The 57,671-nt window shown below is 41.6% G+C and carries 50 protein-coding genes (2 of these 50 running past the window's edge); 19 read left to right on the top strand and 31 right to left on the bottom strand.

Going from position 1 to position 57,671, the window contains the following annotated elements; translation table 11 throughout:
- Both AC1F2U_RS08045 and AC1F2U_RS08040 read left to right on the top strand, forming a co-directional pair.
- Nucleotides 1-1,404: the 3' portion of a DUF1565 domain-containing protein gene (locus tag AC1F2U_RS08045; RefSeq protein WP_480260624.1), read on the top strand. Its footprint begins 93 nt before the window's first position; the window shows 1,404 of its 1,497 coding nt (coding positions 94-1,497); its start codon lies beyond the left edge, outside the window; the stop codon is at nt 1,402-1,404.
- Between the two features lie 131 nt (nt 1,405-1,535).
- The gene (locus AC1F2U_RS08040; RefSeq protein ID WP_480260623.1) at nt 1,536-2,354 is read left to right on the top strand and encodes a hypothetical protein; all 819 of its coding nucleotides are present in this window, start codon (nt 1,536-1,538) and stop codon (nt 2,352-2,354) included.
- A 56-nt stretch (nt 2,355-2,410) separates the two neighbouring features.
- Here AC1F2U_RS08040 and AC1F2U_RS08035 read toward each other — a convergent pair whose 3' ends face one another.
- A complete protein-coding gene (locus AC1F2U_RS08035) occupies nt 2,411-4,480 on the bottom strand; it encodes a tetratricopeptide repeat protein (RefSeq protein WP_480260622.1) in 2,070 nt (689 codons plus the stop codon).
- A gap of 484 nt (nt 4,481-4,964) precedes the next feature.
- On the opposite strand from AC1F2U_RS08035, the gene AC1F2U_RS08030 reads away from it, so the two are divergent.
- On the top strand, nt 4,965-5,225 hold the full coding sequence (locus tag AC1F2U_RS08030; protein ID WP_322672580.1) for a hypothetical protein: 261 nt from the start codon (nt 4,965-4,967) through the stop codon (nt 5,223-5,225).
- A 322-nt stretch (nt 5,226-5,547) separates the two neighbouring features.
- Nucleotides 5,548-6,108, top strand: a complete 561-nt coding sequence (locus AC1F2U_RS08025) for a PEP-CTERM sorting domain-containing protein (RefSeq protein WP_480260621.1) — start codon at nt 5,548-5,550, stop codon at nt 6,106-6,108.
- Between the two features lie 165 nt (nt 6,109-6,273).
- Here AC1F2U_RS08025 and AC1F2U_RS08020 read toward each other — a convergent pair whose 3' ends face one another.
- Nucleotides 6,274-8,634 carry a PhoX family protein gene (locus AC1F2U_RS08020; protein WP_480260620.1) on the bottom strand — a complete coding sequence of 787 codons (2,361 nt, stop codon included), beginning with the start codon at nt 8,632-8,634 and terminating at the stop codon, nt 6,274-6,276.
- 468 nt (nt 8,635-9,102) lie between these two features.
- On the opposite strand from AC1F2U_RS08020, the gene AC1F2U_RS08015 reads away from it, so the two are divergent.
- Both AC1F2U_RS08015 and AC1F2U_RS08010 read left to right on the top strand, forming a co-directional pair.
- Nucleotides 9,103-10,047 carry a glycosyltransferase family 2 protein gene (locus AC1F2U_RS08015; protein ID WP_480260619.1) on the top strand — a complete coding sequence of 315 codons (945 nt, stop codon included), beginning with the start codon at nt 9,103-9,105 and terminating at the stop codon, nt 10,045-10,047.
- Nucleotides 10,048-10,308: 261 nt separating this feature from the next.
- Nucleotides 10,309-11,178, top strand: coding sequence for a class I SAM-dependent methyltransferase (locus AC1F2U_RS08010; protein WP_480260618.1), 870 nt, complete (start codon nt 10,309-10,311; stop codon nt 11,176-11,178).
- Nucleotides 11,179-11,344: 166 nt separating this feature from the next.
- Here AC1F2U_RS08010 and recG read toward each other — a convergent pair whose 3' ends face one another.
- From recG to AC1F2U_RS07980, 6 genes are all read right to left on the bottom strand, one after another.
- Nucleotides 11,345-13,840: an ATP-dependent DNA helicase RecG gene (gene recG / locus AC1F2U_RS08005; RefSeq protein WP_480260617.1), complete on the bottom strand. Its 2,496-nt coding sequence runs from the start codon at nt 13,838-13,840 to the stop codon at nt 11,345-11,347.
- A gap of 67 nt (nt 13,841-13,907) precedes the next feature.
- The gene (locus tag AC1F2U_RS08000; protein WP_480260616.1) at nt 13,908-14,795 is read right to left on the bottom strand and encodes a hypothetical protein; all 888 of its coding nucleotides are present in this window, start codon (nt 14,793-14,795) and stop codon (nt 13,908-13,910) included.
- 250 nt (nt 14,796-15,045) lie between these two features.
- Nucleotides 15,046-15,990: a translation elongation factor Ts gene (gene tsf, locus AC1F2U_RS07995; RefSeq protein ID WP_480260615.1), complete on the bottom strand. Its 945-nt coding sequence runs from the start codon at nt 15,988-15,990 to the stop codon at nt 15,046-15,048.
- Nucleotides 15,991-16,228: 238 nt separating this feature from the next.
- A complete protein-coding gene (gene rpsB, locus AC1F2U_RS07990; protein ID WP_012411819.1) occupies nt 16,229-17,023 on the bottom strand; it encodes a 30S ribosomal protein S2 in 795 nt (264 codons plus the stop codon).
- Nucleotides 17,024-17,239: 216 nt separating this feature from the next.
- The gene (locus AC1F2U_RS07985) at nt 17,240-17,407 is read right to left on the bottom strand and encodes a hypothetical protein (protein ID WP_180277428.1); all 168 of its coding nucleotides are present in this window, start codon (nt 17,405-17,407) and stop codon (nt 17,240-17,242) included.
- A gap of 456 nt (nt 17,408-17,863) precedes the next feature.
- Complete coding sequence (locus AC1F2U_RS07980; protein WP_480260614.1) at nt 17,864-18,778, bottom strand: helix-turn-helix domain-containing protein; 915 nt, start codon at nt 18,776-18,778, stop codon at nt 17,864-17,866.
- A gap of 143 nt (nt 18,779-18,921) precedes the next feature.
- Here AC1F2U_RS07980 and AC1F2U_RS07975 point away from each other — a divergent pair, with 143 nt between their 5' ends.
- On the top strand, nt 18,922-19,428 hold the full coding sequence (locus AC1F2U_RS07975; RefSeq protein ID WP_480260613.1) for an MAPEG family protein: 507 nt from the start codon (nt 18,922-18,924) through the stop codon (nt 19,426-19,428).
- A 30-nt stretch (nt 19,429-19,458) separates the two neighbouring features.
- Complete coding sequence (locus tag AC1F2U_RS07970) at nt 19,459-20,169, top strand: DUF4336 domain-containing protein (protein ID WP_480260612.1); 711 nt, start codon at nt 19,459-19,461, stop codon at nt 20,167-20,169.
- A gap of 62 nt (nt 20,170-20,231) precedes the next feature.
- Here AC1F2U_RS07970 and AC1F2U_RS07965 read toward each other — a convergent pair whose 3' ends face one another.
- Together AC1F2U_RS07965 and AC1F2U_RS07960 are read right to left on the bottom strand one after the other, a co-directional pair.
- Nucleotides 20,232-21,014, bottom strand: a complete 783-nt coding sequence (locus tag AC1F2U_RS07965) for a Uma2 family endonuclease (RefSeq protein ID WP_480260611.1) — start codon at nt 21,012-21,014, stop codon at nt 20,232-20,234.
- A 50-nt stretch (nt 21,015-21,064) separates the two neighbouring features.
- Nucleotides 21,065-21,862, bottom strand: coding sequence for an HAD family hydrolase (locus AC1F2U_RS07960; protein ID WP_480260610.1), 798 nt, complete (start codon nt 21,860-21,862; stop codon nt 21,065-21,067).
- Nucleotides 21,863-21,966: 104 nt separating this feature from the next.
- Between AC1F2U_RS07960 and AC1F2U_RS07955 the strand changes: the two genes are divergently transcribed.
- On the top strand, nt 21,967-22,791 hold the full coding sequence (locus tag AC1F2U_RS07955; protein ID WP_480260609.1) for a hypothetical protein: 825 nt from the start codon (nt 21,967-21,969) through the stop codon (nt 22,789-22,791).
- Between the two features lie 203 nt (nt 22,792-22,994).
- On the opposite strand, the gene AC1F2U_RS07950 is transcribed toward AC1F2U_RS07955, so the two are convergent.
- From AC1F2U_RS07950 to AC1F2U_RS07935, 4 genes are all read right to left on the bottom strand, one after another.
- Entirely contained in the window at nt 22,995-23,702 is a 708-nt protein-coding gene (locus AC1F2U_RS07950) for a DevA family ABC transporter ATP-binding protein (RefSeq protein ID WP_480260608.1), read from the bottom strand.
- 128 nt (nt 23,703-23,830) lie between these two features.
- Nucleotides 23,831-24,985, bottom strand: coding sequence for an ABC transporter permease DevC (devC, locus tag AC1F2U_RS07945; protein ID WP_480260607.1), 1,155 nt, complete (start codon nt 24,983-24,985; stop codon nt 23,831-23,833).
- Between the two features lie 168 nt (nt 24,986-25,153).
- Nucleotides 25,154-26,578 (bottom strand): HlyD family secretion protein, encoded by a 1,425-nt coding sequence (locus AC1F2U_RS07940; protein ID WP_480260606.1) that lies wholly within the window; start codon nt 26,576-26,578, stop codon nt 25,154-25,156.
- Between the two features lie 898 nt (nt 26,579-27,476).
- On the bottom strand, nt 27,477-28,214 hold the full coding sequence (locus tag AC1F2U_RS07935; protein ID WP_104905050.1) for a phycocyanobilin:ferredoxin oxidoreductase: 738 nt from the start codon (nt 28,212-28,214) through the stop codon (nt 27,477-27,479).
- A 201-nt stretch (nt 28,215-28,415) separates the two neighbouring features.
- Here AC1F2U_RS07935 and AC1F2U_RS07930 point away from each other — a divergent pair, with 201 nt between their 5' ends.
- Nucleotides 28,416-28,646 (top strand): hypothetical protein, encoded by a 231-nt coding sequence (locus AC1F2U_RS07930; protein ID WP_480260605.1) that lies wholly within the window; start codon nt 28,416-28,418, stop codon nt 28,644-28,646.
- Nucleotides 28,647-28,702: 56 nt separating this feature from the next.
- Here the strand turns inward: AC1F2U_RS07930 and AC1F2U_RS07925 are convergent, their stop codons facing one another.
- From AC1F2U_RS07925 to AC1F2U_RS07905, 5 genes are all read right to left on the bottom strand, one after another.
- A complete protein-coding gene (locus AC1F2U_RS07925) occupies nt 28,703-29,299 on the bottom strand; it encodes a Maf family protein (protein ID WP_480260639.1) in 597 nt (198 codons plus the stop codon).
- Between the two features lie 120 nt (nt 29,300-29,419).
- The gene (gene psbP / locus AC1F2U_RS07920) at nt 29,420-29,965 is read right to left on the bottom strand and encodes a photosystem II reaction center PsbP (protein WP_480260604.1); all 546 of its coding nucleotides are present in this window, start codon (nt 29,963-29,965) and stop codon (nt 29,420-29,422) included.
- A gap of 426 nt (nt 29,966-30,391) precedes the next feature.
- Entirely contained in the window at nt 30,392-30,730 is a 339-nt protein-coding gene (locus tag AC1F2U_RS07915; protein ID WP_480260603.1) for a RuBisCO small subunit-like domain-containing protein, read from the bottom strand.
- Nucleotides 30,731-30,777: 47 nt separating this feature from the next.
- A complete protein-coding gene (rcbX, locus tag AC1F2U_RS07910) occupies nt 30,778-31,185 on the bottom strand; it encodes a RuBisCO chaperone RbcX (protein ID WP_480260602.1) in 408 nt (135 codons plus the stop codon).
- 132 nt (nt 31,186-31,317) lie between these two features.
- The gene (locus AC1F2U_RS07905) at nt 31,318-32,748 is read right to left on the bottom strand and encodes a form I ribulose bisphosphate carboxylase large subunit (protein WP_100900845.1); all 1,431 of its coding nucleotides are present in this window, start codon (nt 32,746-32,748) and stop codon (nt 31,318-31,320) included.
- Nucleotides 32,749-33,587: 839 nt separating this feature from the next.
- Here AC1F2U_RS07905 and AC1F2U_RS07900 point away from each other — a divergent pair.
- From AC1F2U_RS07900 to AC1F2U_RS07875, 6 genes are all read left to right on the top strand, one after another.
- Entirely contained in the window at nt 33,588-34,694 is a 1,107-nt protein-coding gene (locus AC1F2U_RS07900; RefSeq protein WP_480260601.1) for a ligand-binding sensor domain-containing protein, read from the top strand.
- Nucleotides 34,695-34,807: 113 nt separating this feature from the next.
- Complete coding sequence (gene panB / locus AC1F2U_RS07895; RefSeq protein ID WP_480260600.1) at nt 34,808-35,578, top strand: 3-methyl-2-oxobutanoate hydroxymethyltransferase; 771 nt, start codon at nt 34,808-34,810, stop codon at nt 35,576-35,578.
- 14 nt (nt 35,579-35,592) lie between these two features.
- Entirely contained in the window at nt 35,593-35,769 is a 177-nt protein-coding gene (locus tag AC1F2U_RS07890) for a hypothetical protein (protein ID WP_480260599.1), read from the top strand.
- Nucleotides 35,770-35,880: 111 nt separating this feature from the next.
- Nucleotides 35,881-36,210: a hypothetical protein gene (locus tag AC1F2U_RS07885; RefSeq protein WP_480260598.1), complete on the top strand. Its 330-nt coding sequence runs from the start codon at nt 35,881-35,883 to the stop codon at nt 36,208-36,210.
- 517 nt (nt 36,211-36,727) lie between these two features.
- On the top strand, nt 36,728-37,564 hold the full coding sequence (gene dapB / locus AC1F2U_RS07880; protein ID WP_460330978.1) for a 4-hydroxy-tetrahydrodipicolinate reductase: 837 nt from the start codon (nt 36,728-36,730) through the stop codon (nt 37,562-37,564).
- Nucleotides 37,565-37,596: 32 nt separating this feature from the next.
- Entirely contained in the window at nt 37,597-38,283 is a 687-nt protein-coding gene (locus AC1F2U_RS07875; RefSeq protein ID WP_480260597.1) for a phosphate ABC transporter permease, read from the top strand.
- 188 nt (nt 38,284-38,471) lie between these two features.
- Here the strand turns inward: AC1F2U_RS07875 and AC1F2U_RS07870 are convergent, their stop codons facing one another.
- From AC1F2U_RS07870 to AC1F2U_RS07860, 3 genes are all read right to left on the bottom strand, one after another.
- On the bottom strand, nt 38,472-39,884 hold the full coding sequence (locus AC1F2U_RS07870; protein ID WP_480260596.1) for a right-handed parallel beta-helix repeat-containing protein: 1,413 nt from the start codon (nt 39,882-39,884) through the stop codon (nt 38,472-38,474).
- 101 nt (nt 39,885-39,985) lie between these two features.
- A complete protein-coding gene (locus AC1F2U_RS07865) occupies nt 39,986-40,615 on the bottom strand; it encodes a precorrin-8X methylmutase (protein WP_480260595.1) in 630 nt (209 codons plus the stop codon).
- A 108-nt stretch (nt 40,616-40,723) separates the two neighbouring features.
- Nucleotides 40,724-41,533: a TPM domain-containing protein gene (locus AC1F2U_RS07860; RefSeq protein ID WP_480260594.1), complete on the bottom strand. Its 810-nt coding sequence runs from the start codon at nt 41,531-41,533 to the stop codon at nt 40,724-40,726.
- Nucleotides 41,534-41,893: 360 nt separating this feature from the next.
- On the opposite strand from AC1F2U_RS07860, the gene AC1F2U_RS07855 reads away from it, so the two are divergent.
- Nucleotides 41,894-42,214 (top strand): DUF2281 domain-containing protein, encoded by a 321-nt coding sequence (locus AC1F2U_RS07855; RefSeq protein WP_480260593.1) that lies wholly within the window; start codon nt 41,894-41,896, stop codon nt 42,212-42,214.
- On the top strand, nt 42,214-42,657 hold the full coding sequence (locus AC1F2U_RS07850) for a PIN domain-containing protein (RefSeq protein ID WP_480260592.1): 444 nt from the start codon (nt 42,214-42,216) through the stop codon (nt 42,655-42,657). Before AC1F2U_RS07855 ends, AC1F2U_RS07850 begins: the two co-directional genes overlap by 1 nt.
- Nucleotides 42,658-42,691: 34 nt before the next feature.
- On the opposite strand, the gene AC1F2U_RS07845 is transcribed toward AC1F2U_RS07850, so the two are convergent.
- From AC1F2U_RS07845 to AC1F2U_RS07830, 4 genes are all read right to left on the bottom strand, one after another.
- The gene (locus tag AC1F2U_RS07845; RefSeq protein WP_480260591.1) at nt 42,692-43,384 is read right to left on the bottom strand and encodes a hypothetical protein; all 693 of its coding nucleotides are present in this window, start codon (nt 43,382-43,384) and stop codon (nt 42,692-42,694) included.
- Nucleotides 43,371-43,910, bottom strand: coding sequence for a DUF948 domain-containing protein (locus AC1F2U_RS07840; protein ID WP_480260590.1), 540 nt, complete (start codon nt 43,908-43,910; stop codon nt 43,371-43,373). The genes AC1F2U_RS07845 and AC1F2U_RS07840 overlap by 14 nt, the downstream gene beginning before the upstream one ends.
- Before the next feature lie 11 nt (nt 43,911-43,921).
- Nucleotides 43,922-44,272 carry a YtxH domain-containing protein gene (locus tag AC1F2U_RS07835; protein ID WP_099101749.1) on the bottom strand — a complete coding sequence of 117 codons (351 nt, stop codon included), beginning with the start codon at nt 44,270-44,272 and terminating at the stop codon, nt 43,922-43,924.
- Between the two features lie 485 nt (nt 44,273-44,757).
- The gene (locus tag AC1F2U_RS07830; RefSeq protein WP_480260589.1) at nt 44,758-45,093 is read right to left on the bottom strand and encodes a hypothetical protein; all 336 of its coding nucleotides are present in this window, start codon (nt 45,091-45,093) and stop codon (nt 44,758-44,760) included.
- A gap of 772 nt (nt 45,094-45,865) precedes the next feature.
- Here AC1F2U_RS07830 and AC1F2U_RS07825 point away from each other — a divergent pair.
- A complete protein-coding gene (locus AC1F2U_RS07825) occupies nt 45,866-46,858 on the top strand; it encodes a metal ABC transporter solute-binding protein, Zn/Mn family (RefSeq protein WP_480260588.1) in 993 nt (330 codons plus the stop codon).
- A gap of 263 nt (nt 46,859-47,121) precedes the next feature.
- Here the strand turns inward: AC1F2U_RS07825 and AC1F2U_RS07820 are convergent, their stop codons facing one another.
- The 5 genes from AC1F2U_RS07820 to AC1F2U_RS07800 all read right to left on the bottom strand — a co-directional run.
- On the bottom strand, nt 47,122-47,619 hold the full coding sequence (locus AC1F2U_RS07820) for a DUF427 domain-containing protein (RefSeq protein ID WP_480260638.1): 498 nt from the start codon (nt 47,617-47,619) through the stop codon (nt 47,122-47,124).
- 109 nt (nt 47,620-47,728) lie between these two features.
- On the bottom strand, nt 47,729-49,312 hold the full coding sequence (locus tag AC1F2U_RS07815; protein ID WP_480260587.1) for a beta-barrel domain-containing protein: 1,584 nt from the start codon (nt 49,310-49,312) through the stop codon (nt 47,729-47,731).
- Nucleotides 49,313-49,425: 113 nt separating this feature from the next.
- Nucleotides 49,426-52,437, bottom strand: coding sequence for a peptidase domain-containing ABC transporter (locus tag AC1F2U_RS07810; protein WP_480260586.1), 3,012 nt, complete (start codon nt 52,435-52,437; stop codon nt 49,426-49,428).
- Nucleotides 52,438-53,254: 817 nt separating this feature from the next.
- Nucleotides 53,255-55,723: a putative Ig domain-containing protein gene (locus AC1F2U_RS07805; RefSeq protein WP_480260585.1), complete on the bottom strand. Its 2,469-nt coding sequence runs from the start codon at nt 55,721-55,723 to the stop codon at nt 53,255-53,257.
- A 447-nt stretch (nt 55,724-56,170) separates the two neighbouring features.
- On the bottom strand, nt 56,171-57,671 hold the 3' portion of the coding sequence (locus tag AC1F2U_RS07800) for a beta-propeller fold lactonase family protein (RefSeq protein ID WP_480260584.1). The gene runs 938 nt beyond the window's last position; the window shows 1,501 of its 2,439 coding nt (coding positions 939-2,439); the start codon falls outside the window, past its right edge; its stop codon occupies nt 56,171-56,173.

Below are 57,671 nucleotides of genomic sequence, written 5' to 3'. Positions count from 1 at the left end.
AGCCTCACCCGTGCCTTAAAAGTAACCAAAATCCCGACGATAATTCATCTGGAGTCGGGGACTTACAACGTCGCTAGTGGTGAGGTGTTTCCACTAATCGTCCCTGGAGGAGCGACAGTGGTGGGTGATGAAGCAAACATTGGTGCAGGAATTGTAATTTCCGGGAGTGGCGAGTATCAAAGTCCCAGTTTTGGTATACAAAATATTACGCTGCTGCTGGTAAATAATGCCAGTGTTTTAGGTGTAACTGTCACCAATCCCTCAGCCAAAGGTACTGGTATCTGGATTGAATCGGCTGCACCTACTTTAAGTAACAATACTCTGAGCAATTGTGGGCGGGAAGGTGTGTTTACCACTGGTACTGCCAAACCCGCAATTTTAGATAACGTATTTGTGCAAAATACTGCTAGCGGGTTAGTGATAGCAGGTTATAGCCAGGGAGAAGTACTGCGGAATGTATTTCAAAGAAACCTTTTAGGCATAGCAATTAGTGACTTTGCTGCGCCAACGATCGCCAATAACAAATTATCAGAAAATCGCACGGCGATCGCACTTTCTCGTAATGCCCAACCTGTGCTGCGTCAAAATCTGATTACTAAAAATACCCAAGGTGGTTTATTAGTCAATGGTAATGCAGTCCCAGATTTAGGTAATAGCGAAGATCCAGGTGATAATATTTTTCGCGATCATAGTGAATTTGATTTATATAATGCCACTACACAAAAGCTAGTTTCCGTAGGTAATCAATTAAATGCTTCTCTAGTTAAGGGCTTGGTAGAATTACTCCCAACCAATCAAGTCGCCGCTTTGACCGAATCCTCTTCTCCCGAACTAAACGGACATTGGGCAGAACCATTTATTCAGGCATTAGCGAGGATGGATTTAACTCATGCTTTTGCCGATGGTAGCTATCAGCCAGATAAACCCATGACTCGCGCCCAGTATGCAGCTTTGGTGGCGATCGCTTTTAACCCATTTCCCAAAATCCCATCTCCTGATTTTACGGATGTACCCAAAGATTTTTGGGCTTATAGCGCTATCCAAATTGCGGCTAGCAGTGGCTTTGTTGGTGGATTTAGCGATCGCACTTTCCGCCCCGATCGAAGTGTGCAGCGGCTACAGGTGATTGTCTCCTTAGTAAACGGACTGGGATTACCAGCTGTCGATCGCGATGTTTTAGAAATATATCGCGATCGTCATACCATTCCCGACTACGCTCGGACAGCCGTTGCCACTGCTACACAATGGGGAATAGTTGTCAACTATCCAGATCCGAAAGTACTTGCACCTTTACGTTTTGCAACACGCGCCGAAGTTGCAGCGATGGTTTATCAGGCATTAGTCGCGATTGGGCGAACATCTGCGATTAAATCAGTCTATGTGGGGTTGCATTCTAGAAGTTGACAAGTAAAATAAGGAACACTGCCTATCGGCTCGGCAACTCTTGGAAAAATAAACCATGTAGTTAAAAGCACGCTAGGCTAATATGCGATGGGTGACAAATCTTAGACCTATTGCCTAAAGCTAATAGCCCCATGTTAACAACACTTCCGGACACCTCTGCCAACTTGGCGATCGCCTTATTAATTAACTATAGTTTCGATCTCGGTGGGTATAGTGCCAATGAGCTAGTTGAGCGTTGGCAAACGCAATACCCCCTTAATTGGCTACACCTGGCAGTGATTGAGGCACTATATCAAGGTCGTTATAAAGCGGTTTCTGTGCAGCAAATTTTAGTATTTTGGCAGCGCCGGGATCAGGCTACATATCATTTCAACATGGAATTTGAACGGATGATTTGTAGCAAGTTTCCCCAAAACTTAACGTCATCGACTGCGCCAGCTCTACCGCCAGCCAAGAGAAAACCTGCTGTAGAGCAAGTGACGAGTCCTCAATTACCACCAGCTAAGAATCGCAACGGCTATCAACACAGCAATACTGCAATTCTCCAACTGAAAAGTTATCAACCAAAGACATCTTTGAGTGAAGAAGAAGGAAAGCAGGAAGATAGAGACAATAAAACCGTCTTGAAGTCTCCGCTTTCTGGGAAATTTACCTCTTCAGCAACCCTTGAGCGATTATCTGCTGTCAGCCAGAGGCAAACTTCACAAGAAAGCCCAGCGCCTGCGCCATCACAAAACCATCATCAACGACAGCCAAAACTGCTCCCACCTGCTCCTATTCATGCCCCAATCGGGCAATTTACCCCCGAAACAAGCGATTGCTCTGATTCTTTCACATCTAAACTCAAAGCCATGTCTAGCGAACATAACCCAGGTGTGGGGAGCAGGGAAAAAGGAGCAGGGGAGCAGGGAAGCAGAGGGGCAGGGGAGCAGGGGAGCAGGGGAAAATGACAAATGACAAATACTTAGACTACGCTCAGTACAAGTGACGAATGACAAATGACATTTTATTCTGCAACTAACAGCTTAAAGCGCTCATCGTCGGCAATATCATCAAAATCGAGGTCAGTTGCTGCGTCTTCTTTATACCTGGGATTAAGTTCAATCGCTTGTTGTAGAGTTAACAGAGATCGGTCAACTTGTCTTTGCAGTGCGTAACAGGCTGCTTTGTTGTAATAGGCACTGGCATAATCTGGCTTAATTTCTAAGGCCTTGTTAAAACTAGCGATCGCTTCATCATCGCGTCCCAATCTTACCAATGTATAACCACGTTTATCCCAGATTTTGGGAGAATTGGGTTGGAATTCTAGCGCTTTATCAAAGCAGATTATTGCCTCTTCGTATTGTTCTAATGCTACTAAGGAAAGACCGCGATTTAACCAGGCAACGGCATCGTCAGGTTTGATTTGTGTAGCTTTCTCAAATGAGGCAAAGGCTTGCTGATGTTGTTGTAAGTTTCCCAAAGCAACGCCGCGATCGCACCAAGCTTGATAATAATCTGGCTGAATCGCAATCGCTTTATCATAAGATGCGATCGCATCTTGGTAGCGTTTCAACCTTCCCAAAGTTAAACCACGTTTTAACCAACTCACAGGTTCATCGGGTTGGATTTTCACTGCTTGGTTGTAAGCTGCGATCGCATCTTCATAGCGCTTTTGGGAAAACAGATCGTCTCCTTGTTTTACATACTCATCAGCAGTGAATTCTGGTCGTTGTGGCTGTTCTTGTATTTCTTGCTCAAATTCAGAATTTACCACATCTAGAATCGATTCCGGCGTAATTTCAGTCAGTTCTTGAAGAATCAGATCCTTTCTTTCTTGGGCATCCAATTGTAGCTCAGAAAGATTAGAAACAAACTCAGTTTCTAATCTTTCTAACTTCTCTAGAATGAGAATCTTTTGTTGTTGAGCATTCCATTGTAATTCCGAAAACTGCGAACTAAACTCAGAGCCAGATTTTTCTAAATTCTCAATGATTAGCTCTTTGGATTTTTGAGCATCTACCTGTAATTCAGATAATTGAAATTTAAATTCTGACTGCAATACTTCTAAACTTGCAATAATTTGATTTTTTTGTTCTTGAGCATCTACCTGTAATTCAGATAATTGAGATTTAAGTTCCCGTTCAAATATAGTTAAACTGTCAACGGCAATCTCTTTTTGCTTTTGAGCATCTACCTGTAATTCGGATAACTTTTCTACAAATTCTGACTGTAATTTTGTTAAGCTTTCAAAAATTATATCTTTTTGCTGTTGAGCATCAGACTGCCATCCAGAAAGTTGAGATGTGAACTCAGACTTTGATATTTCTAAATCAGTAACAGCTAGTTCTTGCTGTTGTTGCACACCTAAGTTTAACTTAGACAGTTCTTCTGCGATCGCAGATGCTAATTTTCCTAAATTCTCTAGTGCTATATCTTTTTGTTGTTGAGCATCAAACTCTAATTTAGATAACCCCGAAGCAAATTTTGATTCTAAATTTTTTATATTTTCTTGAGATTTTTTTAGTTCCGCTTCTAATCTACTTAATACCTGCGCCTTAGCTAAATCTAGATCGGATATCAGAATAGATACATTTTCTTGCTCATATTTAATTTTTTGTTGTAAAGCAGTCGTTTCCTGTTCTAATTCATAATTTATTTTTTTAGCATCTTGAATAACATTTTCAGCTTCTTGTTTAACGGTGGTTAGCTGATTTTGTAGTTTTTCTATTCCTTGGACTTGTTGCATTGCCCTATCAATAATTTCCCGAATTATCACCCGTCGCAACAGCCATAACAAAGCAATGACTGCGACTGGAAAGAGACTTAGTATAACTAGCCAAACATCGAGTAATATGGTTGTGCGACTAAAAGTATTCTTAAAATCAGATTGAACTTGCTGTAGAATTCGTTTTTCTGCTCGTAGTCGTGCTAATTCTTCCCGTTCTGAATTCGATAACACCGGAGTCGGAGTTAGTGCTGGGTTGGGTGATGGTGCAGATTGTCCGCTGGCGATTCCAACGGATAACAATAAGGGTAAAAATACAATCGTGCTTTTTACAATTAAAGCGAAAACAGCTTGATTTTTGCTCTGCATAACAACCATCTGAGTCTGTTGGTCAGTTTTTGAAGCGGCTTGCCTCTCTCCAATCTATAACAGAATTAAGTGGTTAAATGTTGTAGAGGCAGTGTAAAATTCTGAGCAATGCTTAACTAATCCGTTTTCTCGTCCTGAGTGTACGTACAACTTTAGTCAGAGAGTGTAGTCAAGTTTGTGACACTTTTTGGTGAGGTACTACTATAATATTACTACGTTGTGATTACTGCTAAAGATGTTGAAAGTCAAGCAGTAAAAATAATAATTTATCAATCAGTAGAAGACAAAATGCGAAGGCATCGAGACTTTGTTAGACCATCTACCGAACCAGGTTCAGACTTTGTTTTTACAGATAATAGGGCGTTGAAACTGGAAGTTCTACCTGTATGGGAAGTGTCATGTGTGGTTGGTTCGCATTAACATTAGATTATCTACAGTTAGTAGATTACTTGTCCTCAAATTAACTTAACAAAGGCGGTAGAAAATGGGTCGCATAAATCCTTACACACTGCAATTGCAGATTACCCGAATGTTTGAGCAAGGGCAATCATTATTTGCCACAACCAAGGTACAGGAATGGTTGAAAGAACGTAAACATAATCCAGAAGATTATGACATTATTTTTCATAAAAAACCTGCACCTCCTGGTTCCAAAGAAGTGATGGTTGTGGAAATTGAATTACGCCGCAAAGATGGACAACCTGTAGATCCGTGGTTGCAGGAACAAGCAAATCTTCATGCCTGATTTTCGTAACTATAGCAGTCCTAAATCAGATGTGAAAACTTCTTTTTCTCTTCTTAGCATTTCGTAGAAAACATGGTTTGTTCATTTTCACAACTTAGATAGGATTGCTATATGTGAGGGCTGCGCCTACGCCCCAACTCAAAACATAACCTACTGTAAATATTGAAATAAGTTTACACAAAATTTATATATAGCTAGCAAACTTAAAGATTTAACGGAGATAATCTTTTGTTTGTTATATCTTAACCTGCATACATTGGTTAAAAGTTTATTTAAGTGAAATTACAGAATTATTCATTTTTTAGTTTCGGAGCTTTTTCTGATGAAATTAGCTAAAGATATTAGCGTTGCGGCTTTTGCTGTTGCGATCGCGGTTGCTGCTGCTGTTAAACCGACGCAAGCTGCCTTAGTAAATTATGATTTCACCGTAAATGCGACATCTGGCGATCGCCCCGGTCAATATTTCGGCTCTTTTCGGTATAATGACTCGACTTTAACTGCGATCGGTGACGAAACTCTAGGCGTTAGCAATGGATTATCTATTTTATTTGACTACTTGGGGACTCAGTATACAGAGGCAAGTGATTTTGATTACCCATCATCTCCCGTAGTCAGCTTTAGAAATGGCAACCTGTCAGGACTGAGCTATTTGGTTGAAGATCGGTTTTTGATTGGTAACGATCCAGGTAATCCAAATACAGGAGGAACAAAGTTTTATAGCATTCTTAGTGCCGACTTATTATCTACAACAGAGGTAGGTACAGTAACTTACTCTAAAAGTACATCCGTACCAGAACCGATGACTCTTGGTGGTATAGCGATCGCAAGTGCTATGGCGTTGGGGATGAAACGCCAGAAAAAACTATCTGGAGTGACAAATTAATAGTCCTACTTTGAAAATTAATATAGAGACGTTAGATAATAACGTCTCTACACACATAGTTATACCAATTTGAAAAAAAAAGAATGCAACAAATAGACCATTTGTAGAGACGCGATTCATCGCGTCTTTACCAAAGATATGTTGCAATCATTAATTAAATTGGTATTAAGTAAAACTACCAGTAGGATTCTTACGTTTAATGCCAATTACAGATGGTTTGGGAAGACTTATAGGTTGACCCTTACCACCGTCAGCAGTTGGAATGTTACTTGGCCAACTACTACCACGAGGCACAGTCCGAGCCTGATTGAATGTAACACCATTCAAATCCAATAATTCAATCTCACGACTCAGGATCGTGCCATCATTAATTGGGCTATCTTCGCCGGGATGCTGTACCGAAATAATCAGCGTATCTCCCACAAAACTTGGCCCGGTCATCTCACAACGCACTGGCCCGTGAGCAAAGGGTATTATCTCTCCGGCATTCTTACCAGTAGTAGGAATATAGAATAGCCAGTTATTACCGAAAACTCCTGTGAAGTTAGAAACATTACCACTAACTGTGTGGTCGATGGTAGTTACAGTACCGGCAGCACCGACATTAAAACCATTGTGAGTAGTGGTAGACATATCTGTTACCCCCCAAATATTTGCCTTATTGTCGAAGACTAAATTATCTACATTGGCAAAACCAGCACCAGAAATCGATCCAGCTTCTCCACCCTGAGCAAATCTCTGCCAACGGAAGGTTAGACCAGTACCATCGGCACTATCTTCAATAATCTTATACAATCCCCCGGATTGCTGCGTTGCGTTGACATCTGTACTCAACTTGGCAACCTGGAAAATGCGCGAATCTGGATAACCGTCGCTTCCTGGCGCACCATCAGTATATGCAATGAACACTTCTTTGGTATTTGGATGCACTTCTATATCTTCTGGACGTGCGGTGGGAGTTCCGCCAGCCAAATTCGCTGCTAAGAAAGCATCGCTGAGAATAGCACCTTGGGAAGTGTAGAAGTCAGATAGTTTTTTACCTTGATAAGCAGGTAGTCTCTCTGCTTCATTGGTGCGATCGACTGCGAGGGAACCACCATCTGTAGTTTGACCTGCAATTCCATTGCGTTTTGGTAGTGGTAAAAGACCATTTCTTTGAGCCGAACCCAAAGCAGCAAACTCCACAGAAGAAATCACCGATGGTGAAATGGGATTAGTGGGACTGTTTAAACTTAACGGTATCCATTGACCCGTACCATTTGGATTGTAACGGGCGACATACAACGTACCACTTTCCCACAAACTGCTGTTGGCTTTACTGGTTGGTGAAGAAATAACACCTGCACTGACAAACTTCCAGGTGTGTCCGCCACGTCTATCATCACCCATGTAGGCAATTAACGGTTTTTTAGCTTCGGCACGGATGGCAACGTTTTCATGGCGGAAACGACCCAACGAAGTATGTTTGCGAGGGCGGAAATTTGGATTAACGGGGTCAATTTCTGTAATCCAACCGTATTTTTCGCCAACTAAACCGAAGGTTTTACCAGTGGTGCCATCGATGTAACCTGTTTGAGTACCATTAGGGTTGACTGATTCTGTGACACCGACAAAAGATCCTACACTTCCTTGAAAGTTTTCTTCAGCACTTAAAATCGTTCCCCAAGGAGTTGTACCGCCAGAACAGTTATAGCCAGTGCCAATAATTTTGTTACCCAATCCATCGGAGGAGAGGTTAAATACTTGGGTTGCAGCTGGGCCAGTTGCGATGAGATAGTTTTGATCGCCTTTTTGGTAGCTACGACTTCCCCAAGAAGTAACATTTTTATATTCATCACTCCTTTGGCTATTAATTCCCAACCCAGAAAGACCATGAAGGCGGCGATTTCTCGCATCACCTTTAACCACAGCATAACGGTTACTAGAATTACGTCGGGAGATGCGGACGATCGATCCGCCTAAGTTATATAGTGCTTCACCGTCAAATTCAATACCTCTGGTGGCAGGTAAAGCCCACCCTATCACTGATTCAAAGGTGGTAGGCAATCCTTTAACATCGGCAGGAGCTTCGGGTGCTAGATCGGAAAATGGAAAACTCACGTATTCATGATTAACCCACAAATAGCCTATATCGTTAGTTCTACCCAAAGGAATAAAACCCGTATAATCGTTGTTGTAACCGAAATAATCATCTTTGTTAGGAAAGACGCGATCGCCCCAGCTGATAATTACATAACGTTCGTACTCTGGTGGCACTACCACATCATCAACTACGTTGTAGCTATTTAACTTCGCATTTGCAGATGCATTGATTACCTGTCCTTGACCGATTCCCGTTGGCAAGAAACTTTTCTGCTGTTTATAAATTGGTAAAGAATGGGGCAAGCGCACTGGTGTAAAGCTCAGTTGCCTGTTGTTTGCTCCTGCAATACTAGAAACACCATCTAGAATTGTGTCTCCCAAGACAGCCGCACCAGCACTGCCAGCAAAAAATACTAAAATTTGTCTGCGACTTAATTTAGACATAAAACTCTCCTCTGTTGTGACACCAAAAATTTCATCAAGGCAAATCTTGATTACTGACAGAAAAAGCCATCAATTTTACGTGAAATGCCACAGATTTTGAATAGTAAGTAACCTGTTATTAACAAAAGGTTGTTTGCTATTTAGGTCAGCTAACTAGACAAAAAATTTTAAGTTTGTCATATAATCTAATGACCAAAAATTAACCCCAGGTTATATCTTGATTAATGGGGATTTATTTTGTAGTTGATTAAAGCCTTTTTTCGCTACTAAATCTCAAAGTAAGAAGTTATACCAGTGCAAAAAATGTTTGCGATAGATACCCCACCCGCGCTGACTGCATCGCCGATGCTTTAGCGAGAGGTGTTATGCATCTGTTGCATTCATTTTGCTGTTTTTCTCAACAAAAATCAGTTAAGGAACAGTGTCAGCGCCTCATCTGTCCTATCCTGGAGATGTGTAAATAGTGTTGTGGGTGAGACTGTGTTTTTCAGCGTTGTGATACCGACTTATAATCGCCAACCAATTTTAGAAAAGTGCCTCCGCGCATTGGAGTTGCAGGAGTTAAGTCAGCCAAGTTCGGTTACTAATTACGAGATTGTCTTGGTAGATGATGGTTCTACTGATGGCACATTGGAGTGGTTGGCAGCACACAAAGAAGAGTTTCCCCATGTGCGCTGGTTTCAGCAAGATCATGCTGGCCCAGCTGCGGCTCGAAATTTGGGGGTAGAAAAGGCGCAGGGAGACACAATTATCTTTATTGATAGCGATTTAGTAGTGCTGAAGAATTTCCTGCAAGCTCATGCTGACGCACTAGTAGAGGGGAAAGAGAAATTGGGGAGCGATCGCTTTTTCACTTACGGTGCAGTTATTAATACTTGTAATTTCAACAATCCAACGGCTGAACCCTACAAAGTCACAGATTTTTCAGCAGCTTTTTTTGCTACGGGAAATGTAGCAATTCCTAAACATTGGCTAGATAAAGCGGGACTTTTTGACACGAGCTTTCAACTCTATGGCTGGGAAGATTTAGAATTAGGTGTGCGGCTGAAAAAACTAGGTTTGACACTAATTAAATGTCCAGAAGCTGTAGGATATCACTGGCATCCAGCATTTAACTTAGAGCAAATTCCCCGATTAATTGACCAAGAAATTCAACGCGGACGGATGGGAGTTTTGTTTTATCAAAAGCATCCTACATGGGAAGTGCGAATGATGATTCAAATGACTTGGCTGCATCGCTTACTTTGGGGGATTTTGTCACTTAATGGTGCGTTAAATGAACGGACAATGGCTCCGTTATTGCAATGGCTAATTAATTTAGGTAAACCGCAATTGGCTTTAGAGATTGCTCGAATTTTTCTCAACTGGTATAACGTGAAGGGTGTCTATGAAGCCTATGCTCAAATTCAGTAAACATCGTGATTTAAACACTTTGGGAAGTACCACCGTGTAATCAACCTGTTAAAACTTTGTTGGTCATGTCGCGCATCTCAACTCAATACCTGATTCTCTGATGGTGAACAGATGCAGGATGTCGGGATTTATGGGTTAAGCAACATAGGGTAAAAAACTTTTACTCTAAAGCATTTAGCGCTAGATTAAGTTACAAGCGATAGAGTCAGGTAATTTTCGGGAAACATATTAACAGACGACTCGTTACACTTGACCTGAAAAATGAAAAATCATCGCCACTGTAAACTTCCAGAGAATTGGGATAACCATGAACAATGGAATCAGTATTGGGCTAATCAATCAGATGCGCTCCCCCAGCCTCAAGTTTGGTCAACTTGGCGCAATGAATCTGAATTGAGATTTTTAGACTTCGTGAAGAATCAATCACAACGCAAGGTTTGGTTTGCAGGCTGTGGAATCAGTTTTGCACCTATTTTTTATGCCTATGAAGGTTGTAATGTGCTTGCTAGTGATGTCTCTGTTGTGGCGATCGATTTTTTGCGGCAGGTGAATCAGCAGGGGATAACATCTTTAGTTTCCAATGCTGAAGAAATGAATGCTGACCTTAAATTGGAGCAGACCCAAGCAACTAATCTGCGTTTTCTAGTTCATGATTTTCGTGAGCCATTGGATGAATATGACTTTGATGTAATACTGAACATTAAAGCGTATCAAGGTCTTCCTACAACCAGTATGAAGCAAGCTGCAACTACCTTTTACAACGCTCTTAAAACAGGTGGTTATGCTATCTTCGATACTCAAAATGTTCAAGGAGATTACCGCAATCAAATTGAAGATTCATTGCTTGATGTAGGTTTCTATATCCCATTTCACAAAAGTGAACGTTGGCATAGAGAGCAATTGAACTCAACAGGAATTGTTTATGTAATGGTGCTTGGTGGTCCCATAATTCCTCAATGGGGGCAATATGGTGATGATGATTGGAATACTAGAGCATCTCAAGACCAAGAAATTCTGTATTCATTTCACAGTGAATATCAAAAGCAACGGGAACAAGAGTCAAAAGAGGTTCAGGAAATATTAAAAGGCAAGCAGACGAAAATAGCCTATGTTGTCTACAACACAGGTTGAAGCTCCGACTGGGCAATAGAGATGCACAGCAGTGGTTCTCATAACTCTTGCTCTGGGTCGTTTGCGGCAACTACAGTAAGAACCTCCACGGGACTTTCAAGGAATAAATTAGTTTTAAAAGTTAGGAATGCATAGTCAGTTTCTCTCTTAAACTAACTGAGATATGTTATGTCAAAATCGCTCCACCCATCAATCGCTCATATCGATACTTCAACTCTTCTTTCATTAAATACCAACGCTCTAAAGTAACATCCATTTCTATTATTTTCTCTGCTGCTTGCCGCGCTAAAAGTAAAACTTCCTCATCATCAACCAAACTCGCTAAGGTAAAATCTGGCACTCCAGATTGACGAGTTCCCAGTACTTGCCCTGGCCCACGAAAACGCATATCCATTTCAGAGATGAAAAAACCATCCTGAGATTGTTCCAACACCTTCAATCGTTGTTGAGCATCAGGACTTCTGGAACTGCTCATCAACAGACAAAAAGACTGAGCCGCGCCACGACCAACACGCCCCCGCAGTTGGTGCAGTTGCGATAAGCCAAATCGCTCTGCATTTTCAATGAGCATCACCGTAGCATTAGGTACATCTACACCAACCTCAACAACGGTGGTAGAAACCAAAATTTGCGTTTGGTTATCACGGAATTTGGTAATCGCTTCATCCTTGTCGGCTGAACTCATGCGACCGTGCAGCAGCCCTACTTGAAAGTCGGGAAAAACGCTTTCTTGTAACTTTTGATGCTCCTCCACAGCCGATCGCAGATCCAATTTTTCTGATTCTTCCACTAATGGCAAAACTACATAAACTTGTCTACCTTGGACAATTTCTCGCCGGATCAGGTCGTAAGCATGGTTGCGTTGCTGACCTGACAATACTGTTGTCTGAATCTTTTGTCGTCCTGGCGGTAACTCATCAATTTGGCTCACGTCCAAATCCCCGTGTATCGTCAGTGCTAAGGTTCGGGGAATTGGCGTAGCTGTCATAGTTAACACATGAGGTTGATTGCCTTTTTGCTGCAAACGTGCCCGTTGTTCTACCCCAAAGCGATGCTGTTCATCTATCACCACTAACCCTAATTGCTGAAAGTTTACAGGGTCTTGAATCAAGGCATGGGTTCCCACTAACAGAGGTAATTCACCAGTTCCTAACTGAGAATGTATTTGTCTTCGTTTAGCAGCTTTAGTCGAACCTGTCAGTAATTCCACTGGTAAATGCAAGAGGTTAAACCAGCTAACTAACTTGCGATAATGTTGTTCTGCCAAAACTTCTGTGGGAGCCATCAGCGCCGCTTGGTAGCCAGATTGAATTGCTGCAAGGATAGCCAGCACGGCGACGACTGTTTTACCAGAACCAACATCACCTTGCACCAAACGATTCATCGGCACAGGTTTTTGTAAGTCGTTGAGAATGTCGTTGAGAACTCGTTGCTGTGCGCCAGTGAGTTGAAAAGGCAGTATTTCGTGAAATTTCTCTACAAGTTGACCCCGTGGGACAAGGATGGCGCTAGTTTGAATCGCTCTTGCTTGCTGTTGACGTTGCAGTAACCCAAGTTGTAGGTAGAAAAATTCATCAAAAACTAGGCGACGACGGGCAACTTGTAGGGCGGCGCTATCGCTGGGAAAATGAATATTAGCGATCGCATCTTTTAATTCCATCAAACCATATTTCTGCCGCAAACCACTTGGCAAAGGGTCTTTCAGACTAGCCGCAGCAGGCAAAGCAGCAATTACCGCCTGTCGCACTGTATTCGCCACCACGCCTTCAGTTAGTCCATAAATTGGTACTACCCGCCCAATATTTAGCGATTCAATCGTATCTCCTGGACTTGCCAAAACCTCTAGTTCTGGATTATCCAGTGTCAAGCCGTATTTACTTTCTTTCACCAATCCACAGGCCGCCAGAATGCTACCTACTGGATAACGGCGTTTTAAACTTTCTTGCCAAGCGCGACTGCTAAAGCGCGTACCTGCGTAAAAACGGCCAATTTTGATTTGACCGCTGTTATCTTTTACTACCAATTCTAAAATTGATAATTTCTGATTTTTAGGGCTAGAAAAGCAGTTGCAACGCTTCACTGTAGCCACTATTGTCACCGTCTCACCCGCCTGTAACTCGCGGATATTCACCTGACGCGCATAATCAATATGGTCACGAGGATAGTAGAAAAGCAAGTCGCGGACGGTATGTAAACCAAGCCGCGCCAAATTATCAGCTTTTTTAAAACCTATTTCTGGTAAATCACTGAGTTTTTGCTCAATTTTAGGTGCAAGTCTCCGACTCCCCTCAGAGATGATTTTGGATTTTGGATTTTGGATTTTGGATTGATAAGTTTTCCCTTGCTCCCCTGCTCCCCTGCTCCCCTGCTTCCCCTGCTCCCCCTGCTCCTCTTGCTGTAGTTGGGAAAGATACCTACGAGTCTCTGCTACTAAATGCTGCCTTTCTTCCAGTGCTAGATGTGGATAACTAGCAAATTGCACCGCTAATCCTTGCCAACGGCGGCGTTCAGTATGGGGTAAGCCTGCTGGGAATTTGCCCAAAGTTAGGCTCAGAAATTCACTGAAACGGTATTCTCTACCCATCAAGTCTGTAAAGCCACGTTCAGCTTCTATTGCCAAGGCTTTGTGCAATCGTATCCAATCTGGTTTTTCATTAGTCATTGGTCATTGGTCATTGGTCATTAGTCATTGGTCATTGGTCATTGGTCATTTGACTCTCGACAAATGACTAATCCTCAAACCAACTAGCGCGCCATGCAGCTTCAGCTTCAGCGATCGCCTTTTCTTTATATCTCTTTTTATACTCTCGTCCTAGTTTGTTTAGCTGAACTAAAATACTGCGGATTCGCTTGCGCTCAGAGGAAAGTGTCACATCAGCAAATTCAATTTCTCCTAGCCGCAGGTTAATAGCCATAATTTTAGTCAGTCCAGAATCTTCTGACTGTTGCTCATTTTCAATTTCAATTACTAAGTTTAATAAATTGGGTGGCCCTGGCATGACCTCAGCAGATGCTTCTGATGCTGCCGCCGCTGCTGCTAAAATCGGTTCTGGTAATTTTTTCGGCAATACTCCAGCTTTTTGTAACAAAAGATTAGCATCATGCGAAAGTTTTTTCAGTATATCTTGCGCTGCCTCTTCTAATTTCTGTTGCCATTTTGCCAGTTCTGTAGGATCGGAGGTGTTGGCAGTCAGATACTGAGAATTAGAAGTGAAAAATAGTGAAGATGAAGAGGATGTTACTTCCTCATCCACCTCATCCACCTCATCCACCTCATCCACCTCATCCACCTCATCCACCTCATCTTCTTCATCCACCTCATCTTCCTGTGATTCTTCACTTTTAAGATAAATGAGCAATTGTTCAGCTGCCAGTTGACCCAACTTACGAATAGCTTGTTGCAATTGTTGGCGTTGATTCAATGACAAATGCAGAAAGTTTTCGGGATATCCTTGAGTGCAGAGGTGGTAACTTGCGAGAATCAACTGTTTGCGTACAGCTAGTCCCAAGGTATTTAGATAACTAGCATAAGCGCTTTGTAGTTCGATTGCGATCGCCCGGATCGCTTCTTGGAGTCTTGCAATATCCTGCTCAATTCGCTCGATTGCTCTTGCCATATTTTTTCGCTCTTGCCCATCTGAACCATTACATAGTACAAATGTACAAATTTATTTTAGGATAACTTTCCAGAGAATTTTAGATTTTAAATTAAATGCGATATTTTATGTCTTTACTAAATAAAATACAGGTCAGGCTATTTGCTTGACCTGTCCTTTAAGCAGTTAGGAATTAAGAATTATAAGTTATGAATTATGAAGCTAACTTCCTATTAACTCCTAACTCCTAACTCCTAACTCCTAACTAATATTACTTAGTGCCCATTTGTGCAGCGACTTCATCAGCAAAGCTGATTTCTTGCTTTTCAATGCCTTCGCCCAGTATATAACGGACAAAGCGAGTCACTTGAATCTCTTCGCCTAATTGTGCCTTCACTTGCTTTATCAAGTCTTCTACGGAAATACTCTGATCGCGAATGTAAGGCTGATCGAGCAAAGTCAATTCTTTCAGGCGTTTTTCAATCCGTCCCTGAACAATCTTTTCTTTGATGTTTTCAGGCTTGTTCGCCAAATCATCCTTGCCCATTTCAATGTCTTTTTCCTTTTGGGCAATTTCGGCGGGGATTTGGTCTACGCTCACATACTCGACATTGGGACAAGCCGCAACTTGCATTGCAGTGTTCCGTGCCAAGGTTTGGAACTCTGAATTAGCAGCCACTGACTCAGTTTGGGAACCCAGTTCTACTAATACACCAACTCGACCGCCAGTGTGAATGTAGCTGTCTACTACGCCTTGTGTGCCTTCTGCTATTGCAAAATTAACAAAGCGGCGCACTTGGATATTTTCACCAAGAGTGGCAATAGTTTGCTTGATGGATTCTTCTACAGTCGCACTTTCATTCTCAATATAGGGTTGAGCCAGCAAAGACTCAACACTATCAGCTGTCGCTGCTTGCTTTGCTAGATTCTTAACTAAAGCTTTAAAAGCCTCGTTACGAGCAACAAAGTCGGTTTGGCAGTTGACTTCTATGAGTACACCCACCCGACCTCCGGGCTGAATGTAAGTGTCTACTAGACCTTCTGCCGCAATGCGATCGCTTTTTGCCCCCGCCTTAGAGATGCCCTTTTTCCGTAGCCAGTCCGCGGCTTCTTCTACGTTGCCATCAGTCTCTATCAGCGCCTTTTTGCAGTCCATCATGCCAGCACCAGTTTTTTGGCGTAGCTCTTGGACGAGTTTTGCAGATATTTCCGCCATGTTCCCTCAATTTCTAACTTGACCTCGAGTTGTAATCACTCACCTAATTTAGTACTGAGTACTGAGTTTTGTTAGCGTTAGCGGGGCGTTTAGCCCGTGCTGAGTTTTGAGTGTTCAGTTATCAATTTTATTCTTCATTGACAAATCACAACTTACAACTTCAAAAATCAAGACTCAGCACTATTCAATTTGCTGAGTCTTTCTATCTTACTCAGGACTTAGCACTCTTCACTCAGCACTATTCTTCTGTTTCCTCGTCGGGAATTACGGCATCAGTATATTCGGTTTCTTCGTAGTCATCGTCATACTCACTACCGTCGTAATCTTCGTAATCATCTTCAGCATCCAGCTGACCGTGACGACCTTCATAAATGGCATCTGCCAATTTTCCGACTATCAGCTTAATCGATCTGATAGCATCGTCGTTCGCGGGGATGGGGATATCTACTACATCGGGGTCACAGTTTGTATCCAACATGGACACAATGGGAATATTCAGCTTTTGGCATTCTTGAACTGCGTTATATTCCCGGCGTTGGTCTACGATTACCACGATATCGGGCACTTTCCGCATTGTTTTAATGCCGCCTAAGTATTTCTGAAGCTTCGTCATTTCCCGACGTAGCATTGATGCTTCTTTTTTCGGCAATAAATCTAGTGCGCCAGTTTCTTCACGGCGTTCTAAATCTTTCAGACGGTCAACCCGTGTTTTGATGGTTGCCCAGTTGGTCAACATTCCACCCAACCAGCGTTGGTTAATGTAGTGGGAACCACAACGGCTAGCTTCTTGGGCAATAATTCCAGCTGCTTGACGCTTGGTGCCGACGAAAAGAAATTTCTTTCCTTGTTCTGCGTGCGATCGCATGTAGTTGTAAGCATTATCCATCAACTGGGCAGTTTGCACCAAGTCGATAATATGCACGCCATTGCGGGAAGTATAAATGTAAGGAGACATTTTTGGGTTCCAACGCCGGGTCTGATGCCCAAAGTGAACCCCTGACTCCATCATTTGAGCCAATGAAACTACTGGCATATATTTTTCAACTCCAATTCGGGTTAAACCTCCATCCAAGTGTATTTCCCAATCGGGAAACACCCGAATTCTTAGATGTGCGAGATTAGTTAACCATACTAGGTTAGCATATTCTGAAGAGTTGTAGTTGCTTGACCGAGTGAGGTCAATAAAATAGTGCTGCCTACTCAACAATCGGGCAGCACTTAATAATGAAAATCTTGCTTTTTTAAAGGTCTACTCGCGGTCTTCTCGATCTTGGGGTTTGGGTTTTTGTCGCCGTTGTTCGATCTGATCGTCGATGGTTTCTCTCATTTTGCGATCGGCAGCGTCCATCGCAGAATACTTAAAGCGGTTGATTATGCCACTGAACAAGTTGCCAAAGAATCTTTCAATTTCTTGCATAATTTTATACCTCAGTATGTAAAGGTAAATTCTTGACTTTACATTGGTCTTGGAATTTCTAGTGGAAGTAGGAAATAAAATGCTGACCTGTTCTTCAAGTATCTGTTAGTCTCTTAGCGTCTCTCAGTGCTTAGGCGGTTTATTTATCCTTTGATTCAGTTTTGCTTGTGAATGACTATATAAAACAGTCTCATCAATTAAATCAGTATTGTTGAGACTTTCTGGGTTGAAACGCTATAGACATTATTTATTGTATTCTGTCTAAGGTAATAAATGTAGCAAAGACACAGGTAACAAATTGTTTACTTGGCATTGGGCTGAGATATAACCAAAAACCTGCAAGGTGATCTGGAAAGGCTTGATTTTCTGTTGTGAAAAATTCAGATATAGCAAGTTTTCAAACCCAGAGAGGATAAAGTTTTTCAGACCATCTTGCCGAAAACTACACATAAGGTTTTATGTATGGTCTAAAATACTACTCATTTCTTGCTGATAACGCTTGGGAGTTGTGCGTAGCATTCGTTGAAACACAGATGTCATGTGACTCTGGTTGCCAAATCCTGCTTCTGCGGCTACCTGTGCAAGCGATCGCTTTTGGTTTTGTAACAGTTGTTGGGCTAGTTCCAGCCGACACCGGAGGACATATTGATAAGGTGATAATCCAGTTGTTACCTTAAATGCTCGTGCGAAATGATAGGGGCTTAATCCTACCGTGGCAGCAATTTGGTTTAGGTTAAGTTCTTGGGATAGATGCGCTCTGATGTATTCCAAGGCAGACTTTAACAAATTTGGGTCTAAAAACTCTGGTGAACGTTTGAGCCGTCCAGATAGGTTTGAACGTCGGTAAATGATTTGTGCCAACACCGCCGTTGCAACTGATTCTAAGTAAAATGCACCACCAGTTTGTCCATTATTAAAAAACTCTTGCATAGCGATCGCAGCGCTCAAACCCCAATGAGTCTTAGGAATTTGCCCTGGCTGTAATTCAATTGTCTGTCCCTCTGCTTCCACTTTGACTATGCGTTCTAGAAAAGATTGGGAATATCCAAACACCACAAAACAAGAAGCATCTTCCACCGAAGTATAAGTACTGCCTTGAGGCACAATATCAAAACCTCCTGGTAGCGCTTGGTAAGGTTGCAGTCGATCGGCATTGAAGGCAGCAATCCCACGAGTTTCCCCAAAACTTGTTACCACAAGGTTAAGTGGTGAGAGAATATTGACTTCTAAATGTCCTGGCGGAATGATTGCTACCATCAACTCTGGTGTTTCTAGCCAGTGTCCCCACTGCGGTAGAGTTTCTAGCGGAGGCCGATCGAGGGGAATTTTCCGTTCTGGAGGATTGAACAAAAACTCTTTTAGCAGATTCATGGGCAGAGGCAATTAATTGCAATGTAAATGCTCAACCTTATTGTCTCAAAAAGCAGATTTCGATATTCCGCAAGAATTGAAAAGACAGTAACAATTGCAGGCAAGTATTTTCAAAGTTAAGATTTTGATTCGAGTGATTGTCAATGCCTATTTTGATTCCTATTTCAACCTTCTTTATCGGCTGTCATGGGCTACTTGCTCTGGGCTTGTCCTATCGAGTCGCAATAGAACGCACCCGTACTCGGATTTGGCATGGTGCATCTCTATCTGAGGTCGCCTCACAGCCCAATTACTTAGATGAACCGAATGTTTGGGCAGAGTTTGTGGAAAAAATGACACCACAGGCTACTGTCACAAAAAACATAGAAGATGGGGTATTGCAGCGTACTATCCGAGCGCATGGTAGCTTTACAGAATACGTACCCCTTAGCCTCATGTTCCTAATTGCCCTAGAGTGGATGCAGGCTGGAAAGGGACTGTTGTGGATGCTAGGTACTCTATTGACACTAGCTCGGATTGCTCATGCCTGGGGATTAATACAGACTTATGGGCCATCACCGGGCAGGGCGATCGGTTTTTTCGGTACTTGGCTAGTTTATATTGTCGGCAGTCTGGCTTGTCTTTACTACAGCGTGCGGCAATTTTTATAGTCCAGCGACGACACTAACTCAACAATTCTAATGCTTAAAGCAATTGATACCGACCTTTGGGTTGCTGAACAACCGCTAAAATATTTTGGCTTAGAAGTAGGGACGAGGATGACTGTGATTCGTCTGAGCAGTGGTAAATTAATGGCGATCTCGCCTATTGTCATGGATGACGCAACTATCAATGAGCTAAATCAATTGGGAGAAGTGATTTACATTGTCATCCCCAACTTGTACCATCATCTATTTGTTGCTGACTTCAAGCTGTGCTACCCTCACGCCAAACTATGGGCAGTGTCTGGTCTAGAGCGCAAACGACCAGATTTGCAAATCGACCAGATTATTAGCGATCGCAACATTCACCTAATTGACGGGGTTGAGTATTTATTAATACAAGGATTTAACACATTGGATACTAGCGGATGTTCACCGCTCAATGAATGCGTCTTTTTTCATGCCAAAAGCCGAACTTTGATAGTCACTGATACAGTTTTCCATTTTGACGATCAATGTTCACCAAGCACAAGGTTAATAGCCAAACTTCTAGGTGGTTATAACCAACTTCGTCCGTCGTTATTGGAGAAATTTGCAACTCAGGATAAAGTCAAAGTTAAATGGTCAATTCAACAACTTCTCACTTGGGATTTTGAACGAGTAATCATGGCGCATGGCAGCATGATTGAACAAAATGGTAAGCCTCAGTTTAAAGCAGGTTATGAGTGGTTTTTAGAAATCTCTTTGTAGCTAATACTTAACCCATAAGTAATTATGCACGATAAAATTCATGCATAATTACACCCTGTGTGTTACTGAATAGTATCTGGATCTACATTGAGCGATCGCAACCTCGCCTTTAACTGTTCTATCTGCAATTCTGCCTGTTCTGCTCGTTGGCGTTCTTGTTCTGCTCGTTGACGTTCTTGTTCTGTTCGTTGGCGTTCCTGTTCTGTTCGTTGGCGTTCCTGTTCTACTAGTTCTTCTGCCTGCTGTCTTGCTAAAACTTCCTGTCGTAAAGCCTCTACTAGTTCACCAGGGATCAGTAATTTTTCCCCTGTATCCTCTCGATAAAACCCAATTAGCCTTCCCTCAACTACTAAGCGCAGTTGTAACGGTTCACTGCGTCCATCTTGTATCGGTTCGTAGATTTCTCCCCGCAGGCGATAGCCACGTAACTGTTGTTCTACCCACTCGCCTTTAGGGTCAAATAGCCAGTATTCCTTGACGCCTAGCTGCTCATAAAGGGTCTTTTTGAAGATTTCGTCTTGTCCCTTAGTACCAAAGGATGTCATTTCAAAAATAATTGTTGGTACTTGACCCTCTTCCCAGATTTTATAGTTGTCCCGACCGCCAGGTGCAACATCAAAAATTACCATCACATCTGGAGCTACCCGCAATTTCGGAAAGCCTTGTGCATAGTAAAGAAATTGATTTGCCAAGACTGTTGCCTGACGATTTGTCAGATACTGTTTCAGGACTTCTAAGGTAGTTAGTAAAGCATAAAGGTGGTCGTAAGTTTCTGCCACTGGTTGACCATCAGCACTGGGGTAGAATATTTCTGATTCGACACTAACAGGTACAGTAGCTGTCATGGTTATAAAATCAGTGCTACGAGATTATTGTAGAACAACTCTAGTTCTTCCTAACTTGAGATGTGCAAGCTTTTTAAAATATAACTAGATAATTCACAAAAACCTTCCCCTTCGGCAGCGTTAGTAATGTAAGCAGGCTGATATTTCAATTGATTCACATATTCCAGCACGTTAGCCACGCCTACAGAAATAGGAAAATAACGCCGATCGAATAAACTTTCATCATTGGGGCTATCGCCCACAGTGACAATTTGTTCTGATGAATACTGGGGCAAATATTCGCGCAATACTTGCAACAATCCCACAGCTTTATCTTGCCCTTGAGGTTTAATGTGACACTGCACATTGCTATAGGTAAATCCCCAACCCATTTGTTGACAAAGATTATCTAGGGTTTGTAGTTCGTCTTGATGCAAACCAGCTACATCAAAAGTCCAGTCGGTGATGCGAAAGCGATTATCAGCAGATTCTTGGATTTGGGGAAATTTAGTTTGTAAGTTCTCAAAAGTCGTAGCCAAGTGCTGGCGATGTTGAGCTAAATCGGGAATGGGTGTTAAAACTACTGCTTTCTGATTTCCAGGTGGAAAGTACAAACCGCCATTTTCTGCCATCCCACCTGCTACTGGCATCAAACTACTCAATCCACTTACCCACCCAGCAGAACGTCCGGTGACAATTAGCACTTTAATGTCAGCTGCGGCTAAATCCTCTAAAGCTTGTAGCAGTGCTGGAGTAAATTTTCCTCGTCTAGTCAGGGTGCCATCCATATCTGTGGCTATCAGACGAATATTGCTAAAGCTTGTAGATGAAACCTCAGATAGGGGAGCGAGGCTCAAATCTTTGGACATATACGGTTTGTAAAAGCCTGTAAAAAATATTAATCATACAGCAAGATGACCTTGAAGATTTGGGCATCCTAAACATCAGGAGTCAAGTTTTTCAGTTTCCCACCATGTCCACTTCAATGTTTCTTGCCCAATCCTCTGGGAAAAAGGCTACTAAAAAGGCATCCCAGGAAGTGCCAGCAAGTAATCCTCAAATACCACCATTATTGTTGGTAACTTCTGGAGGACTGGCTTTAGTGGTGATTGCTTTGATTGTGTATATTAAACTCCAGAAGGATAAGCTGGAGAAAAAACTTAAGTTTGAACAATTCCGCGCACGAGAACTAGAGAAAAAGTTTAAGCTGGCGCTGGAAACAATTCGCAAAATGGAAACTAATCCCGATTTGGTGAACTCACGGGACTTTAACCTGGATTATCTGCGGATGCGGATGTCAGAGGAGGTGTTTCACTTTGCAATTCTTAATCAAATAAAGATTCAGATCAAAGAAAAAATTTCTCAAGCCCTGCGTCCAAGTCAAGCTCAACAAGGATCGGTTGGAATTGCTAATAGCGCTGGACGGCAAGTAGATGAAATTTTTGATGTCGAGTATGAGACTGGTAGTCCAGGGAATTCTGCTAAACGGGTGCTGTTTCGGATTCAAATCAAGTTAATGAAGTTACCGACGCAAGCAACTTCTGCGACTATTAGTCAAATTATTGATTGTATAGAAACTTACCTAAGCCCGATAGAAGACGAAGATAGTTGGCAACCAATAATTCAAGGTCGGATTGCTACCATGCATTGGGATCAAAAGGCTAAACCTACGCCTTTACTAGTGCTAGAACAATCGAATGAAGGCGTGAATGTAACTTTTCGTACTACTCGCCAACCAAATACTCCAACTCCACCAAAGCCATCTGGAATTAAAAAATCAGGCTCGGCTAGACAATAAATTATGGTTGTCATTAGTCATTAGTCATTGGTCATTAGTCACTTGTACAGAGTTTCGACTGCGCTCAACTACCGCGTAGTCGTTGGCGTGGTAACAGAGCGTAGTCGTACCACTTCGTGGAAGCAAGCGTCTCGTAGAGAAGTGCATCCTCTCCAAGAGTTGTATTGGTCATTCACAAAGGACAAATGACTAATGACTAAAAATCATGACTGAATAACTGTATTGGGTGAATTACGGGTTAAAAGACCATCTTCCATTTCGACGATGCGATCGGCTATGTCTAAAATACGGTTGTCGTGTGTCACTAATAAGATAGTAGTTCCCTGATTTTTGGCTAGACTCTGCATTATTTCCACGACATCGCGTCCTGATTGTTTATCTAATGCTGCTGTTGGTTCGTCTGCTAGTACCAAGGGGGGACGATTCACCAAGGCGCGGGCGATCGCAATTCTTTGTTTTTGTCCACCAGAAAGATTGTCTGGGTAGTAATCAACTCGTTCTTCTAGACCGACAGATGCCAGCATAGCTTTTGATTTAGCCACTGCTTCTGTTTGAGAAATATTATCGTTCAATTCCACTGCCATTTGCACATTTTGCTTGGCTGTCAAGAATCCTAGCAAATTGTGAGCTTGAAAAATATAACCAATGTTGCGTCGCATCTGCACTAATTTGTTTTGACTGACGCCAATAAGTTCTTCACCTAAAAATTTTAAACTTCCTTCTTGTACAGACCGTAAACCACCAATTAAGCTCAGTAATGTTGTTTTACCTGAACCTGATGGCCCGGTCATAATCACAATCTCACCTGGATAAATGTTTAGGTTGATATCAAATAATATCTGTTTTCTTAGTGCGCCTTTGCCATAGAAGTGATTGAGATTTTTAATGGCGATTACAGGTTCTTTTTCCATGATATTTTTGTTAGTTATAAATTAGTAGTTCCAACATTTAACTGTAGTGACTGTCAAAAATTAAATTTGGTTAGTTTTTATCATAAGTCAAACTTATTGTTTGCATTTTTTAATTAATATTGTATTAATTAAAAGATATCTGCTGGATCGGCAGAGCGTAATTTTCTAACTGCGATCGCACCAGAAATAATACACATTAGCATAGTCAAAATCAATACCATTGCCGCTCGTTCAAAACTCATAAAAACTGGTAACAATGTTGCATTTCTGGCGCTGTCATACATAAATAATGCAAAAACTATTCCAGGAAAATAGCCTAAAACTGCTAACAATAAAGCTTCTTGAAGAATGACCGTTAATAAATAGTTTTGTGTGTAACCTATCGCCTTGAGGGTAGCGTACTCAGCTAAGTGGTCTGCAACTTCTGTATAAAGAATTTGATACACAATCACAGTCCCCACAATGAAACCCATGACAGTCCCTAATGTGAAAATAAAGCCAATAGCTGTACTATTCGCCCAGTAACTCCGCTCAAAATCAATAAATTCTTGTTTAGTTAAAACATTTACTTCATTAGGTAAATACTTTCGTAATTGTTGGGCAACAACATTAGCATCTGCTCCCGGCTTTAATCTAATTAACCCAATATCAATTAATCCTTTTTGACGATTGCTGAATATTCTGAAAAAGTTGAGATCGCTTGTAATTAAATTACCATCTGCACCAAATGATGCACCTAATGTAAAGAGTCCTCCTACTTTAATTCGCCGCCTTCGTACTTCTGCCGTTACAGGCTTTCCTTGGTCATAATTAGCAGCGATCGGCCCATACTCTACCCTAGAAGAACGGTCAAATAGAACTACATCAGGTAGTTTAAGTTTATCTAAATTTTCCTGAACTCCAGGTAAGTTAACTAGGTTAGTTTCTGGGTTAATTCCAAAAATTAAGATACTCCGAGGACGCCCTGTTACAGGATTTTTCCAGATTGTAAAATCCAAGTATATCGGATGTACTGATTGAACTGCGGGTAATTCTAAGGCTTTATATAATCGTCGCTGAGAAAAGCTTCTCATCGCCAATATAGCGTTAGATTGACTATTAATTAAAACAATATCACCTTGCAAACTGTTATGGAATCTAACGTTACTATAATACAGAGCATCCCGAAAGCCGAGTTGCATAAACATTAAAATATCGGCAAAAGCAATTCCTGCTAATGCCACAGCTAGGCGAGTTTTTTCCCTTGTCAGTTGTAGCCATGACAGAGGTATTTTTTGATTCATTTTATAGGCATCTCAGCAAGTTTAGCAGTTTTAGATTTTCAACCCATTATGGTGACACCCGTACCGGATTGATAGAATGTTTAAAATTGATTAAACAGACTATTAAATAATATTTTGAGTCCAAAATATCAAATTGTGAATTAGAATTAATGCTCACCTACAACTTAATTAATTATTAATATCAACAAGAACTTTGGCGTAAGTTAAACCAGAAACTTTTTGGCTATCTTCTGGAGATAGAGCAATTTTCACTTCTACTACTCTGGCATCCACATCTGCGGCTGGATCTGTATTCAGCACATCTTTTTTACCAATTTTTCTGCCAATTTCAGTGACAATTCCCTTTAATTCACCGTTAAATGCGCCGTTATCACTGGTGATAGTAGCATTTTGACCAAGACGCACTTTACCAATGCTGTCTTCGGCGACTTCAGCAATTACAAACATTTGGTTGGTTTGGCCAATTTCAGCAATGCCATTTGCGCCGATCGCTTCACCCGATTTGGTATAAACCTTTAAAATTTCTCCAGCGATTGGTGCTTGAACGTAGCTCAATCTTAGTTCTGCTTCGGCTTTTCTGACATTTGCGATCGCATTACTAACTTGGGCTTGTGCTACTTGCACATCGGTAGGACTAACATCTAAAATTCTGCTTAGTTTGGCCTTTTCTTCATCGATTTGTCTTTGCAAAGTTGCTACAGTTTTATCGCGGTTAACTTTAGCTTCGATTAACTGCTGTTGCAAAGTTGCTGAATTTTGTATTTGGTTGGCTCTAGCCTCAGCAAGTTGCTGTCGCAAGGTTGCCAATGTCTGCTTTAGGGTAGCTTGGCTTTCAGCCACCTGCTGATTAGCAGTTATTGCACTCAAGCGTCTTCTATCTCGCTCTTGCTGAGAAATAGCACCTTCTTTGTATAAATAATCATAGCGTCCGGCATCGACTTGAGCATTGCGCTGTTCGGCTTGAATACGTGCAACCGTTGCTCTGAGAGCATCTCTTTGTCCACTGAGTTCAGCTTCTAGGCGATTCACTGTTGCTTGTTGGACAAGTTTATCACCACTTAACTGAGCTGCAACCCGCGCGATCGTTGCTTGCCCTGCATTCCTTTCGCCAATTAACTGCGCTTGTAGACGAGCAATAACTGCTCTTTGAGCTTGAATATCTCTTGGAGAGCCAGCCCTGACTTGCGCTAAATTCGCACGGGCTTCTTGGACTTTCGCTTTTGCCTCTTGTAGTCCGGCTACTTGGGTATCGCGGTTGTCCAAAATTGCCACAATTTGACCTTGCTTTACGCGTTCACCCTCTTTCACCAAAAGTTGCTGAATTCGTGACGATGGCGCTAATCCTGATGATGGGGCGGACAATTTAACAACTTCGCCTCGCGGTTCCAAACGCCCTACAGCACTAATGCTATTGGTAGATGGCATTACAGGTGCGGATGTAGTTAGTTTTCTTAACTGCTCGATTTTAGCCGTACCTAGTATGCCAGCGGCGATTACTACTGGCACGGCTACAGCGATACCCCACCAAATCTTAGGTTGTTCATGATTTAGTGTCTGTTCACTTGGTTTCGGCTTTTCAGTCACCCTTGACATAGTATGTTGCCCATTTACCTGAATTGTGCTGATGGAAGTAAAAATAAAAAGGTTTTTAATCAACAGCCAGCTGTTAGGACAAACAACAGTGGTTTCAAGCTGGGTATGGCTTAAAAATCCATTGTGTGATGAACGTTCAACACTATGGCTTTACAAAATGGTGTTTTCTATAGCTGCTCATTATGTATGCAATACACTTTGACCTCTCTCCAAACCTCTCTCCTAAAAGGAGAGAGGCTTTGAGGCTTACTGGTTCACCTTGCAGCAATAAAAGTTTTTCTGCTTCCCTCTCCTGTTAGGAGAGGGTTAGGGTGGGGGAGTTTCGGTCTGTATTGAAACTGAGAAACGCTATAGTAGCTGACTATTCAATAACTCTGAGTATTATTGAGACATGAGTGCAATGGGAGTTAGCAGAATTCACAAGCAGTATGAATCTAGATATAGAGACGCGATATATTGCGTCTCTATAAAAAATTCTAAATTGGTATGATGCGGTACTTTACTGCTACATTCACTACAGCTATAGTTAGTCACAAAATTGAAAAGAAACATCAAAAATAGACTGTTGCCTTTGTTGGACACAATCTTGCTACAAAAGTTAGTCTTCCTTAAGTCAATCAACGATTAACTAACTAAAAAATGTCTGTCAATTTAAACATTCCTAACATCAGAGTTTCCTTAACTTTCTGGTCAATGAGTTAGCTGTCTCTAGCTAGTTGTTTGCACCTACCAAGACAACAAACCATTTTGTGATATTTGCTTCAAAGACCTTACTATTCTCCCTGTTGCTGTTTTGGAACTCCATAAAACTCTCGTTGAATGAATTCTACATTTATCTGTTAGCTGAAAACGTAGCAGAGCCTACAGATGGGGGAGATGAGGATGATGGAGGAGATGATTAAGTTGGGAGGTCGAATAAAACTGTGGTCATGTAATTTTCTGCCCAAGCTGGCCCAAAGGCTTTTTCAAGTACGCGGCGGGTTTTATCGTTTTGCTGCTGTTTGGTGCAGTAGTTGTGTTGTCCGGCAAGATTTTGGGTGACTTGTTCAACTGAAACAGGATGTGAGGCGATCGCTTGGATGCAATGAATATCTAAAAATTCTCGCACCCGCGACAGAAACATTGTTTCTTCCTCTGGGGAACTGGGGCGCACAAAGATACAAAAATCCGAAAAAATGTTTCCCCATTCTGGTAATTCACGGGGTTGGGAAAAGTTAAGCACTGTTAGCTGTGTCAGTGCAGAAGTATAAGATTCTGGTAAGGTGCGCTCTACTTGGATAGGAGAAAGGTCTGCGATCGCAGCACTAATTTGACCTCTACCCCCAACTAAATCACAACCAAACATCGGCAGGTTGTATTCTGGACGGGGAAACATGACGCAGTGCAAAATATCCAGCATATTGCCGATTTTTGCCAGTTCCAGGTGCATTTTCCGAAACTGGGGCGTTTGATAGCAACGGTTTTCAATCGTCAGTTTTTCGCCTTCTAATCTACCTTCCACATACCCCAACTCATTAGGCAAATGGTAAGGGGATAAATCCAGGTGCTGATGCCAAGCTGCCTCAATACAATCAGCTAGCTGACGAATTAGGGGGTGTTGTTGCTCGCGCAGCGAGGGCATAGAAGTAAATGACATATTCTAGTTGGGAATGCGATCTAGTGGCCAGTCTACAACTTGTCGTGCCATACCTGTTGTGGTCTGCAATATAAGCAAACACTTACACCCAGCCAACGTAAATTTATAAGACAGATACTTTTCACAAGTATTATTTATTTTGTAGTCTAGGTTACAGAAATAATTTTAGATTAGCCCATTTGTGAAGGTTAATAGAAAGCTATGAAACTAGATTCTCATAGACCGGATTTTGCTGTACATACAAGAAAGCACAATAATCTGGAAGGCTTACAGAGGTTCAGAGCTTCTACTTGGGTAAACCTTTTGCAACTTCCCAACCCCTTTAGTTTTGACGAAGCACTTTTATTGTGTCCGGTTTCAGCAGATGAGTGGCTAGCCTGGATTCCAGATCATGGCGAGGCAATACTCAATATCAGGCAATTTAGTTATTAGTTATGGGTCATTTGTCATTTGTCATTTGTCATTGGTTAATAACTTTAGACAAATGACTATTGCTGCCAGAAATCAGTGACATCGTATCCCAATTCACTTAACATCTGCCGCAGCAGGGGTAAACTGAGTCCAATTACATTGCTGTGGCAGCCTTCAATTTTTTCCACGAAGAAACTTCCAAAACCTTCAATGGCAAAAGCACCAGCACACTTGAGCGGTTCACCGGTGGCAACATAAGCTTTAATTGCCTTCTCGCTCATTTGAGCAAAGTAAACTCTTGTAACTTGTGACTTGACTAAAGTACGCTTTTGCTGATTATCAATTAAGGCATGACCTGTGTACAAGTCGCCAAAGTTACCTTGCATTATCTGCCAACGTGCGATCGCTTCAGAGAAGTCTGCTGGTTTGCCGTAAATTTCACCATTGATGGACAAAACTGAATCACAACCGATAATCAAAGCTGATTCAAACTGTGGGGCTACAGTTTCCGCTTTATACTGGGCAAGAGTTTTGACCAATTCTGCTGGTTCCCTTAGTTCAATTTGCGACTCATCAAAGTCACTAGGTCGAACTATCGGTTCAATACCAACAGTTTGCAGCAAGCGGCGTCGGGCTGGAGAAGCTGAAGCAAGTACAAAAGGTGGAATTTTCATGATCTGACCAACTTGGTAATTGGGGATGGGGTACTGGGCGTTGGGCATTGCTTATTTCCCTTGTTCCCCTTTTCCCGCAGTCTTTTTTTAATTTTTAATTTTTAATTGATGTCTCCCCAATTAATAAACAGAAAAAGAATTAACAACCTCATCAATCATTCGTTTAACTTTCTGCCAGCGTTTTTCAGGAATTGAGGCGTTGAAGGTAAAAAGTTTACCACGGCTCACAGCAACACTGGCGATGTTGTGTCGTTGCTGTTGATTGGGGAGTTTAACCTCATACTCTAAAAGGTAGTATGTTTTACCGTCTACTTCTCGCTGGGCAGCATTGACTAATTCCGCCGAACGACCAGAATCAGGAGGCGCGAGAGCTGCTTTTCCTAATTTGTATCCTACTTCTGTTGGGGTTCCCAACTCTGACAAAGTTTTGCCTTCGGGAACTGGGCTAATCACAACCGAAACATTTTCAGACACCTCAATCAAATCGTGGAAAACCACATCTGGCCCATCGGCAACTTTAACTGGCAGCCAGCCGTTAGGATATAAAAACTGATAGCCATCACCACTGTCTACAAAGCTTTTGAGTCCAGCCGCAGCCGCAACATCCGAATTACTCAGACTGAAGCTCAACACCAATAGCAAAATTAATCCAATTCGTTTCCACATTTCTACAGATTCCTTTGGGCTGGAGATAACACAAGGCTTGCATCATTTCTCGTCTTTATTCTCCCACCAAGCGGGACGCTTAGGATAATGCATTAGATGGTGAAGTATAAATGCTTATGTTGCCTAACGCCTAATTTTGAAAAGAATTCAGAAGTCAGAATTCAATAGTCAAAATCAAGACGTTTCTCGTAGAGAAGCTATGCCGTTGGCAAAGCCTCTCCTTCGCGCTGCGTCTCCGACAGGAAAAGGAGAAGAGAAGGCTTTACGCTACGCTATCCGTCAGTATACAGAATTCCCAACTGAATTCTGGCGGCTGACGCCTTTATTCTGTTCCATAAAAAAGGAGAGGCAGATAATTCTACCTCTCCTATACAGGGACAAACAAATGACTTGAACTATCCCATGATTAATTCCAACTTACTAGGCTTAGTATCTGTTGGCTTTGTTGGGTTTGTGAACAAGAAAGCTGAGAACTTGACACTGCTTGATGTTGTCAAAACCCACAACACGGATATAGCTGGTGTTGAATTGAGAACGGCATCCTTGAACTTCGCTCAATACTTCTTGAGTAGATTTAGCACCGAACAAAGGCAACTTCCACATTGTCCAATATAATTCTGTTGGCTCAGAAGTTTCGTTAAACTCGATCGCTGGAATGAAACCTTGATTCAAAATGTACTGAATCTGCTTGGCAATTTGAGCGTCAGACAGAGGGGGCAGATAAGAAAGGGTTTCGTAACGACGCTCTTTTGGTAAAGTTTGCATAGCTTTTTGATAATGGGTTGCGATTTTTTACTACTGAGTTGACCGAACTAATTGGATAAGTTATCCAAATTCGGATCTGAGGTTGCTTGCTGTTCTGGTTGCAGACTGGGGTTAGATGTGTCTATTCGTGTGATGCGTTCTAAATGCTGGCGACGCTGCTCCATGTTGGCTTGTTGAATGCCAGTGCGAACCATTTCCGGTAAAAATTCTGCAATTTCTTCCGCAATGTGTTCTCTGACAGTCATGATTCGCAAAGCCAAATCTGGTTTTTCTCGCAACAGTTGCTCAATGAATGACTCACCATTTTGAATTTTGCCAGACGAAAAGTTATGCAACCAAAGTTCTAATGGCGGATTCGTTTCGCCTAGCTGTGCCAATACTGTCCTTAGAGCCTGATAAGTCAGATAGCTTTGGAGAGTTTTGGCTGTGTCCTTCGCAATTTGCTTAAGATTCATGCTTGACCCCAGCCCTGAAGAGTTATGAGTTATGAGTTATGAGTTATGAATTAATGCAAATCCTAACTCTTGTACAGACGCGATTCATCGCGTCTCTACTTCTAACTCTTAACTCTTAACTGTTAACCCAGATCAGACGGTATCCATTGCTTCAAACTCGAACTTGATTTCTTTCCACAGTTCGCAAGCAACAGCCAGTTCAGGAGACCACTTGGCAGCTTCGCGGATGATATCGTTACCTTCACGAGCCAAGTTACGGCCTTCGTTACGAGCTTGAACAACAGCTTCCAAGGCGACGCGGTTAGCGGTTGCACCAGGAGCGTTACCCCAAGGGTGTCCCAGAGTACCACCACCGAATTGTAGTACGGAGTCATCACCAAAGATTTCTACCAGGGCGGGCATGTGCCATACGTGGATACCACCAGAAGCAACTGCCATTACACCAGGTAGAGAAGCCCAGTCTTGGGTAAAGTAGATACCACGAGACTTGTCTTGCTCAATGTAGTTTTCACGCAACAGGTCAACGAAGCCCATTGTGATGCCGCGCTCACCTTCCAACTTACCAACTACTGTACCAGTGTGGATGTGGTCGCCACCAGATAAACGTAGGGCTTTAGCCAATACACGGAAGTGGATACCGTGGTTCTTTTGACGGTCAATTACAGCGTGCATCGCACGGTGAATGTGCAGCAAGATACCGTTATCGCGGCACCAACGAGCCAATGTAGTGTTAGCGGTGAAACCTGCGGTGAGGTAGTCATGCATGATGATGGGCATTTTGAGTTCTTTTGCGTACTCAGCCCGCTTCAGCATTTCTTCACAGGTAGGAGCGGTTACGTTGAGGTAGTGACCTTTAATTTCACCGGTTTCTGCTTGGGACTTGTTGATAGCTTCAGCTACGAACAAGAAGCGATCGCGCCATCTTTGGAATGGTGCGGAGTTGATGTTTTCGTCGTCTTTGGTGAAGTCCAAACCACCGCGTAAGCACTCGTATACAGCGCGTCCGTAGTTCTTAGCGGAAAGACCCAATTTGGGCTTAATGGTACAACCCAACAAAGGACGACCGTATTTGTTTAACTTATCGCGCTCAACTTGGATACCATGAGGAGGCCCTTGGAAGGTCTTGATGTAAGCTACTGGGAAACGGATGTCTTCTAGACGTAGTGCCCGTAAAGCTTTGAAACCAAATACGTTACCGACAATTGAGGTCAATACGTTGGTTACAGAACCTTCTTCAAACAAGTCCAGAGGATAGGCAACGTAACAAATGTACTGGTTGTCTTCGCCGGGAACTGGTTCGATGTCATAGCAACGACCTTTGTAGCGATCGAGGTCGGTGAGCAAATCTGTCCACACAGTTGTCCAAGTACCTGTGGAGGATTCAGCCGCAACAGCCGCACCTGCTTCTTCGGGAGGAACACCAGGCTGAGGTGTCATACGGAACGCAGCTAGAAGATCGGTATCTTTTGGTGTGTAATCCGGTGTGTAATAAGTTAGTCTGTAATCTTTAACCCCGGCTTGATACCCAGATTTGCTCTGAGTCTTCGTTTGAGCGTAAGACATAATTTTATCCTTCCCTGAAATCACTCTTTTTAATTATCAAATCACGTTTTGTGCAACTTCCCCTCACCCCGCTCTTGCCCCCCTTGAGCGAGGGGAAGATCAGAAAAATTTTTTGTTAGGAGTTGCCTTTGGCAAAGGTTAGCAGTTTTTTTGCGGCTGACACAATGGATAGCGGTGGTAGCCCTCCTCACCAGTGTTTCCCCTTCTAGGGGTACACCACCTAGCGCTTCTACTGTTTCCTCTTGCTAAAAATCAAAATTCTTTTTTACTTCTTCTTCGCACCCAACTAAACCTTCTCAATTTCACCAAAACTTCCGCTTTTTGCGGCTTGATTTAGATAATTCCCCCATAAATTAGGGTATTCAGGGGATTGGGCTGGCTGGCACACATTCCCGCCTTTACACTCCCTATATCTTGACCTTTGATGGAAAAGATACCAGAAAAGAATTTACTTGACACAGATTTAGCAGAGTGGTGAGCAAAAGATAAAAGAATTGCACACCACGTAATTTGTAACTTGTTTCACAATATATCAAGAATTCGATAAGTTATTCTTTGAAAGTTTTTAACTTATCTATTTAATTTTGTTATTACATAAATATTTAAACTTTTTGTTACAAAAGCTTTACAAAATGTCATTAATAACTGTAAAGGACTGAAAAGATCGGGTAGATGGAGAAATCCCCAGTCCCTAGCGATGCACTGAGTTTCGACTGCATTCAACTACCGCTTGTGGTTGGTGTAGCCTCTCCAAGAGTTGTGTCCCCAATCCCCAATGTTTGAAAAATCCCAGCTAGGGGAACACTGAAATTAACCCAAAGCCAGTTTAGGTAAATGCTATGGGTACTGTCTCCAAAGGAAATGTCACCGTGGTATTGTTTTACAAGCGTACTAGTTTATTAATTACTTCTATCTTGCTGGGGTTGATAGCTTTGCCAAATATGGGATGGGCGCAAAAAACCCCTGATATTAATTCATCTGATGTAACCCCCGCTTACCCATCTTCCGCACCGCCACCGCGAGTAGAATCTTTGCCTGATGAGCGGGGAGTTGAAGAAAATTCACCAAAAACTGATTATCGTGTTGGTAACTTATTGGGAGATGTTACAGGTAATCTTTGGGTAGGTTCTTGGCGGGGACTATCGCGGATCGATCCTAAAACCGGCAAGATTATTTCTCGTGTTAGCTTACCGAATGTTGCCATTGGTGCTTTAGCCCAAGACAAGGTAGGACGTTTGTGGGTAGGAAGTTATGAGGGACTAGTGCGAGTTGACCCCCGGACTAACGAAATCACCGCACAAAATTTATTTTTGCCTTCTAAACGCGTGTTGTCACTGTTACTTGACAAACGAGGTTATTTGTGGACTGGAACCGATAGCGGTTTAGCTCTAATTAGTCCCGACCAAGGCTTGATTATGACAACATTAAAAAATCTACCTGGTGTCAGTGCTAATGCCTTGACTTTAGATGCTGAAGGTCAATTGTGGGTTGGTACTCTGGATGGATTGGTGCGGGTAAATACTGCTAGTGCTGCGATTATGAAGCGAATAGCCGATTTACCAGGGGCAACTGTACAAGCTTTAGCTATTAGTCCAGAAGGGTTAATTTGGGCGGGAATGCCGAATAATTTGCTAGTTATTAACCCAAAAACTGGTGCAGTGTTACGGTCTGTAACTCGCCTGCGTGGGCGTGATGTAACGGCGATACGTTTTGCTAAAGATGGTAGTGTCTGGGTCGGGACTAATAATGGTTTGTTACGATTAGATCCAAATACAGGGGCTGTATTAGATGGAGAAGTTGCTGGACTTCCTTCTAGTAGGGTTCTTACCCTTGCACCTGATATCGGCAATAAATTATGGATTGGCACTAGTGAAGGTCTAGCTTGGTTAATGCCCAAAACGGACAGTGCAAAACCCCATATTGCTTTCAGTCGCGCCGTTAAATGATTAGTTAAGAGTTATGAGTTAGGAGTTATAAGTTAAAAAATTTTTTAAATTCAAAACTCCTTACTCCTAACTTTTAACTTCTAACTCAGCACTCACTACTCAGCACTCAAAAAATGGCAATCACTACCCAGCAATTAATTCAATGGAAACAACAGGGACGTTCAATTGTCGCGTTGACCGCTTGGGATTATGCGATCGCTCAACTCTTGGACGCAGCTGGTGTAGACTTAATCCTTGTGGGTGATTCTATGGCAGTAGTTCTTGGGTATGAAACAACACTGCCAATTACTTTGGATGAAATTATATATCACGCTAAAGCTGTGCGCCGTGGGGTTAAACGGGCATTAGTAGTTGTAGATTTACCATTTTTGACGTATCAAGAAAGTCTGCAACAAGCCATGCACTCAGCTGGGCGGGTACTAAAGGAAACCGGCGCTCAAGCGGTAAAATTGGAAGGTGGCTATCCAGCAATGGCCGAAACTGTGGCTCGTCTAGTACAAGCTGGAATTCCGGTAATGGGTCATGTGGGTTTGACACCGCAATCAATACATCAACTGGGTTTGCGACAACAAGGAAAAACGCAAGAAGCCAGTGAGAGGATTTTACAAGAAGCGATCGCTCTCGAACAAGCGGGTGTATTTTCTCTCGTGTTAGAGCATATCCCCGTAGATTTAGCAATGCAGATTTCACAAAAATTAAGTATTCCCACAATTGGTATCGGTGCGGGAATTCACTGCGATGGACAAGTTTTAGTTACCTCAGATGTCCTCGGACTGGCAGAAAAGCATCCACCATTCGCCAAAGTTTACACAAATTTGCGCGAGACGATTACCAAAGCTGTGCAAGATTACGCTGTGGAAGTGCGAGAGCGAAAGTTTCCTTGACTTCATCATTAACTATGGCTGAAACTGAAGCAACAAATTTCTTAAGAGTTCTACTTCAACAAGATGCAGAGCATATACAAACTTGGCTGAGAATGGTTTGGGCAGAGCAACAGCAAGTACCAGAAAAATTTAATTGGCTTGGTTTGGCTGAAGTCTCTACTTTCAGAGCGCAAGAATTAGCCAATGAATAATCTAATGAATCTCATTCAGAAAGCCTTGCTTGGGCAGAGATAGCAACTTCAGTTTACGAATTTTTAGCTGAGAATAATCCTAGCTTTTCTGAACGATATCTAAATTCTTCAATGACATTACGAGCTTACATAATCCTAAAATTTGGTGCTATTCCAGGAAATCGGGTTCTCGATATATATCTGATTATTAATTGGTTTTTCGATAATTTACACATTTCCTACCAAGAAGCATTAATTAAAGCAGCCGGTTGGAGAGAAGCTTTAGCAGCCAAGAATCCAGAAGAAACTCAAAAAAAGTTTGATAGCGAACTTGAAGATTTCAGAAAATTAAGGTTTATTAAGAATCGGTTATCCATCATTAAATATTTATCTAAGAGTAAATATTTTCTTCCAAACGAGGAACTGAATACTTGGATTTCACTTTGGGAAAAATTGCCCTAAGCCATGTTGATTCAGTCTTTCGGAAATCCTTTAAGCAGTACTGCAACCTAAATCAACAGTAACTACTAAATAAATTTTAAATAAGCAGCTAATCGAGAACATAAAAAACCCCGACTTGATAGCCGAGGTAGATGGGAGAAGTCCAAATGTCGATGGGATATTGCAATACCGAAGTCTGTTTTTCTTAGTTAACACCCAATGCAACCAAGGCGCTTTACTAAGCTATGTAAATAAATATAACAATAATATTACAAATGGTCAACTAGACTTGACAAACAAAGGCTGATATATTTTATAAGAACTACTTATCAAGGCAGTACGATCCGCAAATAAAATGGGTTACTGGGTAAGATAGTGCAATAAAAACGAGAACCGATCTTTTGGGGAGTAGAAAAACTAAACGATTAGCTGCACAATTCAGGGTAGGTGGAATTAAGCCAGAGATTTGAGAAGCTAGCTACTAGATCGCGAAAGTCTTTACAATTCCCTTGTTGACTCAAAAAGTATTTCTCGACCTATGACGAATCAAGCTCCTATCCCGGTTATTGTCAACGGTGCTGCTGGCAAAATGGGCCGTGAGGTGGTTAAGGCGGTGGCACAAGCGCCTGACTTAAACTTAGTGGGTGCAATTGACTACAGTTTAGAACATCAAGATAAAGATGCCGGGGAGTTGGCGGGTTTAAGCGAACCTTTGGAAGTGCCGATTACCAATCAATTAGAACCGATGCTGGGGTATGTGGCTGGCGACAGACAGTCTCCTCCAGGGGTGATTGTAGACTTTACCCATCCCGATTCAGTTTATGACAATATTCGCAGTGCGATCGCTTACGGTATTCGTCCTGTAGTCGGCACCACTGGGTTAAGTCCAGAACAAATTCAAGACTTGGCAGATTTTGCCGACAAAGCTAGCACTGGTTGTCTAATTATTCCTAATTTTTCCATTGGGATGGTACTGTTGCAACAAGCCGCGATCGCAGCCTCAAAATATTTTGACCATGTAGAAATTATCGAATTGCATCACAATCAAAAAGCTGATGCTCCTAGCGGTACTGCCATTCAAACGGCGCAGTTATTAGGGGAGTTAGGTAAAACTTTTAACCCTGCTCTTGTAGAAGAAACGGAAAAATTACCAGGAGCAAGGGGCAGTATCGCAGATGAAGGGATTAGAATTCATAGCGTGCGCTTGCCGGGATTGATTGCCCACCAGGAAGTTATTTTTGGCGCAGCAGGACAGATTTATACTTTACGACATGATACAAGCGATCGCGCTTGTTATATGCCAGGAGTGCTACTAGCGATTCGTAAAGTTTTAGCGCTAAAGTCGTTAGTATATGGATTAGAAAAGATACTTTAAACACACAATTGGGCATTCATTACTTAGCACTCATGTTAGTACCACTGACTCGCCAGAAATTTGAACAAGTTGTCCCCCTAATTGCCACTGGTTTGCAGTACAAATATTATTGGGGGAAGTTCTCAAATTTTTTGCAACGGCTGTTAATTTCTGTAGTTGCGGTAGTTGTGATTTTGCTTGCAACAGTTATTTTCAAGCTTGAGTTTGCTTCAATAGTATTTGTGCTAGGGGTAATTAGCGCTTTTTTTTGGCTGTGGTATCCAGTGTTTCAAGCAAGTATGCGGAATTTACAATGCCGCCGTTATAAATACGGTGGCTTTTTCCGTGGTCGAGTCCTAGATTGGTGGATTACAGACCAGTTAATAGGTAAAACCGAAACAGTCAACAACAAAGGCGAATTGGTGATTGTAGAAAACCGAGAAAAACAGATAAACTTAGAGATAGGTGATGATACAGGATTTAGCATTGAGTTTGTAGCACCATTACGTCCTGCCCACAAAGTTATTACTCGCGGTCAAATTGCAGAAATGGTAGTGATGTCCAATCGCCCAGATTTGAGCAGTATTGATGAATTTAGCGATATATACTTTCCCAATCGTGACCTGTGGGTTAGCGATTATCCTTATCTGCGGCGGGATTTCTTTAACGAAGTCGGTCGTCGCTTGCGTGAAGACCAACAACAAAAGCCGCGTCGGCGGCGTCGTAGAGTAGAGGATTGAAGAAGTAATTAGTAGACGACCTACACCTTGCGTCTACGTAGGGTGGGTGCAAGTCATTTAATAATTACGAGATTACGAGGCAAATATCGCCAATATCTGGGCAGTTTGCTCTCAACCACAAAAATTCTCAATGTTCGTCCAGGAAGTTCGAGCATTTAAATTCGGGATAAATCTCTCCTGCCTTCTTGCTAACGAGAGCATCCCACTTTGATGAGTTTTCCTTGCAAACGATAAGTCACTGTCCCGCAGGCAAAACCTGCCGAATTAGTTTCTACATAAGGCCGTGTTGGCGGATTTTGTTTATCTAACCGCGATTTCCAATTGCCAGATATTCTTTCTAGAGTAGGATACTTGCTTAAAAATTGTGAGCCTGCAACAATATCGTGAGGCCCCTTAACATTTATCTTAGAGCTATTCATGTAAATATTATAATCATAAATAACGTTTTTATTTTTAGTCTTATTATTAATATTTTTTCCAGGAAAAGCATAAAGAATGTTCCTAAGAATTCTGACATCAGACGACGTATAAGCAAATATTTGCCCGCCATTAAGTTCTGGACTCTGATTATTTAAAACAGCTGTGTTATTTACAATATCAACATGCTCGCTTAAAAATGCATGAATACCCGACCCACCATTATTAAATGCAAGATTATTTCTAACTAAAGTGTATCCTTTATATGCACCCAGTTTTGGGTTTTCATCATTTCTTGTACTATCGATAATAATGCCATTACCATCTGTAATCTTTCCGACTGCAATCCAAGGGATATACATACGATTGTTGTAGGTTTTGTTGTTAGTAACAAACACCTTGTATCCCCGCTTGTTGTCAAAATTCCAACTGCTCAATACCGAAATACCACTGGTACCATAAACGCTATACCAGGCATTATTAAACACTTCGTTATTATCTATTGTCACATAGTCCGATTGAATAGCGGAAATACCTGCTCCTCCACACCCATGTACCTTGTTGTTGACAATACGTATATGGTGACTATGACCATTTGTTCGTCCATCCACACTGATGCAGTTTCCATTCGTTAGCGGGTTTTGTTTGTTAGTCTTCTGACTCATCGCATAATCAAGAGTTATATTGGCATTATTTCCTATTACCTCCAGCCCATTTATCTCGATATATGAAGCTTTATTTGAAATCGAGATACCATTCCATGTATTGTGCTGAATTTTTGGGAAATGACCGGGATATGCTTTATACTTAATCCATGCTTTTGCAGTTCCAGAACGTTTAATACTTACTGCACTACCAGCTTTGCTTAAATTTGTATACACTCCGTTCATAATCATTACTGTATCGCCAGGGTTAGTCAGATTTGCTGCCCTTTGAATTGTCCTAAAGGCGGATGAAGTAGAGAGTCCGCTATTTGTGTCATTTCCAACACCATTAACATAGTATGTTTTTGGAGTTGCCCTAGTGCTAATTAGCTGACGGTTGGATAAGATAATTTCCTTATTACTAGATACCTGATAAACGTTTTTAACTAAAGATACTTTTATTCCTTCTCCATCAGCCAAAAGACTTAATACCACAGGAATTGCAAGATATGCGCTTAAACTGAAACCTTGAATTACCACAAGAAAAGGCTCCTTGAACGGCACGACTTAACAAAAATATCAGGATATTCAAAGATTGATGAATACTCTTTTGAATACAAAATACAATAGAGCCGACTTTCCTAGTTCCCCCGATTTCTATCTTGTCCATAGGCTTGCCAAGCTAAGTCTACCAACCCATCAACGATCGCAGCTGCTACAACTGCATTACCTTTGCGGCCGTCAATTATAATGTGAGGCACTAGAGAGTCTTGTAAACGCTCCTTAGCTTCATCAACATTTACAAATCCCACTGGAGTTGCGATTATTAAAGCAGGTCTAATTTCCTCAACTTCAATTAAATCTACCAGTGCAGTCAGGGCCGTTTGCGCTTGACCCACCACAAAAATTCCCTCTGGATAACGCTTTGCTAAGGTTTCTATTCCCCATGCTGCGCGAGTTTTTTCTTTTTGAGGGCGTGTTAGAGCTTCCATGCTGCAATACACTGGATTCGCAAAGGTGTTTTGAATATCGTAGGCAATACCTACTTGTACCATCGGCACATCTACCACAATCGTGGTACGTGCGGCTAGCGCTGCTGCTCCAGCTTGCAAGGCACGCTCAGAAAAGCGAATCAAAGACTTATACTCAAAGTCAGCCGTGGCGTAGATTACCCGACGCACAATCTCATACTCTGCGGGTGAAAAGACATGATCGCCAATTTCACTATCAATGATTGCTAAACTTTGAGCATCAGTTACGTGCCATTCCATTTTTGTCGAGCTTCTCAAATATTAGCTTTCAGCTTATCAGCTTCAGAGAGTTAAGAGTTAGGAGTTAGCAGTTATAAGTTAATTAAACTATTCCTCCTAACTACTCACTCATAACTCATTACTAGAAGAAGACCGACTGAAAATAGGAGATAAGTAGGCAACCAAGACGCCAATGAGAAACCCAGAGATATTGCGAACTAAAGGCAACCAGTCGCTTGTACGTGTCACAACTGGTCCAATGCCGAAGGCAATAAACAAGATTCCCCACAAAGGTGAGAAAATTAAAGCCCATTGCCAAGCAAAAACTTGTCCTTTTTCGCGGGGTTGAGCTGCAAATCCACAAATCACCCCACCAATAACTGAGGTAATCAAGGTGAGAATCCACTGCTCTCGTGGTAGTCCGGGGACAACATTGCAACCCCCTTTGAGCAAACAGCCTTTAACGGATTCTAAGGCTTGTAGAATCGCTTGATCTTCGCCTTGTTCGCGGACAAAATACAAATTCCCGAAGCGGGTTTGCAGTTCTATCCAAAAAGTTCGGGGTAAAAGTTTATAAACAGCATCGCCGACGCTAAAACTGAGGATGTTACCGCCACGAGAATCAGCAACGAGTAGAATGCTTTTGTCATCCAAACCCCAATATTTTATAACTGCCCTACCTGGGGTGCGGTCATATTGGGTTAATACTCGCAGTTTCCAGCCCGTATCAGCTTCAAACTGCTCTAAATCTTTGACAAGCTTTTCTTCTTGCAGCACAGCCAGAGATTTTGCTAAATCTACAACTGGGGTAAAAGTGTCAGGAAGTAACTCAGGATTGTCATAAGCCAGCGCTGGGGGAGAATGCATCACCCAAATTGACCCAGCCAGGAAAAATATTGCAATAGATACTAGAATTCGTCGCCAAAAACAAGATTGCATGGACGTTTTTATACAAATATTAACGGTAAAAGCGAACAAGTTGTTTTAAAAGAGTACTAGAAAAATGATAGTTCTTTACACTTGTTTACTTTACTCTAATCTAGGGGATCAAAGCAAAAGGTTTTTGGGGAGTGTGGAAATTATATAAAGCAAAACGCGATTTTTGTCAACTAGTTAAAATACTCAAAATATCCTTAATTAAAATAATAATCGTGTCTGGGGAGAGGGGAGGAGGCTATAGACACTAAAATCATCCACCCTCTTTTTAATTATTATCGTCAAAGTTTTTAACAACTCAAAATTGACTAAGCCATAGCGGAGTTCCCCATACAATAAAAGGGGAATGATTAGAGGTGAGAGATGACTAACAAAGAATTATTAATCCAAGAAATAGAAACTTTACCGCCGGAGTTGCTAACAGAAGCACTCGATTTGATCCGTTCTATTAAGGTTAAATATACACAAAAGGAGTTAGAACCAGATACGCTTAAACTTATCCCTTTAAAGGATTCTATAGAAACTTCTACTGATAAAGAGCAACTTACATACCGTCCTGCTTCTGGACGCTCCATTCTTCGACACGCTGGCACTTGGGAAGGTGACGACTTTGAAGAATGCCTTCAAGCAGTATATGCTACTCGTGGTCAAGCTAAATTTGATGACGAAAACCTATTTGAATAATGTATTTACTTGATACAAATCATTGTAGTGCCATTATTTTAGGCGATCCCAATATTGTCCGTCGCGTGAACGAAGTTGGAGAAAATAACATTGCTACTTGCGTAATTGTCCAGGGTGAAATGACATTCATGATGGAAAAATCACAACGCAAGGAAAATAATCTGGTTCGCTTGACAGAATTTTTAGAAGATATTCGTGCATACCACATAACAGAACAAACAGCAACAATTTACGGTCAAATTAAAGCAGCTTTATTCAACAAATTTGCAGCCAAAGATAAAAATAAGCGGCGAAAAACTAAAATTGTTGATTTAGGTTTTGATGAAAATGACATTTGGATAGCTGCTATTGCACTGCAAAATAATTTAACTGTTGTTTCCAGTGATAGTGACTTTTTGCGAATTCAACAGGTGAGAAGCTTTTCGCTGTCATCTTGGATTTGATTTATAGCATAGAGTAATAGCTGCATAATTACCTTTACAGTACCCATCGTTCAGCTATAGTTAAAATACAGCTATCTCCAATTAAAATATATGGTGCAAAGGCTGTGTTCTCGTTCCAGTCATTAACAAGAGAATAAAAAGTAATTTCATGATTGGATTTGGGGAACAATCTTTGTATTATTGTCTCAAAGAAAATTTTAAAATCAGGCTCATTCCTAAACCTAGAATTTATGAACTTCTCAAATTTATCTTGACTAAAATATTCTGCTCGACGATAAATGTCTAATTCACTCCAATAGTGTGTATCCAGTATATTTCCCACCTCTGGATATAAATATTTGCCAAAGTCACACAAATTGACAACATCACGAGTGCGAATGTAGCCTTTATCAAAACTGCAATATCGGCTAGGTTTTGCAAATACAAATAAATCCCCTATTGAACTGTCCCAAGATTTATATTGGCTATTCACGCTATTTACAAATTTGCAAACAACCTCGTATGTACTTGGTTCATGACAGAAATTTGGAAACAAGCACATTTCTCCTAAAAAGACGGCTTGATTAAAATATGCTTCACCCGTTTTCCCAAATTGCTGAATACAACGCCAAAGTTTATCCATAAACAAAAATGGCTTTTTTAAACTGATGAAATACCACACTTTAACACCGCAACAAGGAAGATAACAATGCCCAATGCCCTTTTTTGTTTGGTCAATCTTCCTCATCGAAATTGGTTTCCCAGCTAGCAGCCTCGTTATAACCGTCATTAGCGCGGTACACTTCTGCTTTGCTCCGACGATTTTCATGCCTCAGCACTTCTCGTTCTCGCAACGTTAGTGGTGGTTTTTCATTGTTTGGCAAGCGATCGCTCGTCCGCCTTACAGGTTTTTGGCGCGTGAAGTTTTTCCAAGCAGCTTTCGCGCCAATCAAGATGCTGCGCGTACCTACTTGCAGATTTTGAGCCTGAATTCTTGCACTATCAAGACTTTGGTCAACTTGCTTCACGACTTGACTAGCACTTTTTACACCTTCACTGACATCATCAGTTAAGTCAGTGATTTCTAAGCCAGTTACGCGGATAGCTTCTAAAGTGGGTGGTAACTCCCGCGAGAGAGTATCAAATAGCTTTTCTGCACTGCGAGCCGCGCGTGCTAACTCCTGCAAAGCCGGTATCGCCGCCACTAAAACCGCAGTCAGGCTTGTGGCGACTAAAAGTAAGGAAAGTCCCAACCAAAACAGGGGTTCAATCACGGTTATGTCATTTATGAGCGTTCTAATGGCTGGGGAAGCGAATCTGAGTCTTCAACAGATGTTTGTCGCTTCAAGACTTGGCTTTCTCGCTGACTGGCATCTACACCTGCTGCGATCGCTTCCCGTAATCGATCTAAAGTCTCATCCCAGTTTCGCAGTGCGCTAGCAGAGAGACGATCTGCCTGAATTTGCACACTCATTGATAAATCTTCTGCCAATTCTGGGATAGCATTGGCAGATTTTTTCAAAATTTTACGCGTTTCGCGCCCTGTGCGTGGAGCTACGAGTAAACCGGTCAAAGCACCGATGGTAGCTCCCAGCATCAAACCGCCAAAAAATACTCCAGAACGGTTATTAGACATCTTATTGTTTCTCTCCTTACACCCATTTTAGGTGGGTTTTCTCCCCTTGTAAGACTCAACCGATTTTATTCAGTTAATTTATGGTGACAAAATATCAGTTAGAAAAGTTGCTTTTATTCATTAATACTAAAAGCATTAATTGCTTGTAATTCAAAACTCTCCGTATCTCTCAAAGTTTTGATACCTCTGGTGGGCATCTCTTTGGGTTATGTCTTGAGTAGTTCCGTACCCTTCTACTGATGGCGACGCTCTTAAATAACAAGCTTTGAGGGTATGGAAAGAGGAGGCGATGCCTGCGGCGGGCTATGCCTACGCTAGAAGTCAATACACTCTATGGGATCTTACTAGGGACTTCTCTGCCTGTTCCCCCGTCAGCCCATAAATGTTCATATACAGCAGATTTCAAGTTGGTGAGGTACACAAGCTAATTATGTTACCCAGGTATAAAGCGTGTTTTACTTCTGAATTCTGAATTCTGCTGTAACTCATTTTGCAACTGTTCTTTTCCCAGATATTAACTCTAGCTTCGAAAAATAACGCTGCCAGATTTGCCGCCCTAGCAAAAGTAGACTGATAATTTGCCGCACTTGTTGAATTTGTATTTGTAGCGCTTGATTTCTCTGCCGTAAGTTATAAATATTCTGTTGGCTGAGATAAATATTTTCAGGTGCTTTATTCAGTGCTGCATTGGTACAACTTTCATAGGCGGTTAACTTATCTGCTATATATGCTAGCTGCTGTTTAAGTTGCCACACCCGCCAAGCCACATAAATTAGTACCAGTGAAATCAGGGTGTTAATTATGACAACTAAAATTACCATTGTTTATCTTGACCAATATTAGCTTTGAGGAATTGTTCTATATACTTGATTTGGCTCTTATTTAATGATGAATAAACTAGAGGATAAAATTTATGTCACAAAGTAAATCCCGGATTCTGGCAATAAAAAGTAGTTAGATAATGCTCTAAGCAATATTCAAAGGCTTTACTAGGTAAAAATTAGTGTAACAAAGGCTGATGGCTAAAAAATCACCAATTTGCCAATTTTGTAACAATGATATGTCCACACCTCGCAAAACCACAGCTACAATTGCCTTAGATTCACGACTCGGTTTGCGAAATCAACCCGTATGCTCCATAAGCCCCATCATTACTACCTTCCATTCCTTAACCTGATAATCCTAGTCAATTTGCGAGCTTTGTGGGATGTAAGCACAATGGTATAGACCCTTCAACAGATGGTGAGAGAACTACACTACACTCCTTGGAGACTCCCTAGCATTGTCTTTATTATTGTGCTCCTACCTCTACCAGTTTTCCAGTCTGTCGTGTGCAGTTAACTAATATTTTGCCTCTAAAAACCTCACTAGTGGATCGCCAACCAAAAATTGCTGGGTGTGGACTTGGGAAACAGATAAGTGATAGAGGAGAAAGTCTCTTAATTCCTCTTCCCTTAACCTTTACCCCTTTTTTTGCCGAAGGCTTCCCCCTTAGCCTTTAATCTCTTCCCCGCTAAAGACTTTTCCCTGGTATTTTACTAATACTTTACCAATAATGATTATCTTTTTTTATACATCCAGTAGGAGTTGAGGATGTCAAAAAAATCACCATTGAATAATTTCTTCCCAACTATTCTTACTGCCTTGACAATTGGATTTGTTGGGTGTGGAAATCAAGCTGTAAGAACTACATTCACTCAGACTAACACCCAGGTAAATGAGAATCTTCCCCAAGTTGTAGCGACTACAAGCGTACTGTGTGACTTAACCAGGCAGGTTGCCGGAAATACAGTTAACCTTACCTGCTTAATTTCCCCTACTGCCGACCCCCAATTTTATAAACCAAAACCGGAAGATCGTAAAGCCATTGAACAAGCTAATCTTATTCTTTATAATGGTTACAATTTTGAACCAAATCTGATTAAGTTAATTAAAGCGACTAAAAACCCTATACCAAAAATAGCCGTCGCTCAACTGGCAGTGCTTAAGCCACAAAAATTTCAGGTCGGTGGTAAGAATGTAACCGATCCTCATGTTTGGCACAATACCAAAAATGCTATCAGAATGGTGGAGGTAATTAATAGTAATTTGAGAAAATTACAATCTAGTGATGCAGAGGCTTATAGCAGTAATACTAAAAAAATTACCAATGAACTCACTCAACTAGATAGCTGGATTAAGTCAAGAATTGCCAGTATTCCTAACAAAGAACGTAAGTTGGTTACAACCTCTGATGCACTGAGTTATTACGCCAAAGCATACCGTATTTCATTGACAGGAGGATTGCAAAGTATTAGTACTAAAGAAAACCTGACAACCGAACGAGTCAATAATTTGGCTACAAACATTAAACAGGCTAAAGTATCAACAATTTTTGCGGAAGTGGAAATTAATCCTAATTTGATTCAATCTGTAGCCACAGAAGCTGAAGTGAACATTTCTGACAGAAAGCTGTATACTGAGGGACTTGGTGAACCAGGAAGCGACGCGGACACTTATCAGAAAATGATGATTGCCAATACACGTACAATTGTAGAAGGACTAGGAGGGACGTATTTGATGTTTGAAAGAAAAGCTGCTAGGTAGCTAGAACATCAATTTAGTAATCCTAGAAACCGGATTTTTTGAGATTTAATAAAACTTGGGTTATTAGTCTATCTTTGGAAGCCAGAATTGGAGTTTTAAATATTACAAAAGATGGGTATAAAGAGATTGGTTATTCAGATTTATCAAGTGTCCACTATACCAATCCTTTCTTTTGTATCTCTTTGATCAACCCATCTTTCCCATCCATAATATCCAATGATATCGTTAGGATATTGTTTCGCTATTTAAAATCCAAAATCGACTCACCATCCCCAAGTACCAGGAGCGCCTTTAAATGGCCCAACAATATCACTGGTTATCCAACCGCCGTAGAAGTTACCTGGTTGTGGTTGCACCTCTTCGCCATTAACGTAGCATTTATCCATTAAATGAGCATAAAAAGCTACATAGTCTTTGATAGATTCAAAAGCTAGTGTGGGTTTGGGGTAGAACCAGGCAGCATTATGGACTTGTTTATCACCAACTCGGATTGTGTAGTAACTAGCACTTCCCTTCCACTCACAAAAGCTAGATTGCGGAGTCATCTGTAGATATTCCATTTTGATATCCGCTGGGGGAATGTAGTAAGAAGGAGGATGACTAGTTTCTAAAACACGTTTGGCGCTATGAGTATCTACAATTACTACTCCGTTAAAGATTATTTGGATATGTTTGGTTGTGTCCTCCAAAAGAGGAGGACGGGGGTAATCCCAAACTGATTCTTGTCCGGGAGCGGGTTCGATGCGTTGAAAATTAACCATCATCAAGAGTGTTGAGTGCTGAAAGAGGAAAAAGTACTTAGTACTAATGTACTTAATGAAGCAGCAACTCTCCTTGTGAAGTGACTGCGTTCTTTTAACTTAACCCTCTTCATCGTACCTGTTTAAGAGCATCAACTTGCTTGGTAAACAACTCAGTGAATAAACTAAGCACAGTCCGTTCTTCGCGCACTTTTATATTGGCACTGATGGACATACCTGATTGCAAGTTAACTTTTTTGCCCTTAATCATTAGAGATTGTCTATCTAATGAGACTTTTGCCGGAAATCTATAAAACTGATGGGTTTCGTCTGGCGGTAATGCGTCTGAACCTATCCCAGTCACTTCTCCTTTGATATCGCCAAACTCACTGTAAGGAAAGGAGTCAATTCTGACATCTACTTTCATACCTTTTCGCACAAACCCAATATCTTTGTTAGTGATGAAAACTTCAGCGATATAGTTTTCATTGGGGACAATTTGCAACAGTTTTGTAGTTGGAGTTGCGACAAATCCAGGATTTTTTGCTTGCAAATCGAAAACTGTTCCAGCTACAGGTGCGCGGAGTTCTTGATATTTAACGTTTAACTGTGATTGAGATATTTTACTATTGACATCTGCCAAACGCTGCTCATTTTCCAGCACAACTTTCATGAATTGGCTATCGATTGTAGCAATCTGCTGTTTGTTCTCAGCTATCTTATCCAAAATGTTTTTATCAGAAACAGCCACCGTATTGCTTAACTCTTGTTGTCCTTTTTCTATATCAAACTGGAGGCGTTTCAGTTCTTCACCTAGTTGCGCTACTTCTGCCGTGCGGTTTTGAACTTCTTGTTGCTGATTGAGATACTGAAGTTGAGAAATTCCACCTTCTTCTGCTAATATCTTCAGCTTATTTAAAATCCCCTCTTGAATGGCTAAACTTGATTTACTATCTGCCAGCTTAATTTGATTTTGAATTAGTTGTTTTTTGGTCTTTTCTACTTCTAATCGCGCCGCAGAAGACCGAGAGTCTAATTCCTGTTTGGCAACTCGTAGAAGTTGTTGTTCATCAATTCCAACTCCAGAATCTTGACCAGAATTTTTTAATTGAGTGCGGAATAATTCATTTTCTGCTACTAATGCTGCCCGACTTTTCAACAGAAAAGCTGTTTCTTGTGGCAAATTACCGCGCAAATATAACAGTTCAGATCCATTGGCAGTACTTGCATTCATCAATCGGCGATAAATCTGGTTTTCTTTCATTAATGCAAGGCGAATTTTATTCAAAGAATTTAATTCGGCAACAGAGGCTATGGAATCAAAAGTTACCAGTAAATCACCTGGCTTCACTTCTTGTCCATCTTTTACATTAACTGTTTTCACCACTCCACTCACAGGAGCCTGAACTTCTTTGACTGTTCCTTGGGGTTTTAATTGCCCGGTTGCTGGCACTACTTGCTCAATTTTTGCAAAATAAGTCCAACCAATACCAAAGCAGGCTAGCCCCACTAGTGTAATCATGATTGTACGCGACCAAATTGGAGATTGGCGCAAGACAATAGATTGCTCAAATTCTAGATTGTTTAAGTTAGTTAAAGACTCTTGAGCAGCTTTTTGTTGTTTTGTCAGTATCTGTGAATCGTGCTTCACTCCATTTTTGTGATTGCCGTTTTTGTGATTGCCGTTGAGGTGATTTCCATTAAGTTGAGTCATAACGATTTTGGGTTTTGGACTTGTCGTGAGCGTTCAGTCGAACGATTTTGAATTTTTTGTGGGTTGGGCAATGTTTCCCGATGCCAAAAACCTTTGCCCTCAATAATGACTAATTACAAGTTTACATCTTGTTGCTGATACAGGTAATAATAGTGACCCTTAGTAGCCATTAATTCTTGATGGCTACCTTGTTCTATAACCCTGCTGTTATCCATCACAACAATCATATCTGCATTACTGACGGTATTCAATCGGTGGGTAATAAAAAATACTGTATCGCCCTTAAATGCTTTGGCTAAATTGAGACATATTTGCCGTTCTGTGGGATAGTCTAATGCGCTAGTTGCTTCGTCTAAAACTAATAATTTTGGTCGTTGTAAAACTGAACGAGCGATCGCAATTCTTTGTCGTTGTCCACCTGAAAGTGCAGAACCCCGTTCTCCCACCCGCGTGTTGTAACCGTTTGGTAAGTTCATGATAAACTCGTGGGCGCACGCAACCTGAGCCGCTTCGATAATTTCTTCGGTTGTGGCATCGGGATTGGTTAGGGCAATATTTTCCTGAACGCTGCCGTCAAACAATAATGTCTCTTGGGGAACTACGCCAATTTGTCGTCGCAACGAATAAAGTTCCACTTTGGCAATATCATAACCATCAATCAAAATTCTGCCAGACTCAGTTTCGTAAAGTCTCAGCAGTAATTTCATCATCGTACTTTTACCAGATCCACTTTGTCCGACGATGCCGATAAATTTACCTGGCGCAAATTCCAGGTTGACATTAGAAAGTTGCAGAGGGCCACTTGTGCCAAACCGGAAGGAAACATTTTCATATTTTACTGCTCCCTTAATGGTAGGTAAGGGTATATTGTAGCGGTCTGTTTCTCCTTCTTGTGGGGTATCGACAATATCGCTTAAACGCTCTAGAGACAAGGCAGTTTCTTGGAAGCTTTGCCAGAGTTGAGCTAAACGTAATATTGGGCTGGTGACATAACCCGATATAATCCTAAAAGCAATTAATTCGCCTAAAGTTAATTCTTGTTGCAGTACTAAATAAGCTCCTACCCACAAAACTAGTAAGCTGCTAAGTTTGTTGAGAAAGTTGCTAGTAGAGTTGGCGAGGGTAGAAGTCACAACTGTTTTAAAACCAGCAGCGACAAATCGGGCGTAACGCTCTTGCCAGGAAAAGCGCGATCGCAATTCGATATTTTGCGCTTTTACTGTTTGAATGCCTGACATCACCTCCACTAAATAAGATTGAGTTTCGGCGTTGCGTTCGGCTTTGGCACGTAACTGTCTGCTAATGGTAGGAGAAGCAATTAAGGTGATCACGACAAACACAGGAATTGTGCTTAAGCCAACTAAGGTGAGTTGCCAACTATAAATCAGCATCACACCGATATAAACTACCGAGAACAGAGCGTCCAACCCCACTGTTAAAGCAGTACCCGTGAGGAATTGGCGGATATTTTCTAGTTCGTTGATGCGAGTGGAAAGTTCACCCACCGGTCGGCGTTCAAAATAGCGCAACGGTAGACGTAGTAAGTGGTCAATTATTTGCGACCCTAAACCCATATCGATCCGGTTAGTTGTATCGACAAATAAGTAGGTTCGTAAAGTAGTCAACACTGCTTCAAATAGTCCGACTACTAATAGCAAAATCCCCAAAATATGTAGTGTACCAATACTATTTTGAGTGATAACTTTGTCAATAATTAACTGAACTACTAGCGGATTTGCCAACGCTGCCAACTGCACGAAAAAGGAAGCGATAAAAACCTCTATCAGGACTCGACGGTGCTTTGACAAATAGGGCAGAAACCACCGTAAACTAAAGCGTTCTTGGGGTGTTTGGTTGGTAGCAGTCAGCAGTAATACCCGAACTTTGGGCGGAAAGTCAGTTGGATCGACATCTAATTGTTCAACCAATTGAGCGGGTTTGCAGCGTACAATTCCTTTGGATGGAACACCCACAACCACGGTATTGGCATCTACTTCGTATAAAACGGCAAAATTATCACCGTAGTGAATCAGCGCAGGTGTGGGAATGCGCGTGACTGAAGCGACTGGTAACTCTATCAACTGCGCCTTCAGTCCAATTAACTCTGCCAGGTAAGCAGTAACTTGAAACGATATAGTCCCCTGACGTTTGATTTGCTCAGTTAAGATGCGGCGAACCACCTCTCTCCGAAACGGCATTTCTAGGTGCTTCGCGATCATTTGGAAGCAGGCGAAGGCTGAATTTAGTTCTCCTTTACCGCCAAAAAATGGGTATTTTTGTTTTGACGAATTCTTTGAATTTTGGGGGGCTGTCTGTGGAACTATTTCGTCTGATGCGTAGGGAATAATATCTAGGTCGTCAGCGCTGTCTCTATCTACTCTGGTTTCAGTTACCGCAATTTCTATCTCATGATTATCTTCTAAGATCAAATCTGACGGATGTATGCCAAGCAACCGTGCGGGGTTTTGACCGATGACCTGAATTTTGTCTCTGTCATCGTCTGGTTCTAGGCGATCGCCAGGTGAGAAATTCGTGACTGTACCACCGCCACTCACAAACCAAACGCTTTTGCTATCCAGTTGGTTAAATGGAGTTTTTCCTGAAGGTAGATAATGTACTTTCGCCTGTGGTAAGGCTTTTTCTGCCAGTTCTCTGAGATTTAAAGTAGCGATCGCTTGCTTTTGCCAATGGGAAGCGAGAATATCGAAAACTTCTACCAAAGAACTGCGGTTCTTACGAGCTTCGGCAAAAGCTGGGTATGAAGCCAAAAAGCTAAAATATGCTGTTGCACTCAAGGTTAAACATACTACTTCGGTGGAAGCGATCGCTGTTTCACAGGCGATATCGCGCAACAAACCAATTTCACCGATAATTTCCCCTGGTTGCAGTAATTTTAGGGTGATTGGCATTTGCGTCTGGGGGTCGTATCCCAACAGGCGCACTTGTCCCTCATAAATTATGGTGATGTGTTCCGGGAGACTTTCTTTACCAATGATTTTCTGGCCTATGCGATAGCGCCAGGCTTGCAGTTGTTCTGATAGATTAGCGATCGCACCATCTGGCAACTGCTCAAACCCCTCTAGGGCGGTGAGAAATTCGGGAAAAGTGTTCTTAATATAAGTCATATAAAACAAGTAAAAGTGAGGAATTAAGTCGAAAATATTAAGGGCTATCTCTTTTACTAACAGTGGCAGTGTTTGGTTTTATGCCATCAGTGACAATACTTCTGCGGAATTCAAGTATTTAAATATGTAAAAGCACAGAGGACAAGTTCGTCTAATTGCAGACCTGTATTTATATCACACCGTTAAGATTGTTATGGGCTTTTCAAAATAAAGCATACTGTAAATAGATCGAGGACAAGTTATCACTTGGTTAACGCTACATAATTTATACAAAATTAAAATTAACATCTTAGTATTGCAACTATGCAAGATGGATACTTATCATCAAACCGAAACACATAAAGGTGGTTGTTAAATTTAGCGTTGTATATTTTACTTTATGATAGTCAACATGAAAATATCACAGATGCATTCCTAAGTAAATACCCTAGTTAAGAATTATGTAATAAAAAAAACTTTAAATTTATGAATTATTTTTGACAAATTCTTGAATACAAGGATTGACAATATCACTAATGGCGAAAAACAGGAGCTTTCCTCGTTAAAAACCACCTATACCCTAATTATGAAATAGTTCTCCATCACTTTTTTGCTAGCTTAATTTAATAAAAATTAACTGGAAAAGTAAAGAGGAAGACTCTTTGTCACTTTAGAGGAATCAACTATTAAATTTATGAAGAAAAGACAACAAGTGCCTTCAGTAAATTTACTAATTTAATTAATAGCTAGTCCATCTCATCGCTATGCACAAAACAACCTCACCCCGCAACTAGGATGAGGTTGTTCGATTTTGCTAAGTAATTACTCGTCTTTGATACTAAGCAAGATTAACACTCAAATTGACCTGCACAATCACATCGTTGTAATCTTTATCACCACCATTGGCTAAATCTTCAAAACCAAAGGTGTTATTTCCCAACAGTCGAATGTGATCTACCTTATCTGAGTTAGCACCCAAGAATGTGAAGTAAACATTTTTATTGGCATTACCATTCAAAATCGCATCAGGTCTGCCATCCACAATAATAAATGGTGCAAACAAAGAATTCGGCTCGAAAGTGCCAGTGTAATTTGCAGTGCCTTGGTTGCCCACCGCCAAGTCAATGCCTGCAACACGCCCACGCACAGCAGCTTCGGCATAGCCAGCCTGACCAACGAGAATATCTGCTGTACCATCACTGTTGGTGTCAATACCACCATTTTCATCAGCCACCTGATAGAAGCCGACAAAGTTATTGTAAGCTGCCTCTCTGTTGACTGCAAACTCAGCTGTTACCGATTGTGTTACACTCCGTAAATCAATCAGTTCGCCTTGATATTTGCCTTGCAGACCAGTACCTAAAGATACTTCTTGATTGGTTGGCTGAATATTCACTACCAAATTCTGAAAATTAAGAGAAAACCCTTGACCTTCTATGTCGTTATTTGTAGCTGAGGAAAAAAGCACACTTGAGAAGGGGGTTTTTCCAGACAGTACAGACTGAGTAGTACTGTTGGATACCAGATAAAATCTGAGTTTGGTATCAGAGTCGAATTCTAATATGTTTTTCAGGTCGGCAAGATTAAAACCATTAGGCAGATTGGCAAGAGCGGAGAAAACCACCTTTGAACGCAAAAGAGCCGCTTGCGTATAGCCTTCTGCACCAGGGGCTATGCCGTTAATCCTACCTTGTTCATCGTCAACAGTAAATACATTTAGTTCGTTTACCTCTTTAGAGGTGTTGTTTCTAATCTTGATTGAGAGTTTTCCTTTATCACCTTTAATGTTCAGCTTAGTCTTGACACTAAAGATATCGCCTGTAATTTGTGTCACTACAGCAGTATTGTCAGCAACCGCAAGTTTAAACACATCAGTAGCTTGCTCTCCAGCAACATCCTTAGCTATGACTTTGATGTTCAAGCTACCTACGTCCTCATTCTCAGGAGTACCACTGAAGGTAAGGGTAGTAGGATTGAAGTTCAACCAAGTAGGTAGTAGGTCATCATTTTCTAAGGTTGCAGTGTAGGTGAGGATGTCTCCAACATCCACATCGCTAAAGGTGTCAGTTGGGATGGTGAAATTGAAGAGTGTGTCTTCAGTAACTTGTTGGTCTGCAATTTCTTTTACCAAGACTGGAGGATCGTTGACATTATTAATCGTGATTTTAAACACATCACTGGCTTGCTCTCCAGCAACATCTTGAGCGGTAACTTTGATGTTTATACTACCTACGTCCTGATTCTCAGGAGTGCCACTGAAGGTACGGGTAGTAGGATCGAACTTCAACCCCTTTGGCAGAGGATTGTTGTTTTCTAGGGTTGCAGTGTAGGTGAGAATGTCTCCGACATCTGGATCGGTGAAAGTGCCATCTGGTACAATGAAACTGAAGAGAATACCTTGGGTGGCTTGTTGGTCTGCGATCGCCTTGGACAAGACTGGAGGAGTATCAACAGTAAGTTTAAACACATCACTGGCTGTTTCTCCACCAACATCCTTAGCGGTAACTTTGATGTTTAGACTACCTACGTCCGCATTATCGGGAGTACCACTGAAAGTCTTGGTAGCAGCATTGAACTTCAACCCATTCGGCAAAGGCGTATCGTTGTCCAGAGTTGCAGTGTAGGTAAGGCTATCTCCGACATCTGGATCGGTGAAAATGTCATCTGGTACAGTGAAGCTGAAGAGAATACCTGGGGTGGCTTTTTGGTCTGCGATCGCCTTGGACAAGAGTGGAGCAGTTAGTACTGAAGCGTAGGCTGCCATTACTTTTGGCTGAAACGCCAGAGTAGGAACAATTGCCCCCGTAGAAACTTCCAGTTCCCAGTCACCACCTAATGCAGTACTCCCTGTTAAATCATCAGACGCCGCTACTACTGCACCTGTCAATTCACTCAGACGCTGTAAAAATGCTTTACCTTGCTCTGTTTGCCCGACTTCGCAACCATACAACAGCAGTTGTGCATCTGCACTCAAAACATTTGCCCAGTCCATGAGTTGCCAAGCATAATGGTTGAGGGTTTGGTAACTGAGTTGACTGTTCCCCAGATAAACTTGCCCTGGTGCGCCATGAGAAACAATGTGTAGGCTGTTGATTTCCCGATGAGTTGCCAGCACTTGGCTAATTTGTTCAATGCCATTCTGGTCAGGGTCTAAGACTACAACAGAGGTGTTAGGCAATACACCTGCTACCAGACTTTGGTAGTTCTCAACCTGTGAGTCGATGAAAACTAAGTGAGTAGCAGGTATTTGCTCATATAAGTCTTGAGTTAGCTCTTTTGCGATCGCTATCGGGATGGTGTCTGACATAATTACTCTTATTAATTAATGGTTTTTTTGTGACAGCCATTACGTGCCATATCCTGTAAATCACGTAGGAACAGGATTTTTTTGGTATCGTAAAGGAGTCAATTATTAAACTTATATAAAAGGCTAATAGTTAACTCCAGTAAATTTACTGCCTAAACCTGCGGATCAATATTACCATTGCCATCGCAAATAGCATCATATTTGCCATCAACAATAATAAATAGTGCAAGCAGCGAAGCAGCTTTGAAAGTCGCGGTATAATTTGCTGTCCTTATTCACCGTCAAAAAATGCCTGTAACACGCCTACACATAGCTTTAGACTGATGCAAAGACTTTATTGGCGATCGCTACATATATGATCCCATGTAATCGCCATGCAGAAAACAACCTCATCCCGGTTGCGGGGTGAGGTTGTATTCTTTTTCTAAGTAATTACTCGCCTTCGATCTAGGCAATATTGACACTCAAATTGATCTGCACAATCATATCGTTATAATCTTTATCACCACCATTGGCTAAATCTTCAAAACCAAAGGTGTTATTTCCCAACAGTCGAATGTGATCTACCTTATCTGAGTTAGCACCCAAAAATGAGAAGTAAATCTTCGGATCGTTATTGGCATTATTATCGAGAAACTTATCCGCTTTACCATTGATAATAATAAAGGGTGCAAATAGCGAATCAGTTCCGAAAGTGCTGGTAGATGTTGCCGAACCTTGATTGCTCACCGTCAAGTCAACGCCTGTAACACGCCCACGCACAGCGGCTTCGGCATAACCTGCTTGTCCAACAAGAATATCTGCTTTACCATCGCTATTGGTGTCAATGCCACCATTTTCATCAGCCACCTGATAAAAACCGACAAAGTTGTTCAATGCAGCTTCTCTATAAACTTTAAAGTCAGCCTTTACCGATTGTCCTACACCCCGTAAATCAATCAGTTCGCCTTCCTTTTTGCCTTGCAAACTTGTACCCAAAGATATTTCTTGATTTGTTGCCTGAACTGTTACAGCGAAATCTTGGAAGTTGAGAGAAAATCCTTCCTCTCCTGTGTTGGTATTTGTGGCTGAGGAAAAAACGACACTTGAAAAAGAAGCTTTTCCAGACAGTACAGCCTGAGTAGTACTGTTGGATACGCTATAGAATCGGAGTTTGGTATCAGAGTCAAATTCTAAGACGTTATTCACATCGTCATGCTTGAAACCCTTGGGCATATTAGCAAGGGAAAAGAAAATCACCTTGGAGCGTAAAAGAGCAGCTTGTGTATAGCCTTCTGCCCCAGGGGCTATGCCATCAATCTTACCTTCATCATCATCAACATTAAATACACACAGCTCATTCACCTCTTTAAAAGTGCTGCTTTTAATTTTGATGGAGATTTTTGCTTTATTGCCTTTAGTCTTCAGCTTAGTCTTGACACTAAAGATATCGCCTGTAATTAATGTGAATAGAGTAGTAGGAGTCTTTTTATCGGCAACCCCAAGCGTAAATATATCACTAGCTTCCTCTCCAGCAATATCTTTAGCAGTGACTTTGATGTTTAGATTACCTACATCCTTATTTGTGGGAGTCCCACTGAAGGTAAGAGTAGCAGGATCGAACTTCAACCAAGTAGGCAGTAGGTCATCGTTTTCTAGAGTTGCAGTGTAAGTCAGGGTATCTTCAACATCTACATCGCTGAAGGTGTCAACTGGAAGGGTGAATTTGAAGACACTATCTTCGGTGGTTTCTTGGTCGAGAATTTCATTTGCCACCTCTGGCGTATGATTGAAAGGCGCACTAAACAACGCCACCCCCGAGTCATCAGATCCAGCAGTATAGAGATATTTGCCATCGGAGTTGAGAGTTACAGAAACCGCACCACCAAGTCCATCGACACCATCTGTATCATCTTTTTGAACTTCTACAAAACTTAGTTTGCCTGTGGTTGTATCCCGCTCAAACACC

The organism is Nostoc sp. LEGE 12454 (genome assembly GCF_056620565.1).
This window is presented reverse-complemented; position numbering and strand designations above follow the sequence as displayed.

What these genes read in the sequence shown, in the direction of transcription:
- AC1F2U_RS08040 (WP_480260623.1), top strand. Translation starts at nt 1,536, where the DNA reads ATGTTAACAACACTTCCGGACACCTCTGCCAACTTGGCGATCGCCTTA.
- AC1F2U_RS08035 (WP_480260622.1), bottom strand. Translation starts at nt 4,480, where the DNA reads ATGCAGAGCAAAAATCAAGCTGTTTTCGCTTTAATTGTAAAAAGCACG.
- AC1F2U_RS08030 (WP_322672580.1), top strand. Translation starts at nt 4,965, where the DNA reads ATGGGTCGCATAAATCCTTACACACTGCAATTGCAGATTACCCGAATG.
- AC1F2U_RS08025 (WP_480260621.1), top strand. Translation starts at nt 5,548, where the DNA reads ATGAAATTAGCTAAAGATATTAGCGTTGCGGCTTTTGCTGTTGCGATC.
- AC1F2U_RS08020 (WP_480260620.1), bottom strand. Translation starts at nt 8,634, where the DNA reads ATGTCTAAATTAAGTCGCAGACAAATTTTAGTATTTTTTGCTGGCAGT.
- AC1F2U_RS08010 (WP_480260618.1), top strand. Translation starts at nt 10,309, where the DNA reads ATGAAAAATCATCGCCACTGTAAACTTCCAGAGAATTGGGATAACCAT.
- recG (WP_480260617.1), bottom strand. Translation starts at nt 13,840, where the DNA reads ATGACTAATGAAAAACCAGATTGGATACGATTGCACAAAGCCTTGGCA.
- AC1F2U_RS08000 (WP_480260616.1), bottom strand. Translation starts at nt 14,795, where the DNA reads ATGGCAAGAGCAATCGAGCGAATTGAGCAGGATATTGCAAGACTCCAA.
- tsf (WP_480260615.1), bottom strand. Translation starts at nt 15,990, where the DNA reads ATGGCGGAAATATCTGCAAAACTCGTCCAAGAGCTACGCCAAAAAACT.
- rpsB (WP_012411819.1), bottom strand. Translation starts at nt 17,023, where the DNA reads ATGCCAGTAGTTTCATTGGCTCAAATGATGGAGTCAGGGGTTCACTTT.
- AC1F2U_RS07985 (WP_180277428.1), bottom strand. Translation starts at nt 17,407, where the DNA reads ATGCAAGAAATTGAAAGATTCTTTGGCAACTTGTTCAGTGGCATAATC.
- AC1F2U_RS07980 (WP_480260614.1), bottom strand. Translation starts at nt 18,778, where the DNA reads ATGAATCTGCTAAAAGAGTTTTTGTTCAATCCTCCAGAACGGAAAATT.
- AC1F2U_RS07975 (WP_480260613.1), top strand. Translation starts at nt 18,922, where the DNA reads ATGCCTATTTTGATTCCTATTTCAACCTTCTTTATCGGCTGTCATGGG.
- AC1F2U_RS07970 (WP_480260612.1), top strand. Translation starts at nt 19,459, where the DNA reads ATGCTTAAAGCAATTGATACCGACCTTTGGGTTGCTGAACAACCGCTA.
- AC1F2U_RS07965 (WP_480260611.1), bottom strand. Translation starts at nt 21,014, where the DNA reads ATGACAGCTACTGTACCTGTTAGTGTCGAATCAGAAATATTCTACCCC.
- AC1F2U_RS07960 (WP_480260610.1), bottom strand. Translation starts at nt 21,862, where the DNA reads ATGTCCAAAGATTTGAGCCTCGCTCCCCTATCTGAGGTTTCATCTACA.
- AC1F2U_RS07955 (WP_480260609.1), top strand. Translation starts at nt 21,967, where the DNA reads ATGTCCACTTCAATGTTTCTTGCCCAATCCTCTGGGAAAAAGGCTACT.
- AC1F2U_RS07950 (WP_480260608.1), bottom strand. Translation starts at nt 23,702, where the DNA reads ATGGAAAAAGAACCTGTAATCGCCATTAAAAATCTCAATCACTTCTAT.
- devC (WP_480260607.1), bottom strand. Translation starts at nt 24,985, where the DNA reads ATGAATCAAAAAATACCTCTGTCATGGCTACAACTGACAAGGGAAAAA.
- AC1F2U_RS07940 (WP_480260606.1), bottom strand. Translation starts at nt 26,578, where the DNA reads ATGTCAAGGGTGACTGAAAAGCCGAAACCAAGTGAACAGACACTAAAT.
- AC1F2U_RS07935 (WP_104905050.1), bottom strand. Translation starts at nt 28,214, where the DNA reads ATGTCATTTACTTCTATGCCCTCGCTGCGCGAGCAACAACACCCCCTA.
- AC1F2U_RS07930 (WP_480260605.1), top strand. Translation starts at nt 28,416, where the DNA reads ATGAAACTAGATTCTCATAGACCGGATTTTGCTGTACATACAAGAAAG.
- AC1F2U_RS07925 (WP_480260639.1), bottom strand. Translation starts at nt 29,299, where the DNA reads ATGAAAATTCCACCTTTTGTACTTGCTTCAGCTTCTCCAGCCCGACGC.
- psbP (WP_480260604.1), bottom strand. Translation starts at nt 29,965, where the DNA reads ATGTGGAAACGAATTGGATTAATTTTGCTATTGGTGTTGAGCTTCAGT.
- AC1F2U_RS07915 (WP_480260603.1), bottom strand. Translation starts at nt 30,730, where the DNA reads ATGCAAACTTTACCAAAAGAGCGTCGTTACGAAACCCTTTCTTATCTG.
- rcbX (WP_480260602.1), bottom strand. Translation starts at nt 31,185, where the DNA reads ATGAATCTTAAGCAAATTGCGAAGGACACAGCCAAAACTCTCCAAAGC.
- AC1F2U_RS07905 (WP_100900845.1), bottom strand. Translation starts at nt 32,748, where the DNA reads ATGTCTTACGCTCAAACGAAGACTCAGAGCAAATCTGGGTATCAAGCC.
- AC1F2U_RS07900 (WP_480260601.1), top strand. Translation starts at nt 33,588, where the DNA reads ATGGGTACTGTCTCCAAAGGAAATGTCACCGTGGTATTGTTTTACAAG.
- panB (WP_480260600.1), top strand. Translation starts at nt 34,808, where the DNA reads ATGGCAATCACTACCCAGCAATTAATTCAATGGAAACAACAGGGACGT.
- AC1F2U_RS07890 (WP_480260599.1), top strand. Translation starts at nt 35,593, where the DNA reads ATGGCTGAAACTGAAGCAACAAATTTCTTAAGAGTTCTACTTCAACAA.
- AC1F2U_RS07885 (WP_480260598.1), top strand. Translation starts at nt 35,881, where the DNA reads ATGACATTACGAGCTTACATAATCCTAAAATTTGGTGCTATTCCAGGA.
- dapB (WP_460330978.1), top strand. Translation starts at nt 36,728, where the DNA reads ATGACGAATCAAGCTCCTATCCCGGTTATTGTCAACGGTGCTGCTGGC.
- AC1F2U_RS07875 (WP_480260597.1), top strand. Translation starts at nt 37,597, where the DNA reads ATGTTAGTACCACTGACTCGCCAGAAATTTGAACAAGTTGTCCCCCTA.
- AC1F2U_RS07865 (WP_480260595.1), bottom strand. Translation starts at nt 40,615, where the DNA reads ATGGAATGGCACGTAACTGATGCTCAAAGTTTAGCAATCATTGATAGT.
- AC1F2U_RS07860 (WP_480260594.1), bottom strand. Translation starts at nt 41,533, where the DNA reads ATGCAATCTTGTTTTTGGCGACGAATTCTAGTATCTATTGCAATATTT.
- AC1F2U_RS07855 (WP_480260593.1), top strand. Translation starts at nt 41,894, where the DNA reads ATGACTAACAAAGAATTATTAATCCAAGAAATAGAAACTTTACCGCCG.
- AC1F2U_RS07850 (WP_480260592.1), top strand. Translation starts at nt 42,214, where the DNA reads ATGTATTTACTTGATACAAATCATTGTAGTGCCATTATTTTAGGCGAT.
- AC1F2U_RS07845 (WP_480260591.1), bottom strand. Translation starts at nt 43,384, where the DNA reads ATGAGGAAGATTGACCAAACAAAAAAGGGCATTGGGCATTGTTATCTT.
- AC1F2U_RS07835 (WP_099101749.1), bottom strand. Translation starts at nt 44,272, where the DNA reads ATGTCTAATAACCGTTCTGGAGTATTTTTTGGCGGTTTGATGCTGGGA.
- AC1F2U_RS07830 (WP_480260589.1), bottom strand. Translation starts at nt 45,093, where the DNA reads ATGGTAATTTTAGTTGTCATAATTAACACCCTGATTTCACTGGTACTA.
- AC1F2U_RS07825 (WP_480260588.1), top strand. Translation starts at nt 45,866, where the DNA reads ATGTCAAAAAAATCACCATTGAATAATTTCTTCCCAACTATTCTTACT.
- AC1F2U_RS07820 (WP_480260638.1), bottom strand. Translation starts at nt 47,619, where the DNA reads ATGGTTAATTTTCAACGCATCGAACCCGCTCCCGGACAAGAATCAGTT.
- AC1F2U_RS07815 (WP_480260587.1), bottom strand. Translation starts at nt 49,312, where the DNA reads ATGACTCAACTTAATGGAAATCACCTCAACGGCAATCACAAAAACGGC.
- AC1F2U_RS07810 (WP_480260586.1), bottom strand. Translation starts at nt 52,437, where the DNA reads ATGACTTATATTAAGAACACTTTTCCCGAATTTCTCACCGCCCTAGAG.
- AC1F2U_RS07805 (WP_480260585.1), bottom strand. Translation starts at nt 55,723, where the DNA reads ATGTCAGACACCATCCCGATAGCGATCGCAAAAGAGCTAACTCAAGAC.